Source organism: Plantibacter sp. CFBP 8775, from assembly GCF_014839505.1.
GTDB lineage: Bacteria > Actinomycetota > Actinomycetes > Actinomycetales > Microbacteriaceae > Plantibacter > Plantibacter auratus.
Genome location: NZ_JACYNV010000001.1, coordinates 2,147,416 through 2,205,086, shown reverse-complemented (window position 1 = coordinate 2,205,086; position 57,671 = coordinate 2,147,416). Strand labels below are relative to the sequence as shown.

Here is a 57,671-nt window from a genome sequence, read left to right as displayed (position 1 = left end):
GCGTGGAGCGCGTCGTCGCCGATCGGGTCAGCAGAACGATGAGGGTCCGCCCCAGCCGCCGACCCAGGCCGCCACCCGGGGGTCGGGCCGCAGCAGATGGACGCCATCGGCGACGAGCTGCTGCGTCTCGAAGGCATCGGGACTGCCCCACCGTTCCTCACGCCGCCTGGCCCGCCGGGATCGCAGGCGGCCGAGCGACGCACCGTCCGTGTCGACGAGCTCGACGGTGCCCACGTCCCCGGTGCCGAGGCGGTCGACGAGATCGACGATCCAGGTCGGGTCGAGGATCACGATCGGACGGTCGAGCTCCCACGTCACTCGGGCGTCGACTCCGGCTGATGCACGGAGGACGCGCGGGTCTCCCCCGAGCTCCTCCGCTCCGCCGTCCTCGAGGACGAACCGAGCCTGCGGGAAGGCGGTGAACAGCGAGTCCGCCGCGACGAACCGAGCGGCCGCCGTGTGGGTACCCCGCAACCGCACGAGAAGATCCGCCGTGTCCGACCACAGCGCCCGCGGCGCGGACCCCGACACGGGGATCGACGACAGGAGCCGCATGGTCTGGGCGTTCGCGCGGTCCATGCCTGAGCCGTCGCGCTCGGCCCACTCGGGGCCGTCGTGCCATGCCACGGCGGTCGGGACATGGGCGAAGACCGCTCCCGCCTGCCACATGCGGTACGCCCACTCCCAGTCCTCACCTCCGTACGAGGTGAAGGACTCGTCGAATCCGCCGACCTCGTCGAACATGCTCCGCGAGCAGGCGATGACCGCGCCGATCATGAATCGATAGGAGCGGTCGTCCGCGTCGCGCAGATGCCGACTGCGCGCGTACTCCTCGGCGAGCCACGCCGGTTCGGCGAGCTCACGGCCGGCGGCCGCCTCGACGACCGGTGTCTCCGGGGCGACCCCGGCGAAATCGGCGTGGCGACGCCGCCCCACCGTGACCGCCTCGGGCAGCAGGGCGGGCAGCCGCGTGAGCGCGCGCACGTACCCCGGCTCGGGGACCGTGTCGGCATCGAGGAAGCACAACACCTCGCCGCTGCTCGCCCGCACGCCCAGGTTGCGGACGGCGGCAAGCCGGAACCCCTGGTCCTCCTGCCGGACGAGGATCACGTCGTCCGGAACCGACACGTCACCCGGGGATCCGTCGTCGGCGACGATCACCTCCAGGAGGTGACGCGGGTAGTCCTGCGCGGCGAGGGCGTGCAGGGTCCGGAGCAGCTCACCGGGCTGGTCGTAGTGCGCGACGATCACCGAGACGCGTGGCAGCGGATCAGGATGGACGTCGTCGAGCGTGTCCCACCGGTTGCCGACGACCCACGGCTGCGCACTCCCGGTCACGCGTTGCGCCACACGGTCAGGAGGGCCGAGAGCCGGTCGAGGGCAGCGACGACGAACTCGGGGTGGGACGCATACCAATCGGTGTGGGCGGCGCGCACCTCCGCGTTGTCGATCTCGACGCCCTCGACGATCCAATGTTCGCGGGGCTCGTCCGTCAACGACCAGGCGTCGACGACCTCGGGTGCGATGGGTGCGCGCACCGCGTTGAGCAGGGGGCGTCCGGGGTCGGTGACGCCACCAGGGGCCCCCAGGGTTTCGAGGATGCGGGCGCCGAGCGGCAGCCAGATCGCGTTCCCCGGGTGGTTGACAGTGCGCGCGTGGTCGGCGGTGACCAAGTCGAAGAGGTCGGACACCGGCACGTCGGTCGCGGCCTCGCGTCTCCGCAGTTCCTCGACGGAGGCTCGGCCGATCGCGCGCACGGCGTCCGGCTGGAGCGCAGACACGACGGGGATGCCTGCGGCGGCCGCGAGCGTCCGGACGTCGTGGTACGCCACGATCGGCGGGTTCTCCTCGACGCCGGGGACCCGGACGGCGGCCTGGAACGGATGCAAGCCCCCGAACCGCACCGGAGTCACCGTGAGCACGCGGCCGCTCGTGGAGGCTGCCACCTGACGCGTGCCGAGCGGCAGATCGTGGTAGTCGTCCCGTACGGGTTGCGACACCACGGTGTGCGCGACGCCGACCACCTCGTGCAGTCGCTCCGCATCCTCGGGGGTCATCTCATGCACGGCCGGCACGCGCACGAACCGGCGGTCCGGCGCATCCATCACGGTGCGCAGGGATTCCGCCTGGCAGTTGCCGAGCACCACCCCGAAGTCCGTCGGCAACGGAGCGAGGCCGTAGAACTCCGCGTAGTGCCTGCGGCGTGCCTCGATCGGCGACCCGGCGGGTGCAGCGGTCGTACCCGGTTCCAGGGTGTGGCTCATGCCTCGACGGTATACCGTCGCCGAACCTGGCATGGTCCTGCCGCATCGGGGTTGCGCCGGGAAGCCGCGGTCTGCCATCAGCGCCGGGCATGCGCGTCTGCACCGCGCTCGATCGGGGTGGCGCTGCTCGCCTGGCGGCACGGCGCGGCCTCATGACGGTGGTGACGGTCTGCAAGAATGGGCACATGTCGTCCGCCCGCTCGACCCGCACCCTTCGTGGTGTGGTCGCCGCGGCGTTCTCGACCTTCGTTGCACTCCTGTCGCACGTCGCCGGCGGCGGCTCGATGCCCGGCGTCCTCGGTGTCGTCGTGCCACTCGTGTTCTCGACCGCCGTCTGCGTCCTGCTCGCAGGCAGACGGCTGTCGATCGTCCGTCTGTCCGTCTCCGTCGCGGTGAGTCAGGTCCTGTTCCACACGCTCTTCGTCCTCGGCACCGCCCAGGGCACCACCTCGACGACGACGCCGAGCGGCCACCTCTCCCACGGATCACCGGTGATCCTCGAGACGTCGTCGATGCCGATGATGCACGACGGCCACGCCGGTGCCGCCATGTGGTTCGCCCACCTCGTCGCCGGCCTCGTGACCATCGCCGCGCTCCACCGAGCCGAGACGCTGCTGTCGACGGCCGGAGCCATCACGGAGTTCGTCCTCGCACGGCTGGTGCCCGCGGTCCTCGCGGCTCTGGCGTCGCCGGTGCTGCCCGCCCGGGTGCTGCCGCAGCGTGACGTGCCGATCCTGCGCCCACTCGGCGTGTATCCGGAGACGACCGCCTTGCGCGGGCCTCCGGCGCTGTCCTTCCTCTGAGATCACGGCACGACCTCGCCGAGCTGCACGCTCGGTCGACGGTCACCGCTGCGTGCGCATAGGACGCTTCCTCGACGACGACGCTCGAACCAGCGTCGTCCCGATGCGCCGTGCACCGGCGGAGTGCCACCATTTCCGCCGCTCGGTCCTGCCCGGCGCCCGTTCGGGTGCGGTCGCGGGCTCACCGGGTGAGCTGTGCCGCTGGGTTCGTCCACTTGAGCCCGCGGGGAAGGAGCCACCTCCTGTGGCAGAAACACCCATTCCGTCGAGTGCGCCCGAAGCCGATCCGAGCGGTCAGCGAGGCCAGTCGCCCGTCCTCGTGCCGATCCGTGCACCTGAAGCCGTCATGCTGGCTGCGTTGCCGGTGGCGGTCGTCGTGGCGCTCTCCGCGCTGCAGTTCACGGGTGCGTTCACGACCGGCACGCTGCTGTCGGATCCGGGGGTGATCGTCACTCGCGGTCTGCCGGTCGCGAGGGTCGTCCACGATGCGGCAGCGTCGGTCACGATCGGCCTGCTCATCGCTGCGACCTTCCTGCTGCCAGGGCAGCGGATCCTCCCGGGTGTCGTGTCGTTCTCGCAGTCGAAGGCGATCCGCTGGGCGGCCTGGGCGGCCTCCGTCTGGCTCGCGGCGGGAATCGCAGTGCTGGTGTTCACCGCGGCGAACTCCATCGGTGTGCCGGTGTCCTCGCCGACGTTCGCGAAGACCTTCGTGTTCTACGCGACGCAGTTGGAACTCGGGCAGACCCTGGTGTGCTCGCTCGCGTGCGTGCTGGTGGTGTTCTGCATCGTGCTCCTCGCCCGCCGTCTGGCGTGGATCGCCGCCGCGAACGCGATCGCCGTCTTCGCACTGCTTCCGCTGTCCCTGTCTGGTCATGCTGCAGGCTCCGACGAGCACGGCAACGCGGTCAACTCGCTCGCGATCCACCTGATCGGCGTCACCGCCTGGGTCGGCGGTCTCGTGGCCGTGATCCTGCTCCGTCGGAAGATCGGTGATCAGATCGGCGCGGTCGTCGCACGCTACTCGGTGCTCGCCGGTTGGGCGTTCGGTGCGGTGGCCTTCTCGGGCGTCGTGAACGCCTCGCTGCGACTCGCGGGCCCGACGGACCTCCTCACCCCGTATGGGCTGCTCCTGGTCGCGAAGACCGTCGCGCTCGTGCTGCTCGGACTCGCCGGCGTGTGGCACCGGCTCCGGCTCATCCCCCGGCTGCAGGCCGAACCCGGGAAGCGGTCGACGTTCATCCGGCTCGCTGTCGTCGAGGTCGTCGTCATGGCGGTCACGATGGGCGTCTCGGTCGCGTTGTCGCGCAGCCAACCGCCGGTGTCGCAGGAGCCGGTCGCCGACGACGTCCGCCGCCGGCTCCTCGGGTTCGCCTACCCGCCGGAGGTGACGCCACTGCGGATGTTCACCGAGTGGCACGTCGACTGGATGTGGGCCGGCCTCGCCGTGGTCGGTGCGGCCTGGTGCCTGTGGGCGTTCCGGACGCTCCGGCGCCGCGGCGACGCCTGGCCCGTGGTCCGCCTGATCGCTTGGCTGGCCGGCTGCGCGGCGCTGTTGTACGCGACCAGCGGTGGCCTCGCCGTGTACGGGCAGATCCACTTCAGCACGCACATGCTGCAGCACATGGCGCTCATGATGATCGTGCCGCCGTTGCTCGTCCTGGGCGGCCCGATCCTCCTCGCCCTGCGAACCCTGCCGAGTCGCACCGACGGAGGCCGAGGCCTCCGGGAGTGGATCCTCGCCGTGGTGCACTCGCGGTACCTGCGGCTGCTGTCGAAACCGGCCGTCGCAGGAGTGCTCTTCGCCGGGAGTCTGGTGGTGTTCTACTACACGGGTTGGTTCGAGTGGGCGATGCTCGCCCACCAGGGTCACATCCTGATGACGGTGCACTTCCTCGCCACCGGGTACCTGTTCTTCTGGGTCCTCATCGGCATCGACCCGGGCCCGAACCGTCCGGCCTATCCGTTCCGGATCATCCTGCTGCTCGCGACACTCGCCTTCCACGCCTTCTTCGGACTCGCGATCATGTCCAGCGCCACCGTGCTCGCGGAAGGGTGGTGGACCGCGCTCGGCTACACGGACACCGCAGCGCTCCTCGCCGATCAAGCGGTCGGTGGCGGTATCGCGTGGAGCGTCGGCGAGATCCCCGCCGTCCTCGTCGCCCTCATCGTCGTCTCCCAGTGGGTGCGGAGTGACGAACGTGCCGCGAAACGCTACGACCGCCGAGCAGAACGCGACGGGGACGCAGAACTCACCGACTACAACGCCCGCCTCGCACGCATCAACGACCACGACCATGCCTCTCGAAAGGACCACCCGTGACCACACGCGCACCGGCCCATCTCCACGCCGATGGACCACCCCCGAAACCGGACCGCAGCCGAGGCTGGTTCCCGCAGCTGCTGCTCCGCCTCCACTTCATCGCCGCGATCTTCGTCGGACCGTTCATCCTCGTCGCGGCGACCAGCGGCGCGCTCTACGCCCTGACCCCGCAACTCGAGCAGCTCGTGTACGCCGAGCAGCTCCATGCGCCGGAGGCCGACGAGTATCTGCCGCTCGCAGACCAGATCGAAGCTGCGAACGCGTACACGAAGGACCAGGACACCATCGTCGCCGTGCGCCCCGCACCGAACCCCGGCGACACCACGCGCGTCATGTACACCGGTGACGGGCTCGGCGAGAGCGAGACCCGCGCCGTGTTCGTCGACCCGGCCACCGCCCAGATCCGCGGCGACCTCACCGCGTACGGCACCAGCGGAGCACTGCCGCTGCGCACCTGGATCGACCAGCTCCACCGCAACCTGCACCTCGGCGAGGTCGGACGCCTCTACAGCGAACTCGCCGCCTCCTGGCTCGGTGTCGTCGCCCTCGCCGGCCTCGGCCTCTGGATCGCCCGCATCCGCAAAGCCCGCACCAAGAAGGACTTCGTCCGCCCGAACAACCGAGCCAAGGGGTACCGGCGCATCCTCTCCTGGCACACCTCCACCGGCATCTGGCTCCTCGTCGGCGCACTGTTCCTCTCCGCCACCGGCATCACCTGGTCGCATTACGGCGGCGGCAACGTCGGCACCCTCCGCGCCGCCTTCGACTGGTCCACGCCATCCGTGACCACCGACCTCGGCGGTGAGTCCGCACCGGCCGATGAGCATGCCGGCCACGGAGGCACCGTGGCTCCCACATCCGATCCCGAGACGGTGACGGCGAACCCGGCGACATTCGACGCGGTGCTCTCCGTCGCCCGGAAGGTCAACGTCAACACGGGCCTCGTCGAGATCACGCCACCGGCCACCGCGGGAACGGCGTGGGTGGTGCAGGAGATCCAGCGCAGCTTCCCGACCGAAGTCGACGCGGTCGCGATCGACGGATGGACGATGCAGGTCACCGATCGGGTCGACTTCGCGGACTTCCCCCTCGCCGCGAAGCTCACCCGCTGGGGCGTCGACACCCACATGGGCTCCATGTTCGGCCTCCCCAACCAGCTCCTCCTCTTCGCCCTCGCGTCCGGTCTCGTCGCCATGGTCGTCTGGGGCTACGTCATGTGGTGGCAGCGACGACCGACCCGCGAACCTGGACGCCTCGTCGGCAGCACACCAGCGCGCGGCGCGATCCGCCGTGCACCCTGGTGCGGCATCGTCGCGGTCCTCATCGTCGCGGCCGGTATCGGCACGCTCCTGCCGCTCCTCGGCCTCAGCCTCGCCGCCTTCGTCGTGGTCGACGTCCTGCTCGGACTCCGAGCCCGCCTACGATCGGCCGAGACCGGTTGATCGCTGAGGAGCGATGAGGAGAGGTCGCGCTGGGTGGATTCAGGCGGTGACGACCGCGATGACGAGCAGCACGACGGTCGCCGCAAGCACTCCCAGGGACACGGCCCGCGCACGGCTCCGGTGCGCCGGCGGCACCGCCAGCGGTAAGGAGACTGCCATGACCAGCCCGGCGAAGAGTGCAATCGGGGTTCCGAAGAGCAGGCTGTAGCCGTGGACGTCGCGTTCGTCCCAGCCAAACCGGCTCGACACCACCATCCAGATCGCCAGCAGGAACACGGCGGCGGCCGCGGCGGCGACGACACCGGCGATCACCCGGAGGACGAGACGTGTCCGGGTGGTCGCCCGCCGTGCATGCGGGTGGGCCATACGGCCACCCTAGAGCGGAAGCCGAGGCGTCGGCCAGACCCACGGGGGCGGTCGGTCTGCTCAGAGCGTCTGAAGCCGCACCCGTCTTCGGATCAGACGACCTCCGCCGACCGGCGCCTCGCGGCGTAGACGGCGGGGGTCATGGAGAACCGGGCCCGGAACGCCCCGATGAAGCTGCTCACCGACTCGTAGCCGACCGCGGGTGCGACGTCCTGCACGGCGGCACCCCGTCCGAGCATGCCCGCGGCAGCATGCAGGCGCACGCGGACCCGCCATTCGCGGAAGGTGCATCCCGTGCCGTCCACGAACGCCCGGCCGATCGTCTTCGAGCTGACGCCCGCCGCCGAGGCCCAATCGTCGAGCCCACGCGGGTCGGCGGGGTCGGCCATCAGGGCCGACGCGATGGCACGCGCGCGCGGTTCACGGGGCATGGCCAACGCCTCATCGTCGCGAGCCGCCGCCGACAGCAAGTCGATCAGGAGCGACCAGCATCGCCATCGCCGGCGCCCGGTCGGGTCGGCGTCGAGCAGGTGGGCCAGCAGCGCTGCCGACAGCTCGTCGACCCGGACGGTCCGTGCACCGTTCCACCGGCCGCCCTGGGGGCGCAGTTCCGGGTCGGCGTAGACGCTGATGAGCTCGCCGGGCTCGCTGAAGCTCATTTCGTGCACCATCCCCGCGGGGATCCATGCGAGGTGCTCTCGCCGCAGTCGCCGTCGATCGCCGGGGACCGACACCTCCATCGCGCCGGAACTCATCCACGCGAGTTGGTCCTCGCGGTGGGAGTGCTCATCGAACCGTGTCGTCGCGTCGACCCGCGAGCGGGAAACCCGGAACTCCCCCGATGTCCCTTCGGCGTCATCCAGCGGGCCGAGGAGCTTGATTCCGCCGTCCGAGTGATCGCGACCAGACATCCAGCTGTCTCCATTCGACAAGTCCTGTCCACTCAGCGCGATAGCGCGAAGCGATTAGGCAAGGCTAACCTGACTGTCGTCATCCCGCCAGCCGAACCGATGAAGGACCCCATGATCGTCCCGAAGCACCACCGCGCCCCGAGCGCGAGGACCGCTCGTCTGCTTGCCGCGGTGAGCGCGCTCGCCCTCGTCGGTGTCGCGCTCTCCGCCTGCTCGAGCGCCGCGTCGACCACCGCCGAGAACCCGAACTACACGACCGAGCCGAGCGACTCGTTCCCGGTGACGATCGAGCACGAGTACGGCGAGACGGTGATCCCGTCGGAGCCGCAGCGGATCGTCGTGGTCGGTCTGACCGAGCAGGACATCCTCCTCGAACTCGGTGTCACACCGATCGCGACGACGGAGTGGTACGGCGAGCAGCCGTATGCGGTGTGGCCGTGGGCGACGGATCTCCTGGGCGATGCCGAGCCGACCGTCCTCACCACGACCGACGGGTTCGAGTACGAGAAGATCGCGTCACTGCGGCCGGACCTGATCATCGGGACGAACGCCGGCATGACCGAGGAGAACTACGGGAAGCTCGCGGAGATCGCGCCGACCGTGACCAATGAGGAGGGCGCTGGGCTCTACTTCGCGGACTGGCGGGACCAGACCAGGATGGTCTCCAAAGCCGTGGGTCGGTCGGCGGAAGGCGAGGCGCTCATCACCGGCGTCGACGAGGCCTACGCTGCGGCGGCGGCAGCGCACCCGGAGTTCGCGGGCCTCACGGCGACCTTCTCGCAGGGTGGGCCGTGGGACGGCAACCTGTGGGTCTACCCCGACGGCCTCAACACCGACTTCCTGACGGATCTCGGGTTCACGATCACGCCCAGGCTGCAGCAGTACGTCCCGAGCGAGGGCGGACAGGCGCAGATCGCCGCGGAGAACGTCGGTGTCATCGACGCTGACGTGATCGTCTTCGCCACGGAGTCCGCGGATGCCGTCCAGGAGGTGCTGGGCTTCGGCACCACCTCGAGCCTCGACGCCGTGACCGGCGGGCGAGCGGTCTTCACCGACGGCGAGCTCGCCGGCGCGATCTACTTCCTCACCCCACTCAGCCAGAAGTACGTCCTCGAGCAGCTGGTGCCGCGCCTGGTGGACGCCGTCGCCGGCACAGCTCCGCAGAGCGTCGACGGCTGACCCGTCGGTGACCTCGCGCACCCCTCGCGGGCGCCGTTCGCTGGGGCTCGGGATCGCGGTCGCGGCACTCGCGACCGCAGTCCTGCTCAGCGTCCTCGTCGGGTCCCACCCCGTGGGCCCGACGGACGTCTGGCGGGCACTCACGAGGCCCGACGGCTCCGTCACCGATCTGGTCGTCCTCGATCTGCGGATCCCCCGCACCGTGGCAGGACTCGTCGTCGGCGTCGGGCTGGGCGTCTCCGGCGCCCTGATCCAGGGCCTCACCCGCAATCCCCTCGGTGATCCAGGTATCCTCGGCGTCGACGCGGGCGCGGCACTCTTCGTCGCGATCGGTGTCCTGTTCGGCGCTCGCACGCCCGTGCAGTACCTGCCGTTCGCGTTCCTGGGAGCCCTGGTCGTGACGGCACTCGTCTACGTGATCGGCTCGGCAGGACGTGGTGGCGCGGATCCGGTCCGGCTGACCCTCGCCGGCGTCGCCCTGGCAGCGGTGCTCAGCGGCATCACGACCGCCATGATGCTCCTCGATCCGGTCGCCTTCAGGCAGCTCCGCGGCTGGAACGCCGGGTCCTTCGTGGAGCGCGGCTTCGACGTCATCCTGCCCGCACTCCCCTTCGTCGTCGCGGGCGTCGTCATCGCGCTGTTCAGCGCGCGATCGCTGAACGCCCTGGCGCTGGGCGACGATCTCGCCTCCTCACTCGGTACTCGCCTCGTGAGCACCCGCGTGCTCGCCGTCGTCGCGATCACCCTGCTGGCTGGTGCGGCGACCGCGATCGCCGGGCCGGTCGGCTTCGTCGGCCTGATGGTGCCCCACATCGCGCGGTGGATCGTCGGTCCCGACCAGCGGTGGATCGTGGCGTATTCGATCCTGATCGCGCCGGCCGTGCTGCTCACGTCCGACGTGATCGGTCGCGTGATCCTCTGGCCGAGTGACGTCCCGGTCGGGATCGTCACCGCGTTCATCGGCGCGCCCGTGCTGATCCACCTCGTGCGGCGCGCGAAGGCGAGCGCACTGTGACCGGCGTCGAGACGGGACCGCGCACGGTCGTGTGGCGTCGGCGATCCCTCTCCGTCCGCGTCCGGCTGCGCACGATCGTCGTGTGCGGCGTGTTCTGCGCGGTCCTCTTCACCCTGGCGCTGCTCGCGTTGTGTCTCGGCGACCTGCCACTGTCGGTCGACGAGGTGGCGTCGGCGTTCCTCGGCGGGCCAGGCGGTCTGGTGCAGACGGTGGTGCTCGAGTGGCGCCTCCCGCGGGTCCTCGCCGCGCTGCTCTTCGGAGGGGCCCTCGGACTCTCCGGCGCGATCTTCCAGTCCCTCACCCGCAACCCACTCGCGAGCCCCGACATCATCGGGCTCACCGCGGGATCGTACGCGGGCGGTCTCATCGTGATCATCGTGATCGGTGCCGGCGCCGGTTCCGCCGCCGTCGCAGGCGGTGCCATCGGTGGCGGCCTGATCGCCACGGCGCTGGTCTACCTCCTCAGCTACCGTCGCGGCATCCAGGGTTTCCGGCTCATCGTCGTGGGCATCGGCGTCTCGGCCATGCTCGAAGCGCTCAGCTCCTACCTCGTGCTGCGGGCGAAGCTCGAAGTCGCGATGCTCGCCACCGTGTGGGGTGCGGGCTCGCTGAACGCCGTCGGTTGGGCTCAGCTCATCCCCGCCGCAGTGGTGATCATCGCCATCGCAATCATCCTCGGTCCGCTCGGCGGATCGCTCCGCCAACTCGAGCTCGGCGACGACGCGGCGAAGGCGCTGGGCTCGCGGGTCGAACGCTCACGGCTCGGCCTCGTGGCGTGCGCCGTCGCGCTCACCGCTGTCGTCACGGGAGCAGCCGGGCCGATCGCCTTCGTCGCGCTCGCCGCCCCGCAGCTCGCGCAGCGGATCACCCGCACGGCCGGCATCGCGCTGGTGCCGTCCGCGCTGCTCGGGGCCCTCGTGCTGCTGGCATCCGACATCGTCGCGCAGCACCTGTTGCCGACGTCGCTCCCGGTGGGGGTCGTCACCGTGATCGTGGGTGGCGGCTACCTCGTCTGGCTCCTCGTCCACGAAGTCCGGAGGCGTTCGTGACGGTTCTGTCGTGAGGACCGGGGATACCCCCTCACCGCAACGATGGGCGGCCCTCTAGCCTGATGCCGAAGAGCCGACGCAGCCCACGCGACGGCGGAAACGAGGCACGATGTCGCTCCCTCCCGCCCCCGATCCCACCCGAACCACGAAGCGCTTCATCCTCGCCGCCTTCAGCTTCGTCGCGCTGATGGCGTCCGGCATCGGTGTCGTCGCGTGCTCGATCGGCCTCGCAGACACCGGCCATCCCGCCATGATCGTCGGGCTCGCCGGAAGCGTGCTCGGCATCGCCGCCGCCTTCGTCGTGATGTGGACGGCCCTGCGCGCCGAACGCTGACGCCTCCAGAGCGTTCAGGTCGGGAACGGCGAGGCTGATACGCTCTCGCAGGTCTGCGTTCGCGTCGCCACCCGGGTCGTGACCGGGGTCAGGGACGTGCTCATGCGCAGCGGGGCGTGAGGAGTCGCAATGAGCATGGAAAGCGCGGCCTGGAGCTCGCTGTACAAGATCTCGACCGCCAAGGACGGTAAGCACGGCATCTCCCGTGAGTCCGTGCGGCGCATCATGACGTTCGCGGTGCCTTACCGGTCCAAGCTGTTGGTCTTCATCGCGCTCTCCGTCGCGGGAGCGTTCCTCGCGGTCGCGACCCCGGTGCTCGCCGGCCAGGTGGTCGACGTCATCGTCGCCCGGGGCGAGGTGGCCACGATCGTCCGCCTCGCCGTCGTCATCGCCCTCGTGGCCGTGGCCGACGCCGCCGTGTCCCTCGTGACGCGCTGGTATTCGGCCCGGATCGGCGAAGGCGTGATCCTGGACCTCCGCACCGCCGTCTTCAACCACGTGCAGCAGATGCCGATCGCGTTCTTCACCCGCACCAGGACGGGCGCGCTCGTGAGCCGCCTCAACAACGACGTGATCGGCGCGCAGCAGGCCTTCAGCGGCACGCTGTCCGGGGTGATCACGAACCTCGTGGCCCTGATCCTCACGCTGATCGTCATGCTCAGCACGTCCTGGCTCGTGACGGTCCTCGCCGTGGTGATGCTGCCCATCTTCCTGGTACCTGCGCGCCGCATGGGTAGCCGCCTCGCCGCGCTGCGTCGCGAAGCCGCCGACCACAACTCGGCCATGAGCACGCAGATGACCGAGCGCTTCTCAGCGCCCGGTGCCACGCTCGTCAAGCTGTTCGGTCGACCGGATCAGGAGGCTGAGGAGTTCCGCGTCCGTGCCGCCCGCGTCCGCGACATCGGCGTCCGGACGGCGATGCTGCAGTTCGTCTTCTTCACCGCGCTGATGCTCGTCTCCGCCCTCGCGCTCGCCCTCGTGTACGGCCTCGGCGGTTTCCTCGCACTCGCCGGGCAGCTGGACACCGGTGAGGTGGTCACCCTGGCGCTCCTCCTCACCCGCCTCTACGCGCCGCTGACCGGCCTCGCGAACGCCCGGGTGGAGATCATGAGCGCGGTGGTCAGCTTCGAGCGCGTCTTCGAGGTGCTCGACCTCGAACCGCTCATCCAGGAGAAGCCCGACGCCGTCACCGTCGCCAATGGTCCGGTGTCCGTCGAGTTCGACGACGTCCACTTCGCCTACCCGTCCGCGGACAAGGTGTCCCTCGCCTCCCTGGAAGAGGTTTCGACGCTGGACACCCGCGGCGGCGAGGAGGTGCTGCACGGCGTCTCCTTCCGGATCGAGCCGGGGCAGACCGTCGCCCTCGTCGGCTCGTCAGGAGCGGGGAAGTCCACGATCGCGCAGCTGCTGTCGCGGCTGTATGACGTCGATGAGGGCGCCGTGCGTCTCGCGGGGACGGACGTCCGCGATGTCGCCTTCGCCTCCATGCGGCACACCCTGGGCATGGTGACGCAGGACGGTCACCTGTTCCATGAGACCATCCGCTCCAATCTGCGCCTCGCGCGTCCGGAGGCGTCCGAGGACGAGGTGTGGGACGCCGTCCGCCGCGCGCGGCTCGAACCGCTCATCCGGTCCCTGCCGGACCAGCTGGACACCATGGTGGGCGAGCGTGGCTACCGACTCTCCGGTGGTGAGCGCCAACGGATGACCATCGCGCGGCTGCTCCTCGCCCAGCCGCGCGTCGTCATCCTCGATGAGGCGACAGCGGCACTGGACTCGACCTCGGAGGCGGCGGTGCAGGCGGCGCTCAGCGAGGCCCTCGAAGGCCGGACGGCGATGGTCATCGCGCACCGGCTCTCAACCATCCGCAGCGCGGATCTGATCCTCGTGGTCGAGGACGGCTCGATCGTGGAGCGGGGCACGCACGAGGAGCTGCTGGCTTCCGGCGGGCGGTACGAAGAGTTGCACCGGACGCAGTTCGCCGTCCAGAAGAACCTGGCAGCGGATGAGGAGACACCGAGCGGGACCTGACCGCGGTTGCCCCCTCGCAGCCTCCGGACCGATGGGTTACCGGAGACGCCTGCGCAAGAGCAGGGCGGCTCCGCCCGCGAGCAGGCCGGCGGCGACGACGCCGGCCCCGCCGAGCTGCCAGCCCGTCAGCGCCAGGTCTCCGTCAGCGGAGGGTCGCGCTGTGGCCGAGGGGCCCGGCGACGCGATCGCCCCTGCTCCAGAACCTCCCGAGGGTGGGGCCGCGGTCGGCGTGACCGTCGGAGGAACCGGCTCGACCTGAGCGCCGGGCACCGACCAGGTTCCCGCGGCGAACGTGACGGGCAGGGTCGCCGCCGTGACCACTGACGACGGGATGCCCGACTCGAGGACGAGGCACTCGAGCGCTAGGGTCGCGTCGCCCTGTTCGACGCCGCCGTCCACGACCTCCTGGAACGAGATGGCCATCGGCACCTCGACCGGCTGCCCGGCGGCCACCGTGACGGTCGAAGACGTGACGACGGTGACCCCTCCCGCCGTCACGGATAGGCGGGCGGCGTCATCCGCATCGGCGGGGCAGCCCGCGGCGAGCACCGCGGAGCCGAACGACGGGACGGCGCGCGCGTCACCTGACGTGACCGCGGCGCCGGTGGTGTCGCGCAGCGTGAGCGGTGCCGGCGCCGAGGCGGCGACAGCAGCACCGGCGCCGACGAGCCAGAGCACCGCGCTGGCGCTGAGCGCTGCCGTGACGAGCAGGGCGCGCCCTGCGGCACGGAACGGAGAACGGCGGATGACGGGGACAGTGGAAGACATCGGGACCTTTGGTGGGTGCGGTGGGCCTCCGGGACGGGGATACCCGGCGACGCCAGGACTATCGCCCACGCAGGTGAATGGGTCGTAAACGCCGGGCGTCCCCCACGGCACCGGCCGTTGGGCCGAGGTTCACCTCCGCTACCTACGATCGGCGCGTCCGTCCGATGAAAGTGATGCCATGCCCTTCGATCCCCGCCCCGAGCAGCCCGCGCCAACCGGTGGCGCATCGTCCGTGCCCGAGGAGAAGCGGGGCGCATCGGCCCGGTACGGCCTCTCCCGCCGGTCCTTCCTGGGGGCCTCCGTCGCTGCGACGGTCGCCGTGGGAGCGACCGCCCAGGGGCTCGGGAGCGCGGCCTCTGCCCAGGCCGCGCCGCTGCCGTCCGCGTCGGCAGTCGTCGACCCGGACGCGCTCTCCTGGCTCGTGTTCGACCACCACGTGCACTCGGTCTACTCGCACGACGCCAAGTACCCGATGACGACGATCCTCGACCAGGCGCAGCGCTTCGCGGTCGACGCGATCGCCTTCACCGAGCACAGCAACAAGGGACATGCCAACGTCGGCGGGGTGTTCAACGCGGCACGCGAGATCGACACCGCGCGGGCGGCGCGGCCCGACATGCTCGTGCTCCAGGGGCTCGAGTGGTACATCCCGGGAGCCGAGCACGCGACCGTGCTGATCGCGCCCGGGCCCCAGACGACCCTCGTGCTGCGCCGCTTCGAGCTCGACCACGACGGCAAGCTCAACGGTTGGGAGAAGCCGCGCCCCGGCACCGAAGACGCCGCCGAGTGGCTCGTGCACGCGACCGACGGCATCGCCTGGCTCGGCGCCCAGAAGCGTGCCGGCGTCATCGACGACGTGATCGTCCTGGCGAACCACCCGAGCCGCCTCGGCATCGACTCGCCCGGCGAGCTCCGTGCCTGGCAGGATGCAGACTCAGAGGTGTTCGTCGGCATGGAGGGTGCTCCGGGCGCCCAGGCCGGAGCGATCGCCGCGAACGCGACCGAACGCTCACGGCGTGGCGAGTACGAGAACACCCCCAGTGAATTCTCGTTCCCCGGCTACCCCGCGGAGGCCTATCTGACGCACGGCGGCTTCGACTGGACGACAGCCGTCGTCGGCGGCATGTGGGACTCGCTGCTGAGCGAGGGACGGCGCTGGTGGATCACCACGAACAGCGATCTGCACCTCAAAGAGTCCGACGCGACACGCGTGGGCGACTTCCCGACCGGGCCGGGCTGGGAGGCCGGGGCGACGCTCGCGAACTTCAACCGCGCCGGCCGTCGACCCGACCCGATCGCCACGGCCACGCCCCAGAACGGCGCCGACTTCTGGCCGGGCGAGTTCAGTCGGACGCACGTCGGGGCCGTCGATCGGTCGTCCGCCTCCCTGCTCGACGCGATCCGCGCCGGCCGTGTCTGGGTCGACCACGGGCACCTCGTCGCCGGACTCTCCGTCGTGCTCCGCGCCACCGACCAGCCGGAGACCGTCGCCACCTTGGGCGGGACCCTCACCGTCGAAAGCGGCACCGCCCTCGAGCTCGTGGTCGACGTCACGCCCACGACGACGCCCACCTCGCGGGGCACGACGCCGAGACTCGCGCACCTCGACCTGATCCGCGGGCGCGTCACCGGGCCCGTCGCCGACCGTGACGAGCAGCGCGCACCCGGCACCCGAGTCGTCGAGATGCTCGACGTCACCGACCGCAGCGACTCCCCGTTCCGTGTCGTGGTGCCGCTCGAGCCTGCCACTGAGGACGGCTACGTCCGCCTTCGCGGCAGCGACGGCCAGGTGCACGGGGTCGGTCCACTCGGCGCCGAGGTCGACCCGCGGGCACCCCAGCCGTACCCGGTCTCCCCAGCCGACCCCTGGGCCGACACCTGGCTGTACACGAATCCGATCTTCATCAGCGTGACCTGAGCCCGGCCGGGCGCGGTCTGCGCCAGCGGTGTTCGCCGGATCGGAAGCAGGGTTCGCCCTCGCTGACGCGATGCTCGAAGCCGTACTCAGTGTGATTGAAGACGAACCCTCCCAGCTCGAGGTCGTCCTGCGTCGCTCTCCACGCGTCCGTCGGTCCATCCCTCGTGGCGGATCACGTCGCAAGCAGGTCAGCGAGATCCGTCTCACCGACGCGGATCCGAGCCGGCACCGTCAGGTTGCACGGGACCCTGCCGAGGTCGGCAGTCGATCCCGGTCGTAGGTCGTATCGGTGTACCCGTGCGGAAGCGGTTGTCCGTCGTCGTCGAGACTCACGAACACGATGCGGTCGATCGTGAGGATGCTTCGTCGGGTGACCATGTTCCTGACCTCCGCCCGCATCGTAAGGGACGTCCGCCCGAAGGCGGTCGCGCGGAGGCCCATCTCGATCAGGTCGCCCTGCAGCGCCGAGGAGACGAAGTCGATCTCCGAGATGTACTTCGTCACGGCCCTGGGGTTGCCGAGTTGCAGGATCGCGTAGATCGCCGCCTCCTCGTCGATCCACCGCAACAGACTGCCCCCGAAGAGCGTGCCGTGTGCGTTGAGATCCTCGGGCCGCACCCAGCGCCTCGACCGGAAGGTGATGCGCTCCCCGTCGTCGACTCCGTCGGCGACGGCCGAGTCCTTCGAGGTGGTCACGCATCCCTCCTAGATCACCGGAAGGATGATGTCACGAACCAGCGCATCCAGCTGGGCATCCGCCTCAAGGAACTGACGGAGGGTCCGCCGGGTCGCACCGAAGTCGTCGAACTCGTCGATCGACATGCCGTCGACGAGGTAGGCTTTGCGGAACTCCGGGACGCGTTCGAGGAGCGTGTCGATGATGTGCTGCGCGACCGGCACGTCGATGCGATGCGGGTCGACTGGGATCCGGTTCTCGTTGATGCGCAGCTGCCAGTCGAACGGCGGGGAGACGACGAGGTCGCCGCCGACCAGCTCGGACCACTGCAGGTGGTTGCGGAATGCGGCGGAGAGGATCCTCGATCGGAACCCGCGTCGGGTGAAGATGCGGTGTGCCTCCTTCAACGCTGCCACGCCCGCCCACTCGAGGTAGCCAGGATCGATGAGGATACGGTCTTTGGCAACGGACGCCTTGAGCCAGTCGTCCAGGCGCCCGCCCATGATGGTGACGACGGAGCCGAACTCCCAGTCCGGGAGCCCCTCGACGGCCCGTCGCTCGTGACCGCGCTCGATCGCCTCGCCGACCGCGACTGCCTGGGCCACCGTGAACGACACGGTCGCATTGATGCTGACCCCGCGATAGGTCGCCTCCTCGATCGCGCGGATACCGACAGCGGTTGCAGGAATCTTCACGATGATGTTCTCTGCCAGTGCCGAGAACCGAACGGCCTGCTCGACGAGCGCCTCAGCGTCCCGGTGCAGGCGTGGATCGGTCTGGATCGACAGACGACCGTTCCGGCCGTTGCTCTCCCGGAACGCGGGCTCGAGGAGCACGGCCGCCTGGATCGACAGCTCCTCGACCACCTTCCAGCCAAGCTCGGCCTCCCCCGCTGTCGGGAACTCGGCAGCGAGTTCGGTGATCCGCGGTGCCCAGACGTCGAGGTTCTGGGAGATGACCGCGAGGGCGATGACCGGGTTGCAGGTCGCGCCGACCGCACCGAACGCGATCGACCTGGCGAGTTCGTCGGGGTCAGCGGAATCGTTCCACAGGCTCGTGGGCGTCGAGGCCGCCGCGGCTGCGAGCGAAAGCGTGTCGGCTGGGGTGAGGGTGTCGGTCATCGAGGTGCCTCCGGGAGTCGAGTTGGCGATCGCCAGAGCTGCGGCGACGCAGTCCGATCACCATACCTGAACTTTGACAGCATGTCCTAACAATATGCGCGCAACCCGTCGTGACCTGACATACCCCCATTTTAGAAAGCCCTGATATTGTCAGGACAAGTTCTCTCTCCCAATCGAAGGAGCCTCATGGCACAGCCCGAGCAGACGCTCCCAGTCGAACTCTTCCTCGACCTCGACCGATCCGGACCGGTGCCGCTGTACTACCAGATCGCAACCAGGCTCGAGCAGGCCATCCATGATGAGACACTGCCAGCAGGATCACGCCTGGAGAACGAGGTAGCGCTGGGCACCCGCCTCGGACTCTCCCGCCCGACCATCCGTCGAGCCATCCAGGAGCTCGTCGACAAGGGCCTCCTCGTTCGCCGGCGTGGGATCGGCACGCAGGTCGTCCACGGCAAGGTGACCCGCAACGTCGAGCTCACCAGCCTGTTCGAGGACCTCGAGCGTACGGGCCAGAAGCCGGAGACCGACATCCTCTCCGCCGAGGTCGGCACGGCCGATGAGAAGGTGGCCGATGCCCTCGGCGTGGCGACCGGGAGCCCCATCGTCCACATCAAGCGGTTGCGCCGGGCGGACGGTGTCCCGCTCGCGATCCTCGAGAACTACCTGCCCGAGGACCTCACCGACCTCGACCTCGGCGCCCTCGAGCACCATGGCCTCTATCAGCTGCTCCGGGCACGCGGCGTCACCATGCGTGTCGCCAAGCAGCGGATCGGCGCCCGGGAGGCATCGGGTGCTGAGAGCGAGATGCTCGACGTCCGGAAGGGCAGCGCACTCCTGACCATGTCGCGAACCGCCTTCGACAACTCCGGTCGGGCGGTGGAGTTCGGCCAGCACGTCTACCGACCCGACCTGTACTCCTTCGAGGTCACCCTCGTCGACCGGTAGCAAACCGATCGCGCGATCTCAACGCGCCGGAACGGCGAGCTCCCCGGTGAGGTACTGCGCGCGACCGAAGCCGAAGGACCAGTCCTGCGGACCGTTCTCGACATATCCGATGAAGACGTCCGCACCATCGACGCCGACCTCGGAGAGACGGTCGGCCACCGCCGCATAGAGCGCCTGCTTCGCCTCGTCGCTTCGACCGCGCTGCGTGAAGATCTGGATCATCACGACGCCTCCGGAGCGTGCGAAACCGAGCCCCGCATCCTCTGCGATGATCTGGCCAACAGAGTGTTCGGTGACGATCTGGAAGCGGTCACGAGGCGGAATCCCGTAGACGGAGACGATCGCCTCATGGATGGCGTCTGCGATCTGCTGGATGCCTGCGGCGTCGCGGCCTGCGGCGAGGTCGATCCTGACGAGCGGCATGAGAGTCTCCTGATCGGTTCAGGTTTGTTAGGACATAAGAACGTTACCCCCTTCGGCCGCGATTGTCACCAGTAGGTAAATATGTCTTGACTTTCTATTGCCCTCTTGTCTGTTCTTCACTACCTTGAGCCCTGCAATGATGCACGGGCCGCCCGAGGCCCACCCCTCGAAAGGACACAACGAAGTGAACACCTCAGCACGACGCTCGCTCCTCGGCACGATCGCCCTCGTCGGCGTCGCTGCACTCGCCCTGGCCGGTTGCACGGCGACCCCGAGCGCCGGCAGCAGCTCAGACGCCGGGCTCGCCTCCGGTTTCGGATCGCGCGCGGACAACCGCGACGCCTACTTCTTCACCTACTACAACCCGGCGAGCGACCCGTTCTGGGCGCAGATCCTGAAGGGCGGCGAGGACGCCGCCGAGCTCGGTCACCTGAATCTCACCCACCAGACCGCGGAAGGCGACCCGGACAAGATGGTCGACCTCGTCGGCACGGCGATCGCGACCAAGCCCTCGCTCATCTTCATGCCGTTCAACGAGGGTGAGAAATGGTCGAAAGTGGCCTGTGACGCCCACGACGCCGGTATTACCGTCATCGCCTACAACGTGCCCGCTCCTGACAGCGCGAAGGACTGCGTGTCCGGCTTCGTCGGCCAGGACTTCACCGAAGTCGGCACGCTCGTCGGCGAACGCCTCCTGAAGGAAGTGGATCTGCAGGAGGGCGACAAGGTCATGTTCCCGGCTGAAGAACCGGAACAGGACTACGCGATCAAGCGAGGCGGCGGCGTCCAGAAGGCCCTCGACGAGGTCGGCGCCAAGGGTGAGTACCTCCGCACGTCCGGCGCCGACGAGGAAGCCCTCAACTCCATGACGTCGTGGCTGACCGCGAACCCCGACGTCAAGGCGATCGTCCCGCTCGGCGGAACCCCACACCGCAACGTCGTCGCGGCCATGGAAGCCGCCGGGGTCTCGGTACCGGTCGTCGGCTTCGACACCTCTCCCCAGGTGATCCAGGGGATCAAGGACGGCAAGATCCTCGCCACGGCAGACCAGCAGGGGTACGTGCAGGGGTACCAGTCGGTGATGCAGGGCATCCTGTCGATCGACTTCGGCCTCTCCCCCGCCAACATCAACTCCGGCGGCCTCGGGCTGATCGACAAGTCCAACGTCTCCTTCCTCGAGGAGAAGGATCTGCAGGGCGTCCGCTACTGACACTCGTCCGTCGTGTGCCGGGGATCGCTCCACGACCCTCGGCGCACGACACCCCTCCCCGAACCGACCGCGATCCGTCGCGCACCGAAGGACCCCCATGTCTCAACCACCCACGCGCGAACCCGCGCCCATCCTGACCGCCCCGCTCTCCACCGAGAGCATCTCGCAGCCTCGCAGACTGTCGGACAACCAGCCGCAGGGCTTCGCCGACCGCCTCCGTGACACGATCACCTACACCCGCGGACGCGGCGCGCTGGAGATCGGCATCATCTTCGCGATCGTGCTCCTCGGCTTCGTCATCGCCGGCTTCGTCGCCCCCGACGCGTTCCCGTTCCTCTCACCGAGCAACCTCTCCGGAGTGATCTCCCAGTCCATACCAGTGCTCGCGATCCTCGGCATCGGAGCCGGGATCCTCATGATCGCGGGCGAGTTCGACCTGTCCCTCGGCGCGAACATCGGCTTCTCCGCGATCATCTTCATCCGCGTCTCAGAGGCGGTGGGCTGGGGATGGGGTGCCCTCGCCGCGATCGCCTGCGGCACAGGCATCGCACTCATCAACGGCCTCATCGTGGTCGTCACCAAGATCCCGTCCTTCATCGCAACGCTCGGCATGGGCTTCTTCTGGACCGGGGCGAGCCTCTTCGTGAACGGGACGTCACCGGCGATCCTGTCCAGCGCGAAGGACGACACCCTGGTGACGCTCTTCGCCGGCGACTTCGGGCTCTTCCGCTCACAGTTGGTCTGGCTGCTCGTCATCGGCGTGATCGCCTGGCTCTTCCTGCACCGGCACAAGCGCGGCAACCACGTCTACGCCGTCGGCGGCAACGCTGCAGCGGCGAAGGCGATCTCGATCAACCCTTCGGCGGTCCGACTCATGGCCTTCGGTGTCTTCGGCGGACTCGTCGGCTTCGCCGCGATCCTGATCGCCGTCCGCACGTCGTCGATGCAGCCGGGTAGCACGGACGACTACACGCTGATGGCCATCGCGGCCGCCGTCGTCGGGGGAACCTCCCTGCTCGGTGGCCGAGGGAGCATCGTCGGCATGATCATCGGCGCCGCGCTGATCCGGATCATCGAGAACGGCCTCATCCTGGCCAAGGCCCCCGGCTTCTATATCCAACTCTTCGTCGGGCTCATCATCGTCATCGCCGCCATCTTCAACAAGCTCATGGAAGGAAAGGCATCGTGACCCTCGACGCCACCATCGACACCGCGACGCCGCTCCTACGGATCGAGGGCGTCACGAAGCGCTATGGGGCGAACACCGTCCTCAATGACGTCTCCTTCGACATCGGCCACAGCGAGGTGGTCGGCCTGCTCGGCGACAACGGAGCGGGCAAGTCCACCCTCGTCAAGATCCTGTCCGGTGTCGTCCAGATGACATCGGGTTCGTACACCTGGGAGGGACAGCATCACGACACGGTCAACCGAGCGCTCACCGAGCAGCTCGGTGTCGAGACGATCTTCCAGGACTCGGCTCTCGTCCCGCAGATGTCGATCACCCGCAACCTGTTCATGGGTCGCGAGATCACCAACCGCCTCGGACTCATGAAGATGAAGCAGATGGACGCGATCACCTCCGAGATCCTGGACACCGTCGTGACGATCGAGGGCATCAAGTCCTCGAAGCAGCTCGTCGCCTCGCTGTCAGGCGGCCAGGCACAAGCGGTCGCCATCGCGCGCGCCGTCCACTTCAAGCGGAGCCTCCTCATCCTCGACGAACCCACCTCGGCCCTCGCGGTTCGCGCGACCGAGGCGCTGCTGAACTACCTCCGGCAGCTGAAGTCGGAGGGCGTCAGCTCGGTGCTCGTCACCCACAACCTGCACCACGCGTACCAGGTCTGCGACCGGCATATCGTGATGAACCACGGTCGGAAGATCCTCGACGTCCGCCGTGAGGACACGAGCGTGGAGGAGCTCACCGCCGCGGTCGTCGAGGGCGCCGTCGGCGTCGAACGGTTCCGGGCGGGACGCTTCTGATCCGTTCCCCGTCGGAGACGACGGCAGAGGCCGCCCCGCCACCTCGGCGGAGCGGCCTTCGCCGTTGAGCCGGTTCACGCCAGCGCGTCAGGTCCGAGCAGCGCGTGGATGTGCGCCTCGATGAGCGCTCGGATGTCGAACGGCGGACCCTGCATCCACCGCAGCTGGAGCCCCTCCCACGCGGCGAGCAGTAACTGTGCCGCCTGGTCCGCATCCAACTCGGCCGGTACCCGTCGCGCCGCCTGCAGGCGTTCGATGTCCGTGGCGACCACCTGCACGGACCGCTCCCAGCGGCGCCGGAAGTACTCGTTCGCCGGATGCTCGGGATCCGCCGCCGCTCCCGCGAGCTCGTTGTAGAGTCGCCCGAAGTTCGTCCGCTGCACGCCGAGCGCGGCACGGTCCCCCATGTCGGCGATCGCTCCGGCCTCGGCCCCTCGCTCGCGGATGTTCTCGTCGTCGTGCTGCTGAAGGGCTGCGATCAGCAAGCTCTCCTTGGTTGGGTAGTGGTAGTAGACCGTCGGCTCACTGGCTCCGGCGAGCGCCGCGATCTCCGAGACGGCGACCGCCCGGTGCCCCTTCTCCCGCACGAGCCGCAGTGCGGCCTCGCTGAGTGCCCTCCGTCGGTGATCGGACTTCGCGTACGGCCCGCGCTTCTCTCGCATCCAGACTCCTCGTCGACTCTTGAACGTCTGCCGATGCAATGATATGTTCAACGCACCAAAGTTATAGGCGACTCAGGATTAGCGTAGGGGACGGAGGTGACGGCATGGCGATCGATCGACGGAGCCTCGTGCGCCGGCACAACCCGGTGATCACGTCCGCCCACCCCACGGAGGTGTTCACGGTCGGCAACGGCGATGCCGCCCTCACGGTCGACCTCTCCGGGCTGCAGTCCTTCCCAGACGCCCACCGGCTCCGGCCCGATCCCCTCCGCGTGCCTCGTGACGGCCTCGACGCCCTCCCCGAGCAGCGAGCTCGGGCCTTCGATCGCGACGACTTCCAGATCCCCCTGCAGACCCAGTCCGCTTGGGGCTGGTACGAGACGCGCCCCACCCAGCCACTCGAGCTCGACGAGGCTGAGACCACCCACGCCACCGATCGAGGCCCGGTCCCCTATCTGGACCGCATGGGACTGCAGCGTCCGGGCGACCCGATCGCGCCCGAGTTCACCGCCGGGGCCTGGTTCCACTACAACCCGCGCCGCGCCCACCTCGGTCGGCTCGCGCTCGTCCGCCTCGACCACCCCGGACCGCTCGACCCCTCGATCATCGATGACGCCCTGACCACCCTCGACCTCTGGTCGGGTCGGATCGACGCGGGCTACTCGGTGCTCGGGCACCGCGTCCAGGTCACCACCGTCGCCGACCCCGGTGCCGACCGGTTCGCAGTCCGGGTGCGCTCCTCCCTCCTGGCCGAGGGCTGGGGCGTCGCCTGGGTGTTCGACCCGCAACCGGATGACCTGGCCCCGTTCGAACACCCGCTGGAGGAGGCCACGAGCTGGGAGGCGCGGTCGCCGGAGGACTGGGTCGCGCGACGGACGGTCGAGACCACCACCTATGCCGTGCACGTGGCGACGACGGGCGTCCTTCGCGAACTCGGTCCCGACGGCGTCGTGGCCACGACGGACCACTCCGAGCTGGACGTCGTGGTGGCGCTCCGACCGGGTCCCGCGGAATTCGATCGCACCGAGCGCCCGGCGTTCACCGACGTGCTCTCCGCGGCCGCCGCGTGGTGGCGCGGGTACTGGGAGGACGGCTCCGCGGTCGACCTGGGCGACAGCTCCGACGGGCAGGCGGTCGAACTGGAACGTCGACTCGTGCTCTCCCAGTACCTGCTCGCCGTCAACTGCGCCGGAAGCACGCCTCCAGCAGAGACAGGGCTGACGTACAACAGCTGGTCCGGCAAGTTCCATCTCGAGATGCACTGGTGGCACGCCGCGCACTTCGCCCTGTGGAACCGTGGCGCACTGCTCGAGCGCAGCCTCGACTTCTACCACCGATCGCTCGATGCGGCTCGTGAGACGGCTCGCCACCAGGGGTACCGCGGGGCGAGATGGCCGAAGCAGACCGACCCGTCGGCCCGTGAGTCCCCGAGTAACATCGGGGTGTTCCTCGTCTGGCAGCAGCCCCACGTGATCCATCTCCTCGAACTCCTTCATGCGAGCGGACGGGACGAGGCGTTTCTCCGCCGGCACTATCGGCTCGTCGAGGCGACGGCGACCTTCATGGCGGATGTCGTCGCGGAACGGGACGGCTCCTTCACGCTCCCCCCGCCCCTGATCCCCGCCCAGGAGAGTTACCTCGCACAGCGGAAGACGACGGCCGACCCGACCTTCGAGCTCGCCTACTGGTCGTGGGCCCTCGCTGTCGCCAACACCTGGCGGGAGCGGCTCGGGCTCCCCGAGGACTCCTGGTGGCGTCGGGTCTCCGACGGGATGCGATCGCCGACCGTGCTCGACGACGGAACCTACGCCGCCATCGCGACACCGCCCTTCCTGGTGCGGAAGGACCACCCGTCGATGCTGATGGCGTACGGGTGGTTGCCTCCGACCGAGCTCATCGATCCGTCGATCATGTCTGCGACGCTCGACAGCGTGTGGGAACACTGGGACCTGCAGTCGAGCTGGGGGTGGGACTACCCCGTGATGGCGATGACCGCGGCACGGTTGGGCGACCTGTCGCGCGCGATCGACGGGCTGCTCATGCCGTCACCGAAGAACGTCTACCTGAACAACGGCCACAATCCGCAGATGCCGGGCTTCCTCTCGCTCTACCTCCCAGCGAACGGCGGGCTCCTGGCTGCGATGGCCCACCTCGTCGCGGCCCACCGCGACGGCGCGGAACTCCCTCCGGGCTGGTCGATCGTCGCCGAGGGGTTCGAGTCGGTGCACGCCGGCATTCCCGATCGCAGCCTCGCGGCCTCTCCCTGACGCCGACCAGACCGACTCAACAACCCACACACCGACATGAGACGAGGCATAGCTTGGCAACCGGTTGACACAGACTATGCGCGGTGACGCACCGCACACCGACACCAGCACCACCCGAACGACGGCGACCGAACGGATCGCCGGACTCCGATCGCCCGACCGGAGTCATCCCTGGCTTTCAAAGGTGAGGACCATGCACAGTTTCCAGAACACCCCATCCCCGACCGGTGGAGCGCGCAGGCGCGCCACGATCGTCGCCAGCGGCTCGATCGCCGCCGTCGCCGCCCTCCTCCTCAGCGGCTGCTCCGCCGCCGAGCCCGCAGCCGACGGCGAGGTCGAACTGACCTTCATGAACCAGTCGCGCGGCCAGGAGGCCGCCCTGACACAGCTCGCGGAGCAGTACACGACCGAGACGGGCGTGAAGATCACGATCGACTCCCCCGGACCGGCCGACTATCTCCCCAAACTGCAGGCGAAGGCGCAGTCGAAGTCCATGCCCGACATTTACTCGTCGTTCAACGCCACCGACATGGCGCCCTTCTACAAGGCCGGGTGGGCGATGGACCTGACCAAGGAACTCGACGGCGATTGGGCGGACGACTTCAGCCCCGCCGTCATCGAGATGTCGACCTTCGACGAGGGGAACAACCTGGGTGTGCCCGCCGGGGTCTACACGGTGCACTGGGAGACACAGACCTACGGATTCCTCGTCAACCCGGCACTCACTGGCATCAGCCAGGACACCGCACCCACCACCGGCGCCGAGTTCGTCGACGCCCTCGCGGGCTCGACCTCTGGCGAGAAGTTCAGCGTCGCGGCGTCACTCACCCCGCAGCTCATCCAGGGGCTGGCCTCGAACTGGCTGAGCGACGAGGAGATCGAGGCCACCTTCAACGGCGAGGCGAGCTGGGAGGACGACGGCTGGCGCAACGCCTTCCAGTTCCTGGTCGACCTCAAGGACGCCGGCGTCATCGCGAACAACGCGCTGCCGGGCGGCCAGGATGACAACCCGAATGTGGAGACGTCGTTCTTCACCCAGGCGACCGGCTCCATCTTCGACGCCTCCCCCGGCGTCTCCGTCGGGCTGCGGACCAACCCCGAGTTCGAGGACTACTTCTCCCTTCCCCTGCCGAAGCTCGACGGTGCGACCCTCGACCCACGGTCCCCCGGCATCCCCGGGAAGGGCGCTGTCATCAACCCGAAGGGCCCACACCCCGAGGAGGCACTCGACTTCGTGAAGTGGCTGACCGAGCCGGAGCAGCAGAGCGTCTTCGCCGAGGTCGGACGCATCCTGCCGACGAACCCCGAGTTGCTGGCCGCAGGTGACGTGCCGCAGCAGCTGGCCGGGTACGCCGCCGGCGTCGAGGACGTCCAGGTCATGTCTGCGACGTTCACGACCGACGTCAAGACGGCCATCATTGCAGAGGCGCAACGACTCGTCCTGGGCGAGGCGACGGTCGACGAGGTGCTGGCGAACATCCAGGCCGCACAGGACCGCACGCCATGACCTCGCAGCCGATTCTGGCCTCCGCCGCCGTGCGCGTGACCCGCGCGCGCGGCGGGGGCCGCCCCCTGCGTCGGAACCTCACCGGCTGGTTGTTCCTCGCTCCGGCGATCGCCCTGATCGGCGTCTTCACGATCACGCCGTTCGCCCAGGCGATCCTGCTCAGCTTCCAGTCGTGGGACGGGGTGAGCCCGGACACCCCTTGGGTCGGCCTCGCCAACTACGAGTTCATCGCCGGCGACGTCGTCTTCTGGGCCTCGATGCGCAACGTCCTCTTCTTCGGCATCGTGGGGTTCTTCCTCGGCAACGGCATCGCGCTCGGCATGGCGCTCGCCGTGAACCGCATCACCCGGGGCAAGACCTTCTTCCGAACGGTGTTCTATCTGCCGGGCGTGCTGTCGGTCGTCGTCGTCGGACTCCTGTTCTCGTTCATCCTCGCCCCGGGGAGCGGGGTCCTGAACCGGGTGCTCGAGACCGTCGGCCTCGGCGCCCTCGCCCAGAACTGGTTGGGCGACCCGGCCGTCGCGCTCCCCGCCGTCGCAGCGGTGTTCATCTGGTTCCACTGGGGCTTCGGCTTCCTCCTCTTCCTCGCCGGCCTGCAGGATGTGCCGAAGGAGCTCTATGAAGCAGCGGAGCTCGACGGCGCGGGCCCGTGGACCACGTTCCGATCGATCACCTGGCCGCACCTGGCCCCGGTGACATCGATCGTGAGTCTCCTGACCCTCCTCGCGGCCCTCCAGATCTTCGGCACCGTGCAGGTGTTGACGAACGGTGGGCCCGGCTACCACACCATGGTGCCGACGCTCGCTATCTACAACGAGGCGTTCGTGAACTGGCGGTACGGCAGCGCGGCCGCGATGTCGGTCGTCTTCGGCGGCGCCCTGGTGCTGCTCTCCGTCTTCCAACTCGCCATCACCGGATGGAGGTCACGCAAGTGACGATCACCACCGACACCGACCAGCAGAGCACCCGGTCACTCACGACGGCTCGACGCCCGGGCGACCGCGGTCCGCTCGCGAAACCTCCCCACCGGCGGAAGAAGATCCGCCCGGATCAGATCGGCCTCTACGGCCTCCTGATCGTCGCGGCCCTGACGGCGCTCCTCCCCCTGCTCTGGATGCTCTCCGGTTCGCTGCAGAGCCTCACGGAGTTGCTCTCCAACGACAGCCTCCTCCCGGCGTCCCCGCAGTGGACGAACTACGTGACCGCGTGGGTGCAGGGCGACCTGGGCACCTACCTGCGGAACAGCGTCGTCTACACCGGCTGCGCGGTCGTCGGCATCCTCATCGTCTCGAGCCTCGCCGGGTACGCGTTGGCCCGCCTCGACTTCGCCGGGAAGGGCGCCTTCACCGTCGTCATCCTGGCGGTCATGATCATCCCGGCACCCGCGATGTTCCTCGCGCAGTACAAACTCCTCATCTCCCTCGGGCTGACCAACAACCCCGTCGGCTACATCCTCATCCTGATCACCTCCGGCATCCCCATGTCGACGCTCATCATGCGGAGCTTCTTCGTGAGCCAGCCTCGCGACCTGGAGGAGGCGGCCGCGCTCGACGGTGCCGGGCCCGTGCGCACCTTCTTCAGTGTCATCCTGCCGCTCGCCCGTCCGGGCCTCGCCGCGGTCGCGGTCATCCAGGGCCTCGGGGCGTGGAACGAGTACCTGATGGCGCTCGTGATCTTCGACGACAACGCCCTCATGCCGATCCAACGAGGCCTCACCGCGTTCACCTCGGCCGACACCCCGCAGCAGCAGATCCTGTTGGCGGCGACGACGATCTCGATCGTCCCCGTGGTCGTGTTCTATCTGCTCGCGCAGCGGCACATCGTCAAGGGTATCGGCGCCGGCGCGATCAAGTAACCCATCACCGGAACGGGGCGGTCGTCGATCGACTGCCCCACGGAACGAGGATCACGACCCATGCGTTCAGCATTCGCAGCAACCCCCTGGTTCGGCGGGGACTACAACCCGGAGCAGTGGCCACGCGAGGTGTGGGACGAGGACGTCTTGCTCATGCAGCGGGCCGGCGTCACCCTCGCGACCGTGGGGGTCTTCTCCTGGGGTTTGCTCGAACCCGAGGAAGGCGTCTACGACTTCGCCTGGCTCGACACCGTGCTGGACTCACTCCACGCTGGCGGCATCCGAGTGGATCTGGCGACCGCCACCGCATCGCCGCCGATGTGGTTGGCCCACCGGTATCCGGAGTCGCTCCCGGTGACGGCGGACGGCGTTCGCCTGCGTGCCGGGTCCCGGCAGGCGTACTGCCCCAGTTCGCTGGCCTACCGCCAAGCGGCGGTCCGACTGGTCACCGCACTCGCCGAGCGGTACGGCGACCACCCTGCCCTCGCGCTCTGGCACGTCAACAACGAATACGGATGCCATGTGTCGCGGTGCTATTGCGATGCGTCGGGGAGCGCGTTCCGCCGCTGGCTGATCAGGAGGTACGGCACGGTCGACGCCCTCAACGACGCGTGGGGCACGACGTTCTGGTCCCAGCACTACACCTCCTTCGATCAGGTCGAGCCCCCGCGCACGACACCCGCGTACGGCAACCCGTCCCAGCTCCTCGACTTCGACCGGTTCAGCTCGGACGAGTTGCTCGACTGTTTCCTGGCAGAGAAGGACATCCTCCGGCGAGTGACCCCGGAGATCCCGGTCACGACCAACTTCATGGGCCTGTTCCGCGGCCTGGATTACTGGCGTTGGGCGCCGCACGTCGACGTCGTCGCGGACGACCTCTACCCGGACCCAGCCGACCCCGATGCAGCTCGATCCGCGGCTCTGGCGCGTGACCTGATGCGCTCGCTCGGGCACGGTCGCCCCTGGCTCCTCATGGAACAGGCGGCGGGCGCGGCGAACATGCGACCGAGCAACGCGCCGAAGGCTCCCGGTCAGATGCGTGCGCTCTCCTACCAGGCGGTCGCCCGCGGAGCCGACGGCATCCTGTTCTTCCAGTGGCGACAGTCCGCCGCCGGCGCCGAGCAGTTCCACTCCGCGATGCTTCCGCATGCGGGGACCGACACCAGGATCTGGCGCGAAGTCGAGGCACTCGGCTCGGAACTCGGCTCGCTGGACGCAGTGATGGGCGCGCCCGTCCGGGCGCGTGCCGCGATCATCCTGGATTGGGACAGTTGGTGGGCGATCGAACATCGAGGGCTCCCCATGCGGTCGAGCTACCCGTCGCTCATCGCACCGTGGCACGCGGCCCTGTCCGAGGAGGGGGTCGTCGTCGACTTCGTGCGCGGCGACGAGGACCTCACGGGGTATGCGTTGATCGTCGCGCCTGCGATGTTCGTCGCCGACGACGCGCGGCTCGCCGCGCTCGACGCCGCCGTCCGCGGAGGCGCTGTCCTCCTCGTCACGCCGCAGTCTGCGATCGTGGACACCACGCACCGAGCACGGCTCGGCGGCTACCTGGGATCGCTGCAGCAGACCCTCGGTGTCTGGATCGAGGAGTTCGTCCCCCTCGCAGGCGCCTGGGATCGCCCTGGAGCCATCCCTGTGCGTCCGGAGTCGACCATAGCTCCGTCGGTCAGGATGGAGGGTGCGGTCTTCGCCGACGGCACCGCGACCGGTGTGGAGTGGAGCGAGTCCGTTCGTCTCCACGACGCCGACGTGCGCGCGGTCTTCGCCGACGGACCGCTCAGCGGGCAGCCCGCACTCACCCGACGTGTCAGCGGCGACGGCACCGCGTGGTACCTGGCGACGCGCCTGGGTCTCGACGACACCCGGGCGCTCATCCGCACCCTCGTGACGGAGGCGGGCATCGCCCCGCTCCGGGTCCACGACGAGGCGACGTCATCCTGGATCGAGGCTGTCCGTCGCGGGGACCTGACCTTCGTGATCAACCACGGTGCCACCCCGGTCACCCTGACCCTGTCAGGTACCGACCTGTTGAGCGGCGCCTCGGCGGCCGGCCTCCGTCTGGGTTCCCAGGGCGTCGCGGTCGTGAGGGGCGCCTGAGGGGGCAGCCCCTCGGCTCGACGTGGAAGCCGGTGCGGCACCGGCCGGTCAGCCCCGCCGGGCTCGCAGCAGCTCGTCGACCGCTCGAAGCCCCTGCTCGAGCGCTCGGAGGTCCTCGGTGGCGAGGTCCCGAAGGACCTCCGAGCCGAGCTCCGGACGCGACGCCATCATGCGCAACACCACGGCCCGACCGAGCTCGGTCGCACGGATCCGCCGGACGCGCTGGTCGTCCGCGTCGAATGCTCGCGTGACGAGCCCCTGCTCGACGAGGCGATCGACGTGCTTCGACGTCGTCGCCATCGAGACGCCGAAGGTCTCCGCGAGTCCCCCGCCGGTCGCGCCGTCCTCGCTCGTGACCACGAGGGAGAGCACCTTGAGCTGCGCGATGGTGAGGTCGGTCTTGAGGAGCGGCTCGAGACTCATGGGGATCGACCGGATGGAGATGGTGAGCGCCAGCGCCTCGACGCTGCGGACAACCGCGTCCCGACCCCGTTCCGCTGTGCTCATGAGACCACGGTAGTGGTGACTCAGCAGATCCTCAGGACTATTTACTTAGCCAAAAGCTAAGCTTTCCCCATGACCAAGACAGCCCCCCGCCCCGAGATCGACGACATCGACCTCGACGCCCTCCGCGCGACGTACGCCCACGAACGCGACCGACGGCTCCGCCCCGACGGCCAAGCCCAGTACCGCCGTGCCGCCGGTGCGTTCGGATATTACGCGAAGGACCCCTACACGGCCTGGCAGGAGCGCGAGCCTCGCACGGACCACGTCGAGGTGCTCATCATCGGCGCCGGATTCGGCGGCCTGCTCACGGCGGCCCGACTCCGCGATGCCGGTGTGGAGTCGATCCGACTCATGGACGAGGCCGGCGGCGTGGGCGGCACCTGGTATTGGAACCGCTACCCCGGCATCCACTGCGACGTCGAGGCCTCCGTGTACCTGCCACTACTCGAGGAGCTCGGGACCGTGCCGTCGTGGCGGTACGCACCGGGCGAGGAGATCAGGCAGCATGCTGTCGCGATCGCCGAGCACTACGGACTGCTGCACGACGCCCTGTTCCAGACGCGCGCCACCGGACTCACCTGGGACGACGACGACGGACACTGGACCGTCGAGACGGACCGCGGTGACCGCATGACCGCCCGGTTCGTCATCACCTCCTCCGGCACACTGACGCAGCCGAAGCTCCCCGGCATCCCCGGCATCGAGACGTTCCGCGGCCACACCTTCCACACGAGCCGATGGGACTACGACTACACGGGCGGGAGCGCGGACGGCGGACTCACCGGCCTCGCGGACAAGCGGGTCGCGGTCGTCGGCACCGGGGCGACGGGCATCCAGGTGATCCCCCACCTCGGCCGCGACGCCCAGGAGCTCGTCGTGTTCCAGCGCACGCCGTCGACCGTCGACGTCCGCGACAACCGGCCGACGGACCCGGACTGGGCGGCATCGCTCCGTCCCGGTTGGCAGCGCGAGCGGATGGACAACTTCATCGCCGTGCTCTCCGGTGAACCGGTCGAGGAGTCGCTCATCGACGACGGTTGGACGGCGACGGCGGCACTGCAGCGGAAAGTGGTGTCGGGCAACGTCGACACCACGATCCCTGACGACGAGCGGGAACGGCTCGAAGAGTTGCAGGACGCCGTCACCATGAACCGCATCCGAGCGCGGGTGGACGCGGTCGTCGAGGATCCGACGACCGCCGCGGTGCTGAAGCCCTGGTACCGCTACATGTGCAAACGTCCCGCGTTCAGCGACCACTACCTCCAGACGTTCAACCGACCGAACGTCACCCTCGTCGACACCGCGGACCACGGCGGGATCACCCGCATGACCGAGCACTCGGTGGTGGTCGGCGACACCGAGTACGAGGTCGACTGCGTCATCTTCGCCACCGGGTTCGAGGCCGGGGTGTCCGGCGTCGTCTCCGGCACCCTGCCCGTCATCGGACGCGACGGCCGGAGCCTGCTCGAGGCCTGGGGTCGCGGCCCACGGACGCTGCACGGGTTCATGACCAACGGCTTCCCGAACCTGTTCCAGCTCGGCCCGATCCAGAACGCCACCTCGGTGAACTTCGCCCACATCCTGCGCGACCAGGCCGAGCACATCGCGGCAGTCGTCGAGCAGGCGCGCACGGTCGATGCCGTCCGCGTCGAACCGAGGGCGGAGGCCGAGGAGGCCTGGGTGCAGACCGTCGCGCGCACCGCCCGCGACGTGACCGCGTACCAAGCCACCTGCACGCCCGGGTACTACAACGGGGAGGGGACGCGGTCGATGACCGGCGCCTCCTACTCGGGCAGCCCGCTCCAGTTTCGACGGCTGCTGGCCGACTGGCGGGCGAACGAGCTGCACGAGGCGCTCGTGACCGCCGAGGCCGCCGAGATCACGACCGCGGGCGCGAGCCGATGAGCGCCGACACCGCCCTGTGGCGACGTCGCGACGTCCGTGTCCTCGGCGGGCTCGTCCTGGCGACGACGCTGGCGGGCTGCACCACCGTCACCACCACGCCCGCCGTCTCGTCGACGACCGGACCGTCGGGCGCGAGCACCATCACCTCCACCGAACTCCTCCAGGTCACCTCACCCCACGACCTCACGGGGATGACGCTCCTCGAGGGTCCGACGTTCGGCCCCGACGGCGACCTCTACGTGGTGGACGTCACGGCACCTCCCGGCGAACCGAAGGTGCTCCGCATCGACACCGAGTCCCTCGACGTCACGCCCATCCACACGGATTCGACGAGCGCGTACACCTCCGCGCAGTTCAGCCCCGTGGACGACCGGCTGTACCTCACGGACTTCATCGGCGGCCGGATCGACAGCATCACTGCGGACGGCGACGATCTCAGGCAGTTCTTCGCCGGCGACGTCGACGGGGCCCCGATCCACCCGGACGATGTCTCCTTCGACGAGGCGGGTCACCTCTATGTCTCGGACTCCGCCGGGTACGACCGGCCGTATTGGGAGGCGTCGGGCCGGCTCATCCGGCTTGACGGTTCGACCGCGGAGCCGAGCGTCCTCGCCGACGGGCTCGCCGCCCCCAACGGCGTCGCCTTCACCCCCGGGTTCGACGGCCTCTGGGTGACGCACAACACGGGGAACCAGGTCGACTTCGTCCGGCTGGACGAGACCGGCTCCCGGGTGGTGACGGCATTCCCCGCACTTCACATCGACGGCGGGACGACGCAGGTCGACTCGGCGGCGGTGGACGCCGACGGCAACCTCTACCTCGGTCTCCACGGTCGGGCGGCGGTCCTCGTCTACAGCGACACCGGCGAGCACCTCGCCACCGTGGAGATGCCCCACGACGAGGACGGGGTCGGATCGGCGACGAACGTCGCCATCGAGCCGGGGACGACCGACGCGTATGTGACGGTCAGCGGCGAAGCGGGCGGGTACGTCTACCGGTTCACTGCGCTCGGCGAGGGTATCCGGCAGTCGAACGGCGGGTGACGGTGCCCCTCGCCAGGCTCGGCGGACGGATGTCCGCTCACCGAGCCTCGCGGGGCGCCTACCGGATGCCCTTCACCTTCGTCAGGATGATCGAGCCGCCCAGCAGGGCGAACACCCCGCCGACGAGATACAGCAGCGTGTAGTTCTTCACTCCGTCCACCGCACCGATCGCGATGATCGCTGGGGCGAGGAGCGGGGCGATCGCGCTCGGCAGCTTCTGCGCGAAGGACACGACCGACATGTAGCGACCGGCCTCAGAGCGGTCGGGGAGGATCGCCAGGACGATGGCCTGGTCGACGGCGCCGAACGCCGCCAGGGCGAGGTTCATGATGACAGCTCCGATGACGAGCTGCGGGAAGGAGAACGCGGTGGCCTCGATCACCGCGCCGACCGCGAAGAGCAGTGCACCGATGAGGACGAAGAGCTTCCGGCGTCCCAGCTTGTCGGACACCCACCCGCCGCCGAGCGCTCCGATGACGGCGGCCACGACCCCGAGGAGGCCGATGACGGTCACGGCGCCGGCGATCTCGGAGACCGGCAGCCCGAGCCGCTGCGCGTAGAAGAAGGTCGCGAAGCTCGTGTTGAAGTACAGCCCGATGAAGAAGGTGAACCGTCCGAGCCAGTTCCACCCGAAGTCGGGGTACTTCCGCGGGTTGAAGGCGTAGCTCGAGAACACCTTCCTGAGGGAGATCCGGTCGTTCGGCAGCGCCATGCCGCGCGAGTCCGGGTCCTTGCCGAGGAAGACGAACACGAGCACGGTGACGGCACCGATGACGCCAGGCAGCAGGAACACGAGGATGGTGCTGATGTCGACCACGGCGTAGACGACGCCGATACCGAGGATCGGTGCGACCTGGGCGGTCAGACCGGTGAGCCCGGAGATCTTGCCGCGCTGCTGCTCCGGCACGAGGTCCGCCTGGAGGAACATGATCGCCGCCCCGACGTTCGCCCAGCCGAACATGGCGATGATCCAGCCGATGATGAGGACCGGCACGCTGGGCGCCACCGAGATGACGAGGAGACCGACGAGACCGAAGACGATCCCGCCGAGCATGAACGGGCGCCGACGACCGATGCGGGAGCGGGTGCGGTCACTCCAGATGCCGATGAGCGGCGCCGTGAGGATGAACACCGCCTGCGCGAGGCCCGTGGCGTACCCGAGGACCTCCTCGTGGCCGGGAACGAGCTCTTGGATCCGGAGGGCCAACGAGTAGGACAGCGGGACGATGAACGCCATCGAGGATCCGAAGTTCGCGAGCATCATCGTCACGATGAACCGCGCGCTCACCGGCCGCGTCGGTCCGTCCGGCGTCGGGAGGTTGGTGGTGGTGGGACCTGCGGCGGTGCCGGAGGTCATGGGACGCGCCGTGGCAGCGGCGATGGTGATGCGTGAGGACTCCTCTGGAGTGAGCTCGTCGTTGATGCCCATGGGTTCCTTCTTCGGATCGGGTGGTGCGGGTGTGGTTCGGGTTCGGGATCACCCACGGCGGCCCTCACCCCCGAGGGGCCGCACGCGGATGGAGGGGTCACCGGTCGTCGGTGCCTCCGTCGGGCGCTTGTCCGGGCTTCGACCCGTCGAGCCCGGTCCACCGACGGCGCAACGAGAACGCGGCACCCTTCGGTTTGCGATCGCGGGTGAAGACGCCCTTGCGGTTGCCGTCGACGCGGTGGATGCCGGGGGACGTCTGGAAGTCGGCGAAGTTCCAGACGTGCTCGCCGATGAACTCGGGGATCCGATCGAAGACGCGGTGGTTCATGGCGAGGTAGTCGGTCTGGTACTCCTCACTCCATGGCATGTCCCACACGGAGTGCTGGCCGGGCATGGTGTCCGCGCCGTACTCGGACATCATGATCGGTTTCCCGAACCGCTCGGCCCAGCCCCTCAGGTCCTGCTCGAGGTAATGCTCGGCCGTGGCGAGGTCACCGGTGAACACGTACCAGCCGAAGTAGCGGTTGATGCTGAGGACGTCGAAGAGGTCGGCGATCTTGTCATTCTGCGCGTTCGCGAACATGACCGCCGCGTAGGTGAGCGGCCTCGTCGGATCGAGCTCGCGGGCGAGGTCGACGAGCGGTTCGAAGTATTCGCGCGCGCCCTCCTCGTTCGACGCCGGCTCGTTCGCGATGCACCACATGACGACGCTCGGGTGATTCTTGTCGCGGTCGATCAGCTCTCGGAGATGCTGGGCGTGGACCTCGCGCGTGACCCCACCGAAGTTCTCCGGTGCGAACGTCGGTGTCGGTGGGATACCGGTGAGCCCGCCCTGCACGCCGAGGTTCAGGCCGACTGCCGCCGTCTCGTCGATCACGACGATGCCCTGCCGGTCGGCGAACTCGAGCACCTCCTCCGCGTAGGGGTAATGCGAGGTGCGGAAGGAGTTCGCGCCGATCCAGTCGAGGAGCTGGAAGTCATGGACCAGGTAGGCGTTGTCGTGCCCCTTCCCGCGGATGGCGGTGTCTTCGTGCTTGCCGAAGCCGGTGAAGTAGAAGGGCGAACCGTTGATGAGGAGTTGTGCTCCGCGGACCTCGACCGTGCGGACGCCGAACGACTGCGTATAGCTGTCGATGAGGATCTCGTCGTCGAACAGTTCCACGACGAGGTCGTAGAGGTGGGCCGCGCCAGGCTGCCAGAGGGTGACTTCCGGGATGACGACGGTGGCGGAGTCCCCTGCGCCGGTGGCGACCTCGGTGCCGTCGGGGTCGAGAACCCGCGCGCGGACCGAGGCCGGAGCGCTCGTCTCAATGCGGTATCGCACGACACCGTCCGACCCGTCGACGTCCGTGACGACGGTCACGTCCTCCACGCGGACTTTGGGCGAGCTGTACAGCCAGACGGAGCGAGCGAGCCCCGCGTAGTTGTAGAAGTCGTGGAGCACCGTCTGCTTCGCGCGTCCGTCCGGCGCCTCGCTGATGATGCCGGGCGGGATGGTGACGTTCGTGAGTCGGTTGTCGACGCCGACCGTCAGCCGGACGGTGTCCCCTGGCCGGACCCGCCCGGTGATGTCGATCTCGAACGGCGTGTACCCGCCCTGGTGCTCGCCCACGAATGCGTCGTCGACATACACCCGCGCGGCGTGCGTGGCGGCGTCGAACCGCAACCGCACGCGCTCATCGGTCCACCCGCGGGGAATGGTCACCGTGCGCTGGTAGTACACCCATCCCACATGGTCGCGGATGGTCGAGGACGTGAACTGGTCGTTGAAGCTGGCTGGGACGGCGGCCTCCAGCCTCGTCGACAGGCGTCCGAGCCAGGGCTCGTCTTCGACGGCGGAGTCGAGCGCGAACGCCCAGAGGCCGTCGAGGCTGACGAGGTCTCGGGTGGGGGTGGAGCGGGGTTTCAACATGGGTTCCTTCTTCGCGTCGATGCGAGGTGGTGACGGTCGATGAGGCGGGGCTGGTGTCAGTGGAGTGCGGTGTAGGAGAACCGCGCGACGGTCGCGTCGCCGCCGAGCGCCTCGACGCCGATCACGCGACCCGTGAACCCGCCGGCGACCTCGGTCGAGCAGTACCGACCGTCGATGTCGGCGAGTACGTCCGGCTCGGTGCCGAAGCCGAGGACGATGCGGTCGGGGCCGGTGCGCGCGCCTGGGCGCTGTTGCGGGTTCGCGATGGCCCGGACGACCAACGGCTCGCGCCGGTCGACGCCGGTCCGTTCGGCGACGAGCTGGTCGAGCGGGCCGATGACGACCCGGACCGTCACGCGGTCACCGATCCGCTGGACCACGGCCTGATGCGCGTCGTCGATGCGGACGCCGAGCGCGATGTCGCCATCGGGTGCGACCACCTCGACGGCCCATTGCTCGTCACGTGCGCGCACCGCCAGCAGCCGTTCGGCGTCACGGCTGACCGCCGCACGTCCGGCCGCCAGACGCAACGCACCGTTCCCGACGTGCGCGAAGGATGCCGGGGCCCGACCCGGGGCGATCCACCGCGGGTGGAGACCTGCAGCGTCGAAGGTGTCCACGAACGAGGTCTCCGTGGTCACACCCGCGAAGCGGTCCTCCACGACGACGGGCCAGTCGTCCACCCAGTCGATGCCGACGAGGAAGGTCTCGCGGCCGTTCGTGTGCCATCGCGGGAACGACCCACGCAGTCGGACGCCGAGGTGGACCATCGCCCAACTGCCGTCCTCAGCTTCCACCAGGTCGGCGTGTCCGGTGGACTGGACGGCGTGCGTCGTGCTGCGGTGCGACAAGATCGGATTCGCCGGGTTCCCCGCGAACGGGCCGTCGATGCTCGCCGATCGCGCGATGGTCACCATGTGGCCAGGACCGGTGCCGCCCTCGGCGACCAGCAGGTACCACCAGTCTCCGCGTTTGAACACGTGCGGGCCTTCGGGATGGGTGTCGCCGGTTCCGATGCCACGCCAGAGCACCACGGGTTCGGACAGGACCCGACCGGTCGACGGATCGACCTCGACCTGGGAGATGCAACCGCGCATCACATCGCCCCATGTGAGCCTGCAGACCCCGTCGTCACCCCAGGCGAGGTCGGGGTCGATCCCGATCAAGCCCTCCGTGTAGACCGGCTCGCTCCAGGGCCCCCCGGGACGCTCCGCGTGCACGATGAGATGCCCCCGGGTGATCTCGTCGACGTTGGTCGTCGTGAGCCAGAACCGGCCGTCATGGTGTCGAAGGGTGGGTGCGTAGACACCGCCGCTGGCGCCATCGACGCCGGTCCGCACCGTCAGCTGACTTTCGCGGTCGAGGGCGTTGCCGAGCTGGTCCCACGAGCGGAGGTCCGTGCTCGTGAAGATGGGCACACCGGGTGAGTACTCGAAGCTCGAGGTGGCGAGGAAGTAGTCCGCTCCGACACGACAGATCGACGGATCGGGGTGATAGCCGGGGATGACCGGGGTGTTCGTCATGGGTGGTTTCCTTCTTCCTCCGCGACGGTGCGAGGGGCTCGTGGTGCTATTTTGACTGAGCAAGACAAAATCTGTCAACCGATTGCCAGGACTTGCCATTACGGGCGCAGCACCGGCAATCCGACGCAAGACGGACAGAGGACGACATGGATGATCCACAGGGCAAGCTCGCCGAGGAGACACCGGCCCGGGCGGGCGGGCGACGCCTCGTTCCGACCATCTACGACGTCGCGCGGGCGGCCGGCGTCAACGCGTCGACGGTCTCCAGGGCGCTCAACAAGCCCGGGCGGGTCAATCGCGCGACGGAGCAGCGCGTCCGCGCGGTCGCCTTGGAGTTGGGCTACCGCATCAACCCGATGGCGCGTGCACTCCCGACCGGCCGCACCGACACCTTGGCAATCCTCATCTCCGACATCACCAACCCTGTCTACTTCGACCTCGTGCGCGGAGCAGAACGCGCGATCGCCGCCACTGGACAGACACTCGTGTACGCGGAGTCGCAAGAGTCCGGCGAGCTCGAGCTCGCCACCGCCGGCCGCCTGCAGTCCGCGGTCGACGGCCTGCTCCTCGTCGGCTCCCGCCTGCGCGACGACGAGATCAGTCAGCTGGCCGCGACGAAGCCGGTCATCCTGGCCAACCGCGTCGTTCCCGGCCTCCCGTCCATCACCCCCGACGTGATTGCGGGTGTCGCGCAGGCGATCGGCCACCTCGCCGACCTCGGCCACCGCTCGATCGGCTACCTCGCAGGACCGGCCGTGTCGTGGATGAACCGCACCCGATGGGACAGCATCTTCGGTTCGGCCCGTGCACGCGGCCTGTCGATCGCGATGTTCACCGCCAGCCGGCCGACCGTCGATGGCGGTGAACACGCTCTGCCGAAGATCATCGCGTCCGGCGTGACCGCGGTCATCACCTACAACGACCTCATGGCCCTCGGACTGCTGCGGGCGTGCAGGGCAGCGGGCGTCCCGGTACCCGGCAGACTCAGCGTCATCGGCTTCGACGACATCTTCAGCGCCGATCTGACCAGCCCGTCGCTGACGACCGTCCGCAGCCCCCTTGCCGCCATCGGTGAGGCTGCCGTCCACCGTCTCGTCGCCGAAGTGCGCGGAACGCCTCGGGGTGACGAGGAACCCGGCCTGACGACGACGCTCGTCGTGCGAGAGTCGACCGGGCCGGTCGTCCAGAACTGAAGCGAGGACGCCGGGTGCGGAGTCCACGAACATGACTCCGCACCCGGTTGTCAGGCGCCGACTGCGTCGAGCGCGTTCCGTCGGGCGACGTCGCCCAGCCACGCGAGGCTCGGCTTCGGGGTGCGGACGAAGGTCTCGCGGTCGATGGCGATGAGGCCGAAGGTCGGCTCCCAGTGGCCCCACTCGAAGTTGTCGAGGAGTGACCAGTGGAGATACCCGCGCACATCGATCCCGTCGGCCATCGTGCCGGCGAGGCCCTCGAGCGCCTCCCTGGTGTATCGGATGCGCTGCCCGTCGTCGGCGGTCGCGATGCCGTTCTCGGTGATCATCACCGGTACCCCACCGGTGACCTCCCACGCGTGCCGCACGGCCATCGCGAGGGCGTCCGGGCGGTAGGCGGTGCCGACGAGGGTGTTGTCCGGGTGGGGCGGGTGCGGCACGAGTCCGCGCGCATCCACCTGCTGGCTGGAGTACGCCTGCACCCCGACGAAGTCGTCACCACGGCTGCCCTCCCAGTAGACGTCCTCCTTGCCGTACCGGATCTCGAGCAGCTTCTCCTCGCCGCCCGGAGCCGCGGTGAGCGCGCCGGCGGCGATGGTCCAGCCGACCTTCGCGCCGGTGCGCTCGCGCACGATCGCCCGCGCCGCATGATGGATGGCCGTGAACGCCCGTCCGATCTCCGGATCGGCGTAGGTCAGGAAGTCGCTGTGCGACTGCTGCTCCTCCTCTCCGTCCGCTTCGACGGTCGGACTCTGCCACTGTCCACCGGCCTGCTGCATGCGTCGCATCGCGGTCATGATCGCCGCCTGCATGTTCGGCTCGTTCATCGTGACGACCCATTCGACGCCGTCGAGGATCGCGGTCGCCTCGGCGACGTACGCCTGGAACCGCTCCGAGGCGTCGGGCGCCAACCAGCCGCCTCGATCGGCGAACCACTGGGGGGTCGTGAAGTGCTGCAGGGTGACCACTGGGGTGACACCGTGCTCGAAGCAGCACTCGATCATGCGCCGGTAATGAGCGAGCTCCGCCCGTGAGAAGTGCCCCTGCACCGGCTCGATCCGCGACCACTCGAGGCTGAAGCGGTAGGAGGTGAGGCCTGCATCGGCGAGCAGCGCGATGTCCTCGCGGTAGCGGTGGTAGCTGTCGCAGGCGTCTCCGGACAGTTCCATGCCCGGCATGGACTGCTCGCGCGTCCACCAGTCGCTGTTCACGTTGTTGCCCTCGATCTGGTGGCCGGCGGTCGCCGCGCCCCAGAGGAACCCGTCGGGGAAGGTCGTCGTCATGGTCGTCGGTGCTCTCTCGTTCGTGGTGCGATGGTCAGATGGTGGCGACCGAGGCCTCGGCCTCGGAGGTGCGGTGTGGGCGGCGGGCACTGAAGCGGCCAGGTCCCGACCGGAACTCGGTGCCGTCCGGGAAGACGATCCGTGCTGTGGTCGCGGCCGGGATCTCCGCGTCGATGAGCAGTTCGCCGCCCTCGTGCCCCCAGCGGACGGTGATCGTCCCGTTCGGCGACTCGTGGGAGCCCCGCGCCCAGGACAGCCCTGCGCCGGGGACCGGCGCGATGACGATCGACTCCCACGCGATCGAGTCCTCGGCCTGTCGTAGCCCGAGTGTGTACTCGTGGAGGAAGCGCGCGAACGTCCCCTTGCTGTAATGGTTGAGCGACTCGTGCGCCACGCCGTCCGCGTCGATGCCCTCCCAGGCCTCCCAGATGGTCGTCGCGCCGCGGTCGACCATGGTGAGCCAGGAGGGCTCCGAGCGCTGCGTGAGCAGCTCGTACGCCACGTCGGCGCGACCTCCCTCGACGAGCACGGGGAGGAGGTCCCCCGTCGACAGGAAGCCGGTGCCGAGGTGGGTGCCGGCCAGCCGGATGAGCTCCACGAGACGATCCAGCGCCGCGGCTCGACGGTCCTCCGGGAGGAGGCCGAACGACAACGCCCGGACGTACGCCGCCTGCGTGTCCGTCTCTGTCGTGCCGTCGGGCCGGAGGTAGGCCGTCTGCCAGGCGGACCGGACCTGCTCGGCGACCAGCGCGTAGCGACCGGCCGCCTCGTCCTGCCCGAGGATCGCCGCGATCTGCGCCAGCGTGGACGCGGAACGGAAGAGGTAAGCCGTGCCGACCTCGCCCTTGTCGGCCATGAACCAGGCCATCGGGTCGTTTACGATCGGGTCGATGCCGTTGCCGTCGGCATCGAGCTCCCTCGGTTCCGTCCACTCACCCCAGTGGAAGGTGCCGTCCCAGAGGAACTCCTCGAACGCCTCAGGTTCCGGCGAGCGCTGCTGCCGGGCGTGGTGGCGGGTCTCCCGGGCGCGGTCGAGCGCCCAGTCGACCCAGCGGACCATCGCCCCCCAGTTCTCCGCGAGCACTGCGGTGTCGCCGTAGCTGCGGTACAGCTCCCAGGGCACCGCGACGATCGCGTCGCCCCAGCCCGCGGAACCCGTCATCATCGCGAACTGGTCGTCCAGTCGCTGCTTGATGCGGCGACCGTCGGGCGAGAAGTTCGTGATGCGTCCGTCGTCGAGCTGGTCGTCACGGACGGAGCGCAGCCACTTCCTGCTGAACCCGCTCACATCGCGGAGCCGGGTCGCCGTGGAGACGAACACCTGATAGTCCCCGCTCCAGGCGAGGCGTTCCCTGGTCGGGCAGTCGGTGGGGACGTCGACCGCGTTGCCGAGGAAGCTCCACTCCGCGAGTCGGTGGAGCTCGTTCAGATCGGGGTCGCTGCACGAGAACGTCCCGGCCTGCGCGAGGTCGGTGTGCACGATCTGCATCGAGATCGTCGCGGGGTCGAGCGGCGCACCGTGTCGCACGATCCGTGCGTATTGGAAGCCGTGGACGGTGTGCCGCGGTTCGAAGACGGCCGGCGTCTCCCCCGCGACCACCTCGTCGTGCTGTCGGAAGACCCGTACCGGTTCGCCCGGACGGTGGGAGTCGAGGTGGGTCGTCGAGAGGTCGCCGTCCGCTTCGACATACTCGCCGTAGTCGATCTCGGTCCGGGTGCCCGCGGGGCCGAGATCTCCGAGCCGGAGCCATCCGGAGGCGTTCTGGCCGAAGTCGACGACCCACACGCCCTCGCGCAGCTCGCGGACACTGCTCGGGGCGCGCGAGGCGACCACCGTCACGGCGGGCGCCGGCGACCAGTCGATGGCCGGTGGGTCCACGACGGCGTCGATGAGCACGGACGAGACCGTCTCGTCGGCGGCCTCTACATCGGCCACCGTCAGGTCGACCGTCTGGCCGTCCATGAGGTCGGCCCGGGTGATGGTGGACGGCCGGCTCTCCCAGCGGTCGTCCGAACGGACGACGAGGGTGCCCCCGTCGGCGAAGTCGACGTGCAGCTCGGCGCGGAGACCGAGGACGGACCCCCAGCCCGACGGGATGCGGAACGCCCCCACCTGGCCTCGGTACCAGCCGTCGGACAGGTCGACGTCGAGGCGGTTGGAGCCGGTCACCAGGGCGGCGGCGACGTCGAAGGCCTGGGCGTACAGGGTGCGGTCATAGGAGGTCGACCCCGGGGAGAGCTCGGCCCGGCCGGCCCGCACCCCGTTGACCGCCGCGGTGTACAGACCGAGGGCGGTCGCATAGAGCCGCGCGGACCGGACCTCGCCCTCCAGCGTGAACTCCACGCCGAGGAGGTGCGCCGGGCGGTTCCCGTAGCCGGGATCATCTGTCTCGACGGGCGAGATCCAGGCCGCCCGCCAGTCCTCGTCCAGGAGGCCGACCTCGAAGGACGCCGATTCGGACCACTCGGCACCCGCATCGGCCGAACGCACCCGCCACTCGACGCGCTGACGGCTGCGCAGCGCCGACCACGGCCAAGCGACGTAGCGGTGCCCGTCCGCGAGCACGACCGATTGCCGCACCCCGTCGATCACGGCCTCGAGCTCGAAGCCGCCGATCGCGCCGTCTCCCGGCTTCCAGGAGAGCCGCGGCGTCGCCCCGGTGACGACGAACTGGTCGCCGCCGCTGTCGACGGTGAGATCGTGGGGTGTCGCGTGCATACTGTGGCTTTCTGCTGGGTGGTGCTGGTCGGGGTGTCGGCGGTGACGTCAGGCGGTCGATCCCACCGGGTCAGCGAACGGCTTTGACCTTTGTGGAGACGATGATCCCGCCGAGGAGCGCGAGGACCGCACCCGTGAGGTAGAGGATCGTGTAGTTCTTCTCCGCACCGGTGGCACCGAGGGTGATGACGACCGAGGCGAGCAGCGGTGCGACGGCGCTCGGGATCTTCTGCGCGAAGGCGACGACCGCCATGTACCGGCCGGCCTCCTCGCGGTTCGGCAGGATGGCGAAGATGATCGCCTGGTCCACCGTCGCGAACACCGCGATCGCGGTCTGCATCAGCACCGCACCGATGATCAGCTGCGGCAGTGACCACGCGAAGGCCTCGGCCAGGGCGCCGGCGACGAAGAGGAGCGAGGCGATGAGCACGAACAGCCGCCGACGCTTGAGCTTGTCGGAGAGGAACCCGCCGAGTAGCGCCCCACCGGCGGCGGCGACCACGCCGAGCATCCCGATCGTGGCGACGACCCCGGCGACCTCGCGGACCGGGAGGTCGAGCCGCTGCGCGTAGAAGAAGGTGCCGAACGTGGTGTTGAAGTAGAGGCCGATGAAGAAGACGAAGCGACCGAGCCAGTTCCAGGCGAAGTCCGGGTACTTGCGGACGTTGAAGCCGTAGCTGCGGACGACGGAGCCGGCCGTGACGGTGTCCGTCTTCGCGAGGTGCTTGGAGCTCCCCTCCGGCTTGATGAGCGGGAAGATCGCGAGGAGGACGGCGCCGATGACGCCGGGGACGAGGAACACGAGGAAGGTGCTGGATGACACCGCGTAGGCGACGCCGATGCCGAGGACCGGAGCGATCTGCGTCATGAGCCCGGTCAACGCCGACACCTTGCCGCGCTGCGACTCGGGGAGCTTGTCGGCCTGCAGGGTCTGGATCGCCGCGCCGCAGATGGACCAGCCGGACATGCCGAGCACCCAGCCGGCACCGACGATGAGGAGGTCGGGTGCGAGTCCCATGACGATGAGGCCGATGAGGCCGATCCCGACGCCGAGGAAGATGAACGGCGTGCGGCGCCCGAGGCGCGAGCGAACGCGGTCGCTCCAGATGCCGATCATGGGGCTGATCACGAGGTAGATGAGCTGGGCTGTCCCGGTGATGTAGCCGAGCACCTCCTCGTGTCCCGGCGCGAGCTCGGAGATGCGGACGGCGATGCCGTACGACAGCGGCACCATCATGGCCATGGACGCGCCGAAGCTGGCGAGCATGAGCCAGAAGATGTAGGAGCGGCTGACCGGGGCCTGTGGCTCCTGCACGGCGGCCGGTGCGGCGTCGAGTCCGTCGGGTTCGGCCTGGGCGCCGGGGGTGGGCTGGGCGGCGGCGATACCGGCGGCTGTGCGCGCGGTGGGATCGGGTTCGTTCGGGGACACCATGACTCCTTCATCGGGTGTGTCGACCGGCTACGGTGCTGGTCTGCGTCCGGGCGACAGCGGTGTGCGACTCCGGCAAACTGTAACCACCATGGTTACTGTTTGGAAACAGTAACCACCCCGGATACAATTGGCAAGTCCCGCGCGGCACCGGTCCGATCCGCGGGAGGAGGGCCCGGCATGACGACGAGCACGGTGACGGACACCACGCCTGAGGCACCGCACCCCTCGGCGCGCCGGGGGCCTCGCGGACCCTATGCGACGACACCCGCGCGCCGCGCCGAGATCATCCGGGCGGCGTCGGCGAGCTTCGCCGAGCACGGCTACGAGCGGGCCTCACTGCGGGACATCGCCTCCCGCGCGAGCGTCACGCACGCCGCGCTCCTCCGCCACTTCGCGACGAAGGACGACCTCCTCCTGGCCGCCCTCGCGCAGCGCGACGCCGACGACCTCGAGCTCGCCCAGCGCATCATGCAGTCGAGACTGCCGGCGGACCGCGTCCTGAGCGCGGTGCTCGAGGAGGACTTCGCCCACCCCGAGCAGCAACGCAACTGGCTCGCGATCACGATCGCGGCGACGAACCCGCACCACCCCGCGCACGACTTCTTCATGGCCCGCCGAGCCCGCATGCGCGAGCACTTCACCGACAAGCGACTGTCGACGGCCGCCGACGGGGAGCAGCTCACCGCCGATGACAAGGTGACGATGACGCTGGCGATGATCGACGGGCTCCGCATCCAGGCGCTCCTGGACCCGGACCGCGAAACCCTTCCGCTGCTCGAAGCGTTCATGCGGTTGATCGCATCACCGGAGGACGGCGCCGCCACGACCGGCTGACGTCAGCGGGTCGGCGAGTCCACCCCGCTCGCACGGATGACGTCGAAGCCGCGGAGCGCCTCCGCGACCGCCTGCGCGGGAGAGGCATGGCGATCACCGGCCGCCCACCAGGCCAGCGCCTCGTCGATCGCGGCCTGGACCGCGGCCCCGACGGCTCGCGGGACGATGTCGGACGGCGAGGCCCCGAGGCGCCGCGCGACGAATGCGATGGTCTGCTCGCGCCACCGCTGGTAGGTCTCCGGCCTCGTCTCACGCAACTCCGGGGTCGTCGCGATGAGGCGCATCCGCGCGCGGCCGACGGCGAGGGCGTCGGCGTCCTGGTCGAACACGTCGAGTACGACGGCGGTGATGGCGTCGGTGATCGGCAGTGAATCGTCGGCCGTCGCGAAGCCGTGGGCCAGCGCATCGATCGCCCCCTCGATGCCACCCCAGACGATGTCGGCCTTCGTCGGGAAGTACCGGTGCAGGGTGCGGACACTCACCCCGACCTCGTCCGCCAGCACGCCCATCGTCGTGCCCTGGTACCCACGGCGGTAGAGCACGTCGAGCGCTCGGGACCGGAGTTCGTCAGGCTCGGAGACGGGCGGGCGGCCTGGGCCCCGTTTGGCGGTCATGTACCCACGCTAGCCTCCCGCCCGCGGGTGGCTTTATGACATACTCTGCCAATACCGTTGTCACGACATGGAGGTCGTCATGCCCTACCCCTTTCCCGATGTCTCCGAGACCCCGCTCGCAGACCTCCTCTCCCTCGCCGGGCGACGAGCCGTCGTCACCGGAGGCGCGCAAGGACTGGGCAAGGCCATCGCCGCCCGACTCGCGGAGGCCGGTGCCGACCTCCTGATCGTCGACCTGCATGAGGACGCCGCGCGCGCAGCGGCCGACGAGCTCCGCGCGCGGTTCGGTGTCACGGCCCTCGGGACCCGCGCCGACGTGAGCGACGCCGCCTCGGTCGCGGCCGCCGCGGACATCGCCGTCGCCGAGCTCGGCGGGATCGACGTCTGGGTGAACAACGCCGGCGTCTTCCCCAACGCCCCCGTACTCGAGATGGACGACGCGACCTGGGATCAGGTCTTCGCCGTGAACACCCGCGGCGTCTTCCTCGGAGCCCGCGAAGCGGCACGACGCATGACTTCGGACGGCTCCGGTGGCGTCATCGTGAACATCGTCTCGACCGCCGGGGTCCAGGTGGCCTTCCCAGGCATGTCCGCCTACGTGAGCTCGAAGCACGCGGCGCTCGGACTCACGAAGTCGCTCGCGGTCGACCTCGCGCCGCTCGGCGTCCGGGTCCTCGGTGTCGCACCGAGCTTCGTGCCCACGGAGGGGAACCTCGCCGTCGCAGCCGCGGCCGCGGAGGCCGCCGCTGCGGCCGGCATCGAACTCCCGAAACTCGATGTCATGAACCAGAGCCTCATCGGACGCTTCGGCACCCCGGACGACATCGCGCGCGTCGTCCTCTTCGCCGCGAGCGACCTCTCCATGATCATGACCGGCAGCACCCTGCTGGCGGACGCTGGAGAGACCCTGTAGTTCCTCAGGCTTGGAGCCGACGGGCCCACCCATCTCACCAGATCAGAGCACTCACTAGCGCTTGTTGGCAGAATGTCCTAACATAAGGACACATTCTCACCCGGTTCAGCGTCGACAACCGGCCCATCGGGGCCGGAGGCGGGAACACGCAAAGGAGCGAACAACGTGTCTCATGGTGGAACGATCACCAATGCCGTGAAGGTGGCCCTGCCACCCCTCGGCAACGGCCCCTACAACCGACGCCTCGGCCTCGTCGCCGTCATCGCCACTTTCGGCGGGCTCCTCTTCGGCTACGACACCGGCGTCCTCAACGGCGCCCTGTCGTTCATGATGGAGTACTTCGGCCTCAATTCCTTCCAGGAAGGACTCATCACCTTCACCCTGCTGATCGGCGCAGCGGTCGGTGCCTTCTTCGGCGGTCGTCTCTCCGACCGCCTCGGTCGCAAGCGCAACATCCTCATCATCGCCGTCCTGTTCTTCATCGGTGCCGGGGGCTGTGTCGTCGCCCCGACCTATGAGACGCTGCTCGTCTTCCGCTTCATCCTCGGCCTCGCCGTCGGCGGCGCCTCGGTCACCGTCCCGGTCTACCTCGCCGAGGTCGCTCCGTTCGAGAAGCGCGGAAGCCTGGTCTCCCGCAACGAACTCATGATCGTCGGCGGCCAGTTCCTGGCCTTCGCGATCAACGCCATCATCGGCAACGTCTGGGGCTCCAACGACCACGTCTGGCGCTACATGCTCGCTGTCGCGGTCATCCCCGCCTTCGTGCTCTTCTTCGGCATGCTCCGGATGCCCGAGAGTCCGCGCTGGCTCCTCGCTCGCGGTCGCGACGACGAGGCCCTCGCGGTGCTCCGGCAAGTGCGCTCCGCGGAGCGGGCCGTCGCCGAAATGGAAGAGGTCCGGCAGCTCTCCGTGATCGAGAAGGACGAGCAGTCCGGCACCTTCATGGACATCGTACGGACCCCGTGGATCCGACGCCTCCTCTTCATCGGCATCGGCATCGCCGCCTACCAGCAGCTCACCGGCATCAACTCGATGATGTACTACGGCACCCAGGTGCTCGAGGCGGCCGGCTTCACGCGGAACGCCGCACTGAGCTTCAACGTGCTGAACGGCGTGATGTCCGTCACGGCGATGCTCGTGGCGCTCTCCATCATCAACCGCTTCAACCGTCGCTCGCTGATGCTGTTCGGCTTCATCGGGACCACGACCATGCACCTGCTCGTCGGCGCCATCGGCCTGGGGCTCCCAGAGGACAACCCCGTCCGCCCGTGGCTGCTCCTCATCGCGATCCTGCTCTTCATCGGGATCATGCAGGGCACCATCGGCCCCCTCGCATGGCTCATGATCGCCGAGATCTTCCCACTGAAGATGCGCGGCGTCATGATCGGCATCACCGTCCTGGTGCTCTGGTCCACGAACGCGATCATCTCGCTGGCGTTCCCCTCGCTCGTCGAGTCCCTCGGATTCGGAACGTTCCTGCTCTTCGCAGCGGTCGGTCTCCTCGCCATCCTTTTCGTCGCGACGAGCGTCCCGGAGACGAAGGGCAAGAGCCTCGAGTCGCTCGAGGACCACTTCAAAGAGCAGTACAAGACCTTCTGATCCTGGTCCGCACCACAGCGCAGAGCGGCCCGCCCTCATCGAGAGGACGGACCGTTCTGCTGTGCCGGGAACACGCACCGAGGAATGTCAGACGGACGAGACGTGCACCCAGGTTCCGAGCTCAGCGCTCCGGCGAGCAGCCTCGAGGATCGCGAATGTGGCGAGGGAGCCCTCGACGGCGACGGGGAGGACGCCTGACCCGGTGTCGATCGCCGCATGCACTCCGGCGTAGAAATCCTGCCAGCGACCGTCCGCGCGCGGATATGGTCGCTGCTCACCGGCCGTCGTCGTCAGCGTGCCCCACCGCTCGTGCGGCTCGACGCCCCAGCCATGGTCGGCGGGCCGAAGCCCGGCGAGCACTTGGTCCGTCTGGAGGTCGAGCCCGCGTACGGTGACGGTCCCGGTGCTTCCGGTCACCCGCAGGCGTGGGCGCCCGTCGGGTTGCAGGACGTCGGAAGCGACCATCGACCGGATACCACCCTGGTGCTCGAGGAGCAGGTCGAAGGCGTACTCGTACTCGTCACCCGGTCGGCGGTCGATCGTTGCGAACACCCGCTCGACAGGCCCGAGCGCGTCACGAACCTGGTCCACGGTGTGACTGCCCAGATCCAAGAGTTGACCGCCGCCGGATCCGTCTCCGGTCGCGCGAGGTTCCCACCGGTCGAGGACGTTCTCGACGAGGCGGATGTCACCGACGGCGCCCGAGCGCACGATCGCCTGCAGCGTACGGGCCTCGGAATCCCAACGCCGGTTCTGGAAGACGCTGAGCAGGACGCCTCGATCAGCCGCGTAGGCGACGAGTTCACGCGCCTCGGCAATACTGCTCGCCATCGGCTTGTCGACGATCACCGGGACTCCGGCGTCGATCACGCGCTTGGCGATGTCGAGCCGACCCGATGGCGGCGTCGAGATCGTCACGATGTCCACACCCGCTGCGAGCAGATCGTCGACGGTGTCGTACACGGGCACCCCGGGATGGTCGACGGCGAGCTCCGCCCGGCGGGCAGCAGAACGGGTCACGACCCCGGCGAGGACCCCCTCGCCGAGAGCGGCGACGAACGGGGCGTGGAAGGTGCGTCCGCCGAATCCGTAGCCGACGAGGCCGAGCCTCACGCTCCGGTGCCCGCTCCCTCACCCGAAGCGGCCGCGCGGCCGGCGTCGATGAGCGCACGCAGGCGCTCGAGCTGGAACCGCGAGACCTCGTCGGCGCGCTCGTCCTCTGCGAAGACGTTGGAGACGACGATCGCATCCTCGCGATCGAGGAAGCCCGTGCGTCCGAGCGTCGCGAACAGTCCCGCCCAGTCGACGTCGCCGTCGCCGATCGCGAGGTGCTGGTGCACCCGGGCAGCGTTCCCCGGAGGGTTGCTGATGTACCGGAGTCCGTGGGAGCGGTGGTGGTCGAACGAATCGGCCGCGTACACCGCGCCGAGCCGGTCGCCGATCTCGGGCAGCAGGGTCGTCGCGCGGTCGCCGTAGTGGAAGGTGTGGGACGCGACGTACACGAAGCCGACCGATGCCGAATTGAGACCGCGGATGATGCGCCATGCCTCAAGACCGTCCTCGACGAAGTCGTCGGGGTGCGGGTCGAAGTTGATCCGGACACCCTCCCGCTCGGCCAGCGGCAACAACGTCTCCATCGAGCGGTAGAACGCCGCTTCGGAGTCCTCACTGCGCTCCGGGCGCCCGCTGAACTCGGTGTTGAGGGTGTCGACGCCGAGTTCCACGGCGAGGTGGATGGTACGCGAGAAGTTCCGCACGGCCGCCTCCCGCTGCTGCTCCTCCGGTGAGGAGATGCGTTGCACCGGCAGGAGCGCCGGAATCGTGATCCCGGCGTCGGCGACGCGCTTGCGCAGGGCGGCGACGAGGGCGTCATCGGCCTTGGGATACCGGAAGAACGGCCCGAAGTCGGCGTGCGGCGTCAGCTGCAGATGGTCGTATCCGAGCCGCGCGGCGATGTCCGGGAAGTCGAGCAGTGCATGGTCGTGGTGATACGGGGTCGGATCGAGGGCGATGCGGACCATCGGGGAACTCCTTCGTCAGTGCGTCCGGCCGGCACCGCGAGGCTTGCCGGCCGGATGCGGATCAAGCGTAGAACGCGGCGCGCTCGGGAATGGCGACCGGCACCGGGCCGTCGGTGGTGAGGGCCGCGACTCCCGCTTCACAGGCGAGCGCCACCTTGTAGCCGTCCCAGGCGTTCGGCCCGTCGACGAGGGTGCCCCCGCGGACCGCGTTCACCCAGCGCTGGACCTGCTCGTCGTACGCCGCGGCGAACCGCGTCACGAAGCTCGTGTGGTCGGCGACGCTGAAGCGGCCGTCCTTCCACTGCTGGAGGCCGGACGGCTGACCGATTCGCGCGATGCTCTCGGCGAAGACCGCCTCGGTCGCGACCTGATAGCCGAACTGGACGCTCACGTTCATCTCGACGTCGACGAGGACACCGTTCGCGAGCTCGATGATGACGAGGATCGGCTCGCGCAGGTGGTCAGGGCTCAGCCGGTTGCGACGCGGGTACTTCACCTCGACGCTCGCGACGGTCGAGCCGGCCACCCACGGCAGCACGTCGAACTCGTGCACGACGGAGTCGGTGATGAGCATCGTCTGCGTGTAGGTGTCGGGGACGACCGCGTTGCGGTGGACACCGCGGAGCATGAGGAGCTCGCCGGCCTCGCCGGACTCGACGAGGGCGCGCAGCTGCTGGTACTCCGCGTCGAAGCGGCGCATGAACCCGACCTGGATGTGCGGTCGGTCGAGCTGCTGCTCGGCCTCGAGCACCCGCCACGACGACGTGGAGTCGGGCGTCAGCGGCTTCTCGCAGAGGATCGGGAGTCCGGCGGCGAGTGCCGGCAGGAGCACCGGCTCGTGGAACTGCCCGGGGGTCGCGATGAGGACGGCGTCCACGGCGCCGGCCGCGATCGCGTCCTCGATCCGGGTGAACGCCTGGGCGCCGGGGGCGTTGGCAGCCGCGGCCGCGGCACGGCCCGCGTCGGGTTCGATGATCGCAGCGACGACCGCACCACTCACCCGCTCGGTGATCCGTTTGACGTGGTCGGCTCCCATCAGGCCGGCTCCGACGATGCCGACCCGGAGGTCGCCCGTCCGGGCGTCGGTCCCGGTGGGACGGTCGGTGGTCTGGGTGGTGGTGCTCATGGCGTCGGTGCCTTCCGTGGATTCTGACTGGTCGAAGTGGGTTCAGCTGACGCGTGCAGCGGCGGTCTCGCCGAAGATGTGCTCGCGTGTGCGCTTGGCGATGGGGAACGGGCGGTCGATCGAGCACCCGTACATGTCCTGCTCGACGATCCCGAAGATCTGCGGGTCGAGTGCCGCGACGCGCTCGATGATCGGGCCGAGCTCCGGTACGCCGAACGGCGGCTCGACCATGATGTCCTGGGTGACGGCCTCGGCGAACGGCACGTCGTTCTTCAGCACGTCGAACAGCAGGCTGGTGTCGACCTGCTTCAGATGCAGGTAGCCGATCCGCGACGGGTGGTCGTCGATGAGCTTGAGGTTGTCGCCGCCGTAGTAGGAGAAGTGGCCGGTGTCGAGGCAGAGGTTCGTGTACCGCTCGTCGGTCTCGGCGAGGAAGCGCTCGACCTCCCTGGTCGTCCCGACGTGGCTGTCGGCGTGCGAGTGGAACTGCTGCTTGATCCCGAACTCCTCGAGGAGGGCCTTGCCGAGGCGATCGTGACCAGCGGCGAGCTTCGCCCACTGCTCGTCGTCCAGTGTGCGCGCCTCGAGGACCTCACTCGTCGCGTCGCTCCGCCACAGGTCCGGGATCACGACGAGGTGCTCGGCCCCGAGCTTCGAGACGAGGCCGGCGATGTCGAGCGCCTGGTCCCAGGCGCGCTTCCACTGGTCGTCGCCCTTGTGGAACCCCGTGAAGACCGTTCCGGCCGACAGCTTGAGACCGCGGGAGCCGAGTTCATCGGCGAGCTGGTTCGGGTCCGTGGGGAGGTAGCCGTACGGACCGAGTTCGATCCACTCGTATCCGGAGGCGACGACCTCATCCAGGAATCGCTCCCACGGGACCTGCTTCGGGTCGTCGGGGAACCAGACGCCCCAGGAGTCGGGAGCGGTGCCGATGCGGATCGACGGAGTGGTGGTGGGTTCTGACATCGGGTTCCTTCGGTACTCGTTCGTGGGATTCTGGACGGTCACTCAGCCGAGCAGCGGCTTCTGGGTGGCCTTGATCTCGGCGTACTCCTCGTAGGCGCGCTTCGTGCTCGGCAGCTCGGAGACCGCCGGGACGGGGACGTCCCACCAACCCTCGCCATCGGGGGCGTACAGCAGCGGGTCGCTGTTGATGTGGATGAGCGTCGTCCGGTCGGACGCCTTCGCAGTCGCCATGGCAGCCCTGAGGTCGTCGATCGACGATGCGCCGGGCTCGACCTCGATCACGTCGACGCCGTAGCTGCGCGCGTTGGCGGCGAGGTCGACGGGCAGGATCTGCTCGCCCTGGAAGTTGCGGGCTTCGGGGTCGAGGCTGCGGTACCAGGTGCCGAAGCGTTCGGAACCGACCGTCTCCGACAGGTGTCCGATCGAGGCGTACCCGTGGTTCTGGATGAGGACGACGATGAGCTTGATGCCCTCGGCGACCGCGGTCACGAGCTCCGTGTGCAGCATGAGGTACGACCCGTCGCCCACCATGACGACCACGTCACGGTCGGACCCGCTCGCCTCGGCACCGCGCTTCACGCCGAGACCGCCGGCGATCTCATAGCCCATGCAGGAGAAGGCGTATTCGACGTGGTAGCCGAGGGCGTCCCGCACGCGCCACAACTTGTGGAGGTCGCCGGGGAGTGATCCCGCCGCCTGGACGATGACGTCCTCAGGCTGGGTCGACGATTGGACGGCACCGATGATCTCCGCCTGTCCGGGGAGGGCGAGTCCCGACGGCTCGAAAGCGGCGTCGACGGTCGCGTCCCATGCCGCCTTTTCACGGCGGATGGTCTCGGCGTAGTCGGCAGCGACTCGGAACCGAGCGAGCTCATCGTGGAGCGCTTCGACCGTCTCCCGCGCGTCGGCGACGACGGCGATCTGCGTCCCATGCTTGTAGGCGTCGAAGCTCGCGACGTTGACGTTGACGAAGGTCACGCCCTCGGCTTGGAACGCCGTGCGGCTCGCCGTGGTGAAGTCGCTGTAGCGAGTGCCGATGCCGATCACGACGTCTGCCTCCGCCGCGAGACGGTTGGCCGCCGTCGTCCCGGTGGCGCCGATCGCGCCGACATTCTGCGGGTGGTCCCAGACGAGCGACCCACCACCGGCCTGCGAGGTGCCGACGGGGATGCCGGTCGCCTCGACGAGCAGACGCAGCGCATCCTCCGCGTTCGAATAGATCACTCCCCCGCCGGCGATGATGATCGGACGCTTCGCCCCGCGGATCGCCGCGACGGCGCGGGCAAGCGCAGCTCGTTCCGGCAGCGGACGGCGCAGGTGCCATTCACGGTTCTGCAGGAATTCGAGTGGGACGTCGACGGTCTCCGCCTGCACATCCTCCGGCAGGGCGATCGTGACCGCACCCGTCTCGGCGGGGTCGGTGAGCACACGCATGGCGGCGAGGGCGATCGAGAACAGCTGCTCGGGCCGCTGCACCCGGTCGAAGAACCGGGACAGCGGACGGAACGCGTCGTTGACGGTGATGCCGATGTCGTGGGGCAGTTCGAGTTGCTGGAGGACCGGGTCGGCGACGCGCGTCGCGAAGGTGTCGCTGGGCAACAGCAGCGCCGGAAGCCGGTTGGTGGTGGCGAGGGCGGCACCGGTCAGCATGTTCGCGGCACCCGGGCCGACCGAGGCCGCGCTCGCGAAGGTGCCGAGGCGGCGGTGCATGCGGGCGTACCCGACGGACTGGTGCACCATCGCCTGCTCGTTGCGTGCCTGGAAGTACGGCATGAGATCGGGTTGCAGGGAGTTCGCCTGCTTGAGTGCCTGACCGAGTCCGGCGACGTTGCCGTGTCCGAAGATGCCGAACATGCCGGGGATGGTCCGCTCACGGTGGTCGCCGTCCACGGTCCACTGGTGACCGAGGAATTCGACGAGCGCCTGGCTCACCGTCATCCGCTTCGTCCTGGATTTCGTCGCCATCACTGCTGTCCTTCTGCGTCGGAGCGGGTGTTCGTCTGAGTAGCTGTGGGACCGGCGTAGGGCAGCCGGGGGTCGATGTCCTGGCCCTCCCAGGTCTGGCGGATCCACGCGTGTGCCGGGTCGTCGCTGATGTTCCAGACCCGTTCCTGGTCGGGTCCGGCCATCACGTTCAGGTAGTAGAGGTCGTACCCCGGCGCGGCGACGGCAGGACCGTGGTATCCGAAGGGGACGAGCGCGATGTCGCCGGTGCGGACGATCGCATTGATGTCGATCTCCCCGGCGGGCGAGGAGTAGGTCGCGAACATCCCGAAGGGATCCGCGGCCGTCGGTGCTTCCAGACCCTTCGACACGGCGGACTCGAAGTAGTAGATCTCCTCGAGGCGCGATTCCGCCCCAGGCAGGCGCTCGTCGTGCTTGTGGGCGGGGTAGGACGACCAGTTCTCTGCGGGCGTCACGACCTCGCACACGATGAGCTTCGCGGCGTCGAGCGCGTCCGGCGTGCCGAAGTTGTGGACCTGACGACTCGACCGGCCCGCGCCGCGCAGCTCGACGGGGATCTCCTCCGCAGCGACGTGACGCGTCGGGTGGATCGCCGTCGTCGGGGCCTCGGCCACAGCGACTCGACCGACTCCGCTGAGGACGCACGCTGTCCTTGCACCCACGTAGAGGACGTCGGTCGGTCCGTCGAAGACGGATCGACGGCCGGAGAGCGCCGTGGTGCCATACCGCTGCTCAGCGTCCGACCAGCTGATGCTGAAGGAACCGGCGAGCGGGACGACGATCCGTTCCACATCGCCCGCTGGGAGGTCGATGGCATCACCGTCGGCGAGGACCGCGACGCGGAGACCCGTGTGCGCCCAGCCGTCGATCGAGCCGTCGACGACGCTCTCCCAGCCGTCTCGGGCGAGGTCACCCCGCTCGTACATCCACTGCATGTTGTTCACTCCGTCGTGTGTGATTCGATCATGCCCTTCGACAGGACTGCGGAACGATGTCGGCTCGGGCACCGCGCCGTTCCCTGGGCCTGCCGAAGGGACGTCCGGGAGCCTCAGTTCTGGGGGAAGCCGAGGTTGATGCCGCCGTGGGAGGGGTCGAGCCAGCGGGAGGTGATGGCCTTCTGCTGGGTGAAGAAGCGGACGCCCTCGGCGCCGTGGGCCTTGGTGTCGCCGAACAGGGAGTCCTTCCACCCGCCGAAGGAGAACGTCGCGACCGGGACGGGGATGGGCACGTTGATGCCGATCATGCCGACCTGGATCTCGTTCTGGAACCGTCGGGCGGCACCGCCGTCGTTGGTGAAGATCGCGGTCCCGTTCCCGAACGCGCCACCGTTGATGAGCGCGACACCCTCTTCATAGGAGGCGACGCGGACGACGGCGAGGACGGGTCCGAAGATCTCCTCCGTGTACACCTTCGACGTCGTCGGGACGTTGTCGATGAGGGTCGGGCCGAGCCAGAACCCGTTCGGGTCGCCGTCGATGGGCGTGTTGCGGCCGTCGACGACGATCGTCGCGCCATCGGCTTCGGCGATGTCGAGG

At 69.0% G+C, this 57,671-nt stretch carries 48 protein-coding genes (1 of these 48 running past the window's edge); 24 read left to right on the top strand and 24 right to left on the bottom strand.

Annotated features, from left to right (window positions below; translation table 11 throughout):
- Positions 1-27: 27 nt before the first annotated feature.
- The gene (locus tag IFR14_RS10440; protein ID WP_342365680.1) at positions 28-1,338 is read right to left on the bottom strand and encodes a glycosyltransferase family 2 protein; all 1,311 of its coding nucleotides are present in this window, start codon (positions 1,336-1,338) and stop codon (positions 28-30) included.
- Positions 1,335-2,264: a WcbI family polysaccharide biosynthesis putative acetyltransferase gene (locus IFR14_RS10435; protein ID WP_191941013.1), complete on the bottom strand. Its 930-nt coding sequence runs from the start codon at positions 2,262-2,264 to the stop codon at positions 1,335-1,337. Before IFR14_RS10435 ends, IFR14_RS10440 begins: the two co-directional genes overlap by 4 nt.
- Positions 2,265-2,449: 185 nt before the next feature.
- On the opposite strand from IFR14_RS10435, the gene IFR14_RS10430 reads away from it, so the two are divergent.
- The 3 genes from IFR14_RS10430 to IFR14_RS10420 all read left to right on the top strand — a co-directional run bounded on the left by IFR14_RS10430 (position 2,450) and on the right by IFR14_RS10420 (position 6,829).
- Entirely contained in the window at positions 2,450-3,067 is a 618-nt protein-coding gene (locus IFR14_RS10430; RefSeq protein WP_137241769.1) for a hypothetical protein, read from the top strand.
- Between the two features lie 244 nt (positions 3,068-3,311).
- Positions 3,312-5,387, top strand: coding sequence for a cytochrome c oxidase assembly protein (locus IFR14_RS10425; RefSeq protein WP_342365679.1), 2,076 nt, complete (start codon positions 3,312-3,314; stop codon positions 5,385-5,387).
- Complete coding sequence (locus IFR14_RS10420; protein ID WP_191941012.1) at positions 5,384-6,829, top strand: PepSY domain-containing protein; 1,446 nt, start codon at positions 5,384-5,386, stop codon at positions 6,827-6,829. Before IFR14_RS10425 ends, IFR14_RS10420 begins: the two co-directional genes overlap by 4 nt.
- A 39-nt stretch (positions 6,830-6,868) precedes the next feature.
- Here the strand turns inward: IFR14_RS10420 and IFR14_RS10415 are convergent, their stop codons facing one another.
- Together IFR14_RS10415 and IFR14_RS10410 are read right to left on the bottom strand one after the other, a co-directional pair.
- Positions 6,869-7,195 (bottom strand): hypothetical protein, encoded by a 327-nt coding sequence (locus IFR14_RS10415; RefSeq protein WP_191941011.1) that lies wholly within the window; start codon positions 7,193-7,195, stop codon positions 6,869-6,871.
- Positions 7,196-7,287: 92 nt separating this feature from the next.
- On the bottom strand, positions 7,288-8,106 hold the full coding sequence (locus tag IFR14_RS10410) for a helix-turn-helix domain-containing protein (protein WP_191941010.1): 819 nt from the start codon (positions 8,104-8,106) through the stop codon (positions 7,288-7,290).
- Between the two features lie 111 nt (positions 8,107-8,217).
- On the opposite strand from IFR14_RS10410, the gene IFR14_RS10405 reads away from it, so the two are divergent.
- From IFR14_RS10405 to IFR14_RS10385, 5 genes are all read left to right on the top strand, one after another.
- A complete protein-coding gene (locus IFR14_RS10405; protein ID WP_191941009.1) occupies positions 8,218-9,285 on the top strand; it encodes an ABC transporter substrate-binding protein in 1,068 nt (355 codons plus the stop codon).
- Positions 9,286-9,292: 7 nt separating this feature from the next.
- The gene (locus tag IFR14_RS10400; RefSeq protein ID WP_191941008.1) at positions 9,293-10,300 is read left to right on the top strand and encodes an iron chelate uptake ABC transporter family permease subunit; all 1,008 of its coding nucleotides are present in this window, start codon (positions 9,293-9,295) and stop codon (positions 10,298-10,300) included.
- Positions 10,297-11,349 (top strand): FecCD family ABC transporter permease, encoded by a 1,053-nt coding sequence (locus IFR14_RS10395; protein WP_191941007.1) that lies wholly within the window; start codon positions 10,297-10,299, stop codon positions 11,347-11,349. Before IFR14_RS10400 ends, IFR14_RS10395 begins: the two co-directional genes overlap by 4 nt.
- A 109-nt stretch (positions 11,350-11,458) precedes the next feature.
- A complete protein-coding gene (locus IFR14_RS10390; RefSeq protein ID WP_086473403.1) occupies positions 11,459-11,683 on the top strand; it encodes a hypothetical protein in 225 nt (74 codons plus the stop codon).
- A gap of 129 nt (positions 11,684-11,812) precedes the next feature.
- The gene (locus IFR14_RS10385; protein WP_191941006.1) at positions 11,813-13,714 is read left to right on the top strand and encodes an ABC transporter ATP-binding protein; all 1,902 of its coding nucleotides are present in this window, start codon (positions 11,813-11,815) and stop codon (positions 13,712-13,714) included.
- Positions 13,715-13,750: 36 nt separating this feature from the next.
- Here IFR14_RS10385 and IFR14_RS10380 read toward each other — a convergent pair whose 3' ends face one another.
- Positions 13,751-14,482, bottom strand: a complete 732-nt coding sequence (locus tag IFR14_RS10380; RefSeq protein WP_191941005.1) for a hypothetical protein — start codon at positions 14,480-14,482, stop codon at positions 13,751-13,753.
- A gap of 178 nt (positions 14,483-14,660) precedes the next feature.
- On the opposite strand from IFR14_RS10380, the gene IFR14_RS10375 reads away from it, so the two are divergent.
- A complete protein-coding gene (locus IFR14_RS10375; RefSeq protein WP_191941004.1) occupies positions 14,661-16,400 on the top strand; it encodes a PHP domain-containing protein in 1,740 nt (579 codons plus the stop codon).
- A 231-nt stretch (positions 16,401-16,631) separates the two neighbouring features.
- On the opposite strand, the gene IFR14_RS10370 is transcribed toward IFR14_RS10375, so the two are convergent.
- Positions 16,632-17,096 (bottom strand): acyl-CoA thioesterase, encoded by a 465-nt coding sequence (locus tag IFR14_RS10370; protein ID WP_342365678.1) that lies wholly within the window; start codon positions 17,094-17,096, stop codon positions 16,632-16,634.
- A 9-nt stretch (positions 17,097-17,105) separates the two neighbouring features.
- Positions 17,106-18,197, bottom strand: a complete 1,092-nt coding sequence (locus tag IFR14_RS10365; RefSeq protein ID WP_191941003.1) for a transaldolase family protein — start codon at positions 18,195-18,197, stop codon at positions 17,106-17,108.
- 186 nt (positions 18,198-18,383) lie between these two features.
- On the opposite strand from IFR14_RS10365, the gene IFR14_RS10360 reads away from it, so the two are divergent.
- The gene (locus IFR14_RS10360; RefSeq protein WP_191941002.1) at positions 18,384-19,145 is read left to right on the top strand and encodes a GntR family transcriptional regulator; all 762 of its coding nucleotides are present in this window, start codon (positions 18,384-18,386) and stop codon (positions 19,143-19,145) included.
- An 18-nt stretch (positions 19,146-19,163) separates the two neighbouring features.
- Here IFR14_RS10360 and IFR14_RS10355 read toward each other — a convergent pair whose 3' ends face one another.
- The gene (locus tag IFR14_RS10355; RefSeq protein ID WP_191941001.1) at positions 19,164-19,568 is read right to left on the bottom strand and encodes a tautomerase family protein; all 405 of its coding nucleotides are present in this window, start codon (positions 19,566-19,568) and stop codon (positions 19,164-19,166) included.
- Positions 19,569-19,752: 184 nt separating this feature from the next.
- Here IFR14_RS10355 and IFR14_RS10350 point away from each other — a divergent pair, with 184 nt between their 5' ends.
- The 3 genes from IFR14_RS10350 to IFR14_RS10340 all read left to right on the top strand — a co-directional run bounded on the left by IFR14_RS10350 (position 19,753) and on the right by IFR14_RS10340 (position 22,758).
- Positions 19,753-20,778, top strand: coding sequence for a substrate-binding domain-containing protein (locus tag IFR14_RS10350; protein WP_191941000.1), 1,026 nt, complete (start codon positions 19,753-19,755; stop codon positions 20,776-20,778).
- Between the two features lie 97 nt (positions 20,779-20,875).
- Positions 20,876-21,967, top strand: coding sequence for an ABC transporter permease (locus tag IFR14_RS10345; RefSeq protein WP_191940999.1), 1,092 nt, complete (start codon positions 20,876-20,878; stop codon positions 21,965-21,967).
- Positions 21,964-22,758 (top strand): ATP-binding cassette domain-containing protein, encoded by a 795-nt coding sequence (locus IFR14_RS10340; RefSeq protein ID WP_198425040.1) that lies wholly within the window; start codon positions 21,964-21,966, stop codon positions 22,756-22,758. Before IFR14_RS10345 ends, IFR14_RS10340 begins: the two co-directional genes overlap by 4 nt.
- Before the next feature lie 74 nt (positions 22,759-22,832).
- Here IFR14_RS10340 and IFR14_RS10335 read toward each other — a convergent pair whose 3' ends face one another.
- The gene (locus tag IFR14_RS10335) at positions 22,833-23,420 is read right to left on the bottom strand and encodes a TetR/AcrR family transcriptional regulator (protein WP_191940998.1); all 588 of its coding nucleotides are present in this window, start codon (positions 23,418-23,420) and stop codon (positions 22,833-22,835) included.
- 104 nt (positions 23,421-23,524) lie between these two features.
- On the opposite strand from IFR14_RS10335, the gene IFR14_RS10330 reads away from it, so the two are divergent.
- The 5 genes from IFR14_RS10330 to IFR14_RS10310 all read left to right on the top strand — a co-directional run bounded on the left by IFR14_RS10330 (position 23,525) and on the right by IFR14_RS10310 (position 31,152).
- Complete coding sequence (locus tag IFR14_RS10330; protein WP_191940997.1) at positions 23,525-25,687, top strand: hypothetical protein; 2,163 nt, start codon at positions 23,525-23,527, stop codon at positions 25,685-25,687.
- A gap of 193 nt (positions 25,688-25,880) precedes the next feature.
- Entirely contained in the window at positions 25,881-27,194 is a 1,314-nt protein-coding gene (locus tag IFR14_RS10325; RefSeq protein WP_191940996.1) for an ABC transporter substrate-binding protein, read from the top strand.
- Positions 27,191-28,129, top strand: coding sequence for a carbohydrate ABC transporter permease (locus IFR14_RS10320; protein ID WP_191940995.1), 939 nt, complete (start codon positions 27,191-27,193; stop codon positions 28,127-28,129). Before IFR14_RS10325 ends, IFR14_RS10320 begins: the two co-directional genes overlap by 4 nt.
- The gene (locus IFR14_RS10315) at positions 28,126-29,049 is read left to right on the top strand and encodes an ABC transporter permease subunit (RefSeq protein ID WP_191940994.1); all 924 of its coding nucleotides are present in this window, start codon (positions 28,126-28,128) and stop codon (positions 29,047-29,049) included. The genes IFR14_RS10320 and IFR14_RS10315 overlap by 4 nt, the downstream gene beginning before the upstream one ends.
- A 60-nt stretch (positions 29,050-29,109) precedes the next feature.
- Positions 29,110-31,152, top strand: a complete 2,043-nt coding sequence (locus tag IFR14_RS10310; RefSeq protein ID WP_191940993.1) for a beta-galactosidase — start codon at positions 29,110-29,112, stop codon at positions 31,150-31,152.
- Positions 31,153-31,200: 48 nt separating this feature from the next.
- Here the strand turns inward: IFR14_RS10310 and IFR14_RS10305 are convergent, their stop codons facing one another.
- Positions 31,201-31,659, bottom strand: coding sequence for a MarR family winged helix-turn-helix transcriptional regulator (locus IFR14_RS10305; protein ID WP_079002378.1), 459 nt, complete (start codon positions 31,657-31,659; stop codon positions 31,201-31,203).
- Positions 31,660-31,728: 69 nt separating this feature from the next.
- Between IFR14_RS10305 and IFR14_RS10300 the strand changes: the two genes are divergently transcribed.
- Positions 31,729-33,564, top strand: a complete 1,836-nt coding sequence (locus IFR14_RS10300; protein ID WP_191940992.1) for a flavin-containing monooxygenase — start codon at positions 31,729-31,731, stop codon at positions 33,562-33,564.
- Entirely contained in the window at positions 33,561-34,607 is a 1,047-nt protein-coding gene (locus tag IFR14_RS10295; RefSeq protein ID WP_191940991.1) for an SMP-30/gluconolactonase/LRE family protein, read from the top strand. The genes IFR14_RS10300 and IFR14_RS10295 overlap by 4 nt, the downstream gene beginning before the upstream one ends.
- Positions 34,608-34,665: 58 nt before the next feature.
- On the opposite strand, the gene IFR14_RS10290 is transcribed toward IFR14_RS10295, so the two are convergent.
- The 3 genes from IFR14_RS10290 to IFR14_RS10280 form a co-directional block, all read right to left on the bottom strand.
- On the bottom strand, positions 34,666-36,036 hold the full coding sequence (locus tag IFR14_RS10290; protein ID WP_191940990.1) for an MFS transporter: 1,371 nt from the start codon (positions 36,034-36,036) through the stop codon (positions 34,666-34,668).
- Between the two features lie 97 nt (positions 36,037-36,133).
- A complete protein-coding gene (uidA, locus tag IFR14_RS10285) occupies positions 36,134-37,948 on the bottom strand; it encodes a beta-glucuronidase (protein ID WP_191940989.1) in 1,815 nt (604 codons plus the stop codon).
- Between the two features lie 56 nt (positions 37,949-38,004).
- Entirely contained in the window at positions 38,005-39,471 is a 1,467-nt protein-coding gene (locus IFR14_RS10280; RefSeq protein WP_191940988.1) for a glycoside hydrolase family 43 protein, read from the bottom strand.
- 146 nt (positions 39,472-39,617) lie between these two features.
- Between IFR14_RS10280 and IFR14_RS10275 the strand changes: the two genes are divergently transcribed.
- Positions 39,618-40,664, top strand: coding sequence for a LacI family DNA-binding transcriptional regulator (locus IFR14_RS10275; RefSeq protein WP_191940987.1), 1,047 nt, complete (start codon positions 39,618-39,620; stop codon positions 40,662-40,664).
- Between the two features lie 50 nt (positions 40,665-40,714).
- Here the strand turns inward: IFR14_RS10275 and IFR14_RS10270 are convergent, their stop codons facing one another.
- From IFR14_RS10270 to IFR14_RS10260, 3 genes are all read right to left on the bottom strand, one after another.
- On the bottom strand, positions 40,715-41,947 hold the full coding sequence (locus tag IFR14_RS10270; protein WP_191940986.1) for a glycoside hydrolase family 1 protein: 1,233 nt from the start codon (positions 41,945-41,947) through the stop codon (positions 40,715-40,717).
- Between the two features lie 34 nt (positions 41,948-41,981).
- The gene (locus IFR14_RS10265) at positions 41,982-44,666 is read right to left on the bottom strand and encodes a family 78 glycoside hydrolase catalytic domain (RefSeq protein ID WP_191940985.1); all 2,685 of its coding nucleotides are present in this window, start codon (positions 44,664-44,666) and stop codon (positions 41,982-41,984) included.
- 70 nt (positions 44,667-44,736) lie between these two features.
- On the bottom strand, positions 44,737-46,095 hold the full coding sequence (locus IFR14_RS10260; RefSeq protein WP_446728080.1) for an MFS transporter: 1,359 nt from the start codon (positions 46,093-46,095) through the stop codon (positions 44,737-44,739).
- Between the two features lie 180 nt (positions 46,096-46,275).
- On the opposite strand from IFR14_RS10260, the gene IFR14_RS10255 reads away from it, so the two are divergent.
- On the top strand, positions 46,276-46,932 hold the full coding sequence (locus tag IFR14_RS10255; protein ID WP_191940983.1) for a TetR/AcrR family transcriptional regulator: 657 nt from the start codon (positions 46,276-46,278) through the stop codon (positions 46,930-46,932).
- 2 nt (positions 46,933-46,934) lie between these two features.
- Here IFR14_RS10255 and IFR14_RS10250 read toward each other — a convergent pair whose 3' ends face one another.
- Positions 46,935-47,546 carry an acyl-CoA-like ligand-binding transcription factor gene (locus IFR14_RS10250; protein ID WP_191940982.1) on the bottom strand — a complete coding sequence of 204 codons (612 nt, stop codon included), beginning with the start codon at positions 47,544-47,546 and terminating at the stop codon, positions 46,935-46,937.
- A gap of 79 nt (positions 47,547-47,625) precedes the next feature.
- Here IFR14_RS10250 and IFR14_RS10245 point away from each other — a divergent pair, with 79 nt between their 5' ends.
- Positions 47,626-48,459, top strand: a complete 834-nt coding sequence (locus IFR14_RS10245) for an SDR family NAD(P)-dependent oxidoreductase (RefSeq protein WP_191940981.1) — start codon at positions 47,626-47,628, stop codon at positions 48,457-48,459.
- 165 nt (positions 48,460-48,624) lie between these two features.
- The gene (locus IFR14_RS10240; protein ID WP_191940980.1) at positions 48,625-50,058 is read left to right on the top strand and encodes a sugar porter family MFS transporter; all 1,434 of its coding nucleotides are present in this window, start codon (positions 48,625-48,627) and stop codon (positions 50,056-50,058) included.
- Between the two features lie 87 nt (positions 50,059-50,145).
- On the opposite strand, the gene IFR14_RS21390 is transcribed toward IFR14_RS10240, so the two are convergent.
- The 7 genes from IFR14_RS21390 to IFR14_RS10205 all read right to left on the bottom strand — a co-directional run.
- Entirely contained in the window at positions 50,146-51,171 is a 1,026-nt protein-coding gene (locus tag IFR14_RS21390; RefSeq protein ID WP_191940979.1) for a Gfo/Idh/MocA family oxidoreductase, read from the bottom strand.
- On the bottom strand, positions 51,168-52,079 hold the full coding sequence (locus IFR14_RS10230) for a sugar phosphate isomerase/epimerase family protein (protein WP_191940978.1): 912 nt from the start codon (positions 52,077-52,079) through the stop codon (positions 51,168-51,170). The genes IFR14_RS21390 and IFR14_RS10230 overlap by 4 nt, the downstream gene beginning before the upstream one ends.
- Before the next feature lie 61 nt (positions 52,080-52,140).
- Positions 52,141-53,205 carry a Gfo/Idh/MocA family protein gene (locus IFR14_RS10225; protein WP_191940977.1) on the bottom strand — a complete coding sequence of 355 codons (1,065 nt, stop codon included), beginning with the start codon at positions 53,203-53,205 and terminating at the stop codon, positions 52,141-52,143.
- Positions 53,206-53,247: 42 nt separating this feature from the next.
- On the bottom strand, positions 53,248-54,171 hold the full coding sequence (locus IFR14_RS10220) for a sugar phosphate isomerase/epimerase family protein (RefSeq protein ID WP_191940976.1): 924 nt from the start codon (positions 54,169-54,171) through the stop codon (positions 53,248-53,250).
- Between the two features lie 42 nt (positions 54,172-54,213).
- On the bottom strand, positions 54,214-56,136 hold the full coding sequence (iolD, locus tag IFR14_RS10215; RefSeq protein WP_249406906.1) for a 3D-(3,5/4)-trihydroxycyclohexane-1,2-dione acylhydrolase (decyclizing): 1,923 nt from the start codon (positions 56,134-56,136) through the stop codon (positions 54,214-54,216).
- Complete coding sequence (gene iolB, locus IFR14_RS10210; RefSeq protein ID WP_191941297.1) at positions 56,136-57,071, bottom strand: 5-deoxy-glucuronate isomerase; 936 nt, start codon at positions 57,069-57,071, stop codon at positions 56,136-56,138. The genes iolD and iolB overlap by 1 nt, the downstream gene beginning before the upstream one ends.
- 113 nt (positions 57,072-57,184) lie before the next feature.
- Positions 57,185-57,671, bottom strand: the 3' end of a protein-coding gene (locus IFR14_RS10205; protein ID WP_191940975.1) for a CoA-acylating methylmalonate-semialdehyde dehydrogenase. The gene runs 1,016 nt beyond the window's last position; the window shows 487 of its 1,503 coding nt (coding positions 1,017-1,503); its start codon lies beyond the right edge, outside the window — the gene reads right to left on this strand; it ends in the stop codon at positions 57,185-57,187.

Coding starts and splice junctions, on each gene's coding strand:
- IFR14_RS10310 (WP_191940993.1), top strand. CDS start 29,110: ATGCGTTCAGCATTCGCAGCAACCCCCTGGTTCGGCGGGGACTACAAC.
- IFR14_RS10220 (WP_191940976.1), bottom strand. CDS start 54,171: ATGTCAGAACCCACCACCACTCCGTCGATCCGCATCGGCACCGCTCCC.
- IFR14_RS10435 (WP_191941013.1), bottom strand. CDS start 2,264: ATGAGCCACACCCTGGAACCGGGTACGACCGCTGCACCCGCCGGGTCG.
- IFR14_RS10325 (WP_191940996.1), top strand. CDS start 25,881: ATGCACAGTTTCCAGAACACCCCATCCCCGACCGGTGGAGCGCGCAGG.
- IFR14_RS10375 (WP_191941004.1), top strand. CDS start 14,661: ATGCCCTTCGATCCCCGCCCCGAGCAGCCCGCGCCAACCGGTGGCGCA.
- iolD (WP_249406906.1), bottom strand. CDS start 56,136: ATGGCGACGAAATCCAGGACGAAGCGGATGACGGTGAGCCAGGCGCTC.
- IFR14_RS10320 (WP_191940995.1), top strand. CDS start 27,191: ATGACCTCGCAGCCGATTCTGGCCTCCGCCGCCGTGCGCGTGACCCGC.
- IFR14_RS10355 (WP_191941001.1), bottom strand. CDS start 19,568: ATGCCGCTCGTCAGGATCGACCTCGCCGCAGGCCGCGACGCCGCAGGC.
- IFR14_RS10280 (WP_191940988.1), bottom strand. CDS start 39,471: ATGACGAACACCCCGGTCATCCCCGGCTATCACCCCGATCCGTCGATC.
- IFR14_RS10295 (WP_191940991.1), top strand. CDS start 33,561: ATGAGCGCCGACACCGCCCTGTGGCGACGTCGCGACGTCCGTGTCCTC.
- IFR14_RS10405 (WP_191941009.1), top strand. CDS start 8,218: ATGATCGTCCCGAAGCACCACCGCGCCCCGAGCGCGAGGACCGCTCGT.
- IFR14_RS10360 (WP_191941002.1), top strand. CDS start 18,384: ATGGCACAGCCCGAGCAGACGCTCCCAGTCGAACTCTTCCTCGACCTC.
- IFR14_RS10300 (WP_191940992.1), top strand. CDS start 31,729: ATGACCAAGACAGCCCCCCGCCCCGAGATCGACGACATCGACCTCGAC.
- IFR14_RS10245 (WP_191940981.1), top strand. CDS start 47,626: ATGCCCTACCCCTTTCCCGATGTCTCCGAGACCCCGCTCGCAGACCTC.
- IFR14_RS10390 (WP_086473403.1), top strand. CDS start 11,459: ATGTCGCTCCCTCCCGCCCCCGATCCCACCCGAACCACGAAGCGCTTC.
- IFR14_RS10415 (WP_191941011.1), bottom strand. CDS start 7,195: ATGGCCCACCCGCATGCACGGCGGGCGACCACCCGGACACGTCTCGTC.
- iolB (WP_191941297.1), bottom strand. CDS start 57,071: ATGCAGTGGATGTACGAGCGGGGTGACCTCGCCCGAGACGGCTGGGAG.
- IFR14_RS10225 (WP_191940977.1), bottom strand. CDS start 53,205: ATGAGCACCACCACCCAGACCACCGACCGTCCCACCGGGACCGACGCC.
- IFR14_RS10305 (WP_079002378.1), bottom strand. CDS start 31,659: ATGAGCACAGCGGAACGGGGTCGGGACGCGGTTGTCCGCAGCGTCGAG.
- uidA (WP_191940989.1), bottom strand. CDS start 37,948: ATGTTGAAACCCCGCTCCACCCCCACCCGAGACCTCGTCAGCCTCGAC.
- IFR14_RS10365 (WP_191941003.1), bottom strand. CDS start 18,197: ATGACCGACACCCTCACCCCAGCCGACACGCTTTCGCTCGCAGCCGCG.
- IFR14_RS10275 (WP_191940987.1), top strand. CDS start 39,618: ATGGATGATCCACAGGGCAAGCTCGCCGAGGAGACACCGGCCCGGGCG.
- IFR14_RS10335 (WP_191940998.1), bottom strand. CDS start 23,420: ATGCGAGAGAAGCGCGGGCCGTACGCGAAGTCCGATCACCGACGGAGG.
- IFR14_RS10265 (WP_191940985.1), bottom strand. CDS start 44,666: ATGCACGCGACACCCCACGATCTCACCGTCGACAGCGGCGGCGACCAG.
- IFR14_RS10270 (WP_191940986.1), bottom strand. CDS start 41,947: ATGACGACGACCTTCCCCGACGGGTTCCTCTGGGGCGCGGCGACCGCC.
- IFR14_RS10230 (WP_191940978.1), bottom strand. CDS start 52,079: ATGGTCCGCATCGCCCTCGATCCGACCCCGTATCACCACGACCATGCA.
- IFR14_RS10345 (WP_191940999.1), top strand. CDS start 20,876: ATGTCTCAACCACCCACGCGCGAACCCGCGCCCATCCTGACCGCCCCG.
- IFR14_RS10250 (WP_191940982.1), bottom strand. CDS start 47,546: ATGACCGCCAAACGGGGCCCAGGCCGCCCGCCCGTCTCCGAGCCTGAC.
- IFR14_RS10430 (WP_137241769.1), top strand. CDS start 2,450: ATGTCGTCCGCCCGCTCGACCCGCACCCTTCGTGGTGTGGTCGCCGCG.
- IFR14_RS10255 (WP_191940983.1), top strand. CDS start 46,276: ATGACGACGAGCACGGTGACGGACACCACGCCTGAGGCACCGCACCCC.
- IFR14_RS10330 (WP_191940997.1), top strand. CDS start 23,525: ATGGCGATCGATCGACGGAGCCTCGTGCGCCGGCACAACCCGGTGATC.
- IFR14_RS10410 (WP_191941010.1), bottom strand. CDS start 8,106: ATGTCTGGTCGCGATCACTCGGACGGCGGAATCAAGCTCCTCGGCCCG.
- IFR14_RS10290 (WP_191940990.1), bottom strand. CDS start 36,036: ATGGGCATCAACGACGAGCTCACTCCAGAGGAGTCCTCACGCATCACC.
- IFR14_RS10380 (WP_191941005.1), bottom strand. CDS start 14,482: ATGTCTTCCACTGTCCCCGTCATCCGCCGTTCTCCGTTCCGTGCCGCA.
- IFR14_RS10385 (WP_191941006.1), top strand. CDS start 11,813: ATGAGCATGGAAAGCGCGGCCTGGAGCTCGCTGTACAAGATCTCGACC.